General features: G+C 70.7%; 47 protein-coding genes and 1 tRNA gene. 32 read left to right on the plus strand and 16 right to left on the minus strand.

Features of this window, described 5'->3' with window-relative positions:
* From VNM44_RS06205 to VNM44_RS06240, 8 genes are all read left to right on the plus strand, one after another.
* On the plus strand, positions 1–306 hold a 306-nt coding region (locus tag VNM44_RS06205), incomplete at its 5' end, for a hypothetical protein (protein WP_325623788.1).
* The gene (gene tsf / locus VNM44_RS06210) at positions 303–1,112 is read left to right on the plus strand and encodes a translation elongation factor Ts (protein WP_325623790.1); all 810 of its coding nucleotides are present in this window, start codon (positions 303–305) and stop codon (positions 1,110–1,112) included. The genes VNM44_RS06205 and tsf, both read left to right, overlap by 4 nt.
* A 22-nt stretch (positions 1,113–1,134) precedes the next feature.
* Positions 1,135–1,887, plus strand: a complete 753-nt coding sequence (pyrH, locus tag VNM44_RS06215) for a UMP kinase (protein ID WP_414652959.1) — start codon at positions 1,135–1,137, stop codon at positions 1,885–1,887.
* Between the two features lie 79 nt (positions 1,888–1,966).
* Positions 1,967–2,488, plus strand: coding sequence for a ribosome recycling factor (gene frr, locus VNM44_RS06220; protein ID WP_414652960.1), 522 nt, complete (start codon positions 1,967–1,969; stop codon positions 2,486–2,488).
* 84 nt (positions 2,489–2,572) lie between these two features.
* Positions 2,573–3,250, plus strand: a complete 678-nt coding sequence (gene uppS, locus VNM44_RS06225; RefSeq protein ID WP_325623797.1) for a polyprenyl diphosphate synthase — start codon at positions 2,573–2,575, stop codon at positions 3,248–3,250.
* On the plus strand, positions 3,247–4,038 hold the full coding sequence (locus tag VNM44_RS06230) for a phosphatidate cytidylyltransferase (RefSeq protein ID WP_325623799.1): 792 nt from the start codon (positions 3,247–3,249) through the stop codon (positions 4,036–4,038). Before uppS ends, VNM44_RS06230 begins: the two co-directional genes overlap by 4 nt.
* A 36-nt stretch (positions 4,039–4,074) precedes the next feature.
* Entirely contained in the window at positions 4,075–5,148 is a 1,074-nt protein-coding gene (gene dxr / locus VNM44_RS06235) for a 1-deoxy-D-xylulose-5-phosphate reductoisomerase (RefSeq protein WP_325623801.1), read from the plus strand.
* On the plus strand, positions 5,145–6,353 hold the full coding sequence (locus VNM44_RS06240) for a M50 family metallopeptidase (protein ID WP_325623803.1): 1,209 nt from the start codon (positions 5,145–5,147) through the stop codon (positions 6,351–6,353). The genes dxr and VNM44_RS06240 overlap by 4 nt, the downstream gene beginning before the upstream one ends.
* 21 nt (positions 6,354–6,374) lie before the next feature.
* On the opposite strand, the gene aat is transcribed toward VNM44_RS06240, so the two are convergent.
* Positions 6,375–7,046: a leucyl/phenylalanyl-tRNA--protein transferase gene (gene aat, locus VNM44_RS06245; protein WP_325623805.1), complete on the minus strand. Its 672-nt coding sequence runs from the start codon at positions 7,044–7,046 to the stop codon at positions 6,375–6,377.
* Between the two features lie 92 nt (positions 7,047–7,138).
* On the opposite strand from aat, the gene ispG reads away from it, so the two are divergent.
* The 4 genes from ispG (at position 7,139) to VNM44_RS06265 (ending at position 11,807) form a co-directional block, all read left to right on the plus strand.
* Complete coding sequence (ispG, locus tag VNM44_RS06250; RefSeq protein ID WP_325623807.1) at positions 7,139–8,308, plus strand: flavodoxin-dependent (E)-4-hydroxy-3-methylbut-2-enyl-diphosphate synthase; 1,170 nt, start codon at positions 7,139–7,141, stop codon at positions 8,306–8,308.
* 65 nt (positions 8,309–8,373) lie between these two features.
* The gene (locus tag VNM44_RS06255; RefSeq protein ID WP_325623809.1) at positions 8,374–9,801 is read left to right on the plus strand and encodes a DUF3352 domain-containing protein; all 1,428 of its coding nucleotides are present in this window, start codon (positions 8,374–8,376) and stop codon (positions 9,799–9,801) included.
* Between the two features lie 24 nt (positions 9,802–9,825).
* Positions 9,826–11,508 (plus strand): proline--tRNA ligase, encoded by a 1,683-nt coding sequence (locus VNM44_RS06260; RefSeq protein ID WP_325623811.1) that lies wholly within the window; start codon positions 9,826–9,828, stop codon positions 11,506–11,508.
* On the plus strand, positions 11,508–11,807 hold the full coding sequence (locus VNM44_RS06265; RefSeq protein WP_325623813.1) for a helix-turn-helix transcriptional regulator: 300 nt from the start codon (positions 11,508–11,510) through the stop codon (positions 11,805–11,807). The genes VNM44_RS06260 and VNM44_RS06265 overlap by 1 nt, the downstream gene beginning before the upstream one ends.
* Before the next feature lie 24 nt (positions 11,808–11,831).
* Here the strand turns inward: VNM44_RS06265 and VNM44_RS06270 are convergent, their stop codons facing one another.
* Entirely contained in the window at positions 11,832–12,203 is a 372-nt protein-coding gene (locus VNM44_RS06270) for a hypothetical protein (RefSeq protein ID WP_325623815.1), read from the minus strand.
* 227 nt (positions 12,204–12,430) lie between these two features.
* Between VNM44_RS06270 and VNM44_RS06275 the strand changes: the two genes are divergently transcribed.
* The 4 genes from VNM44_RS06275 (at position 12,431) to VNM44_RS06290 (ending at position 16,420) form a co-directional block, all read left to right on the plus strand.
* The gene (locus VNM44_RS06275) at positions 12,431–13,573 is read left to right on the plus strand and encodes a S1C family serine protease (RefSeq protein ID WP_325623817.1); all 1,143 of its coding nucleotides are present in this window, start codon (positions 12,431–12,433) and stop codon (positions 13,571–13,573) included.
* Positions 13,574–13,694: 121 nt separating this feature from the next.
* Positions 13,695–13,769, plus strand: a tRNA-Pro gene (locus VNM44_RS06280).
* A gap of 345 nt (positions 13,770–14,114) precedes the next feature.
* Positions 14,115–14,741 (plus strand): hypothetical protein, encoded by a 627-nt coding sequence (locus tag VNM44_RS06285; protein ID WP_325623819.1) that lies wholly within the window; start codon positions 14,115–14,117, stop codon positions 14,739–14,741.
* Between the two features lie 665 nt (positions 14,742–15,406).
* Positions 15,407–16,420 carry a hypothetical protein gene (locus VNM44_RS06290; protein ID WP_325623821.1) on the plus strand — a complete coding sequence of 338 codons (1,014 nt, stop codon included), beginning with the start codon at positions 15,407–15,409 and terminating at the stop codon, positions 16,418–16,420.
* Here the strand turns inward: VNM44_RS06290 and trxA are convergent.
* A complete protein-coding gene (gene trxA, locus VNM44_RS06295; protein ID WP_325623823.1) occupies positions 16,414–16,977 on the minus strand; it encodes a thioredoxin in 564 nt (187 codons plus the stop codon). The two genes, VNM44_RS06290 and trxA, sit on opposite strands and share 7 nt — an antisense overlap.
* A 103-nt stretch (positions 16,978–17,080) precedes the next feature.
* On the minus strand, positions 17,081–18,115 hold the full coding sequence (locus VNM44_RS06300) for an amidohydrolase family protein (protein ID WP_325623825.1): 1,035 nt from the start codon (positions 18,113–18,115) through the stop codon (positions 17,081–17,083).
* A 26-nt stretch (positions 18,116–18,141) separates the two neighbouring features.
* Here VNM44_RS06300 and VNM44_RS06305 point away from each other — a divergent pair, with 26 nt between their 5' ends.
* Genes VNM44_RS06305 through VNM44_RS06335 form a run of 7 tightly spaced genes read left to right on the plus strand, consistent with a single transcriptional unit; the run spans position 18,142 to position 24,098 of the window.
* The gene (locus VNM44_RS06305) at positions 18,142–18,693 is read left to right on the plus strand and encodes a CDP-alcohol phosphatidyltransferase family protein (protein ID WP_325623827.1); all 552 of its coding nucleotides are present in this window, start codon (positions 18,142–18,144) and stop codon (positions 18,691–18,693) included.
* Positions 18,694–18,704: 11 nt separating this feature from the next.
* Positions 18,705–21,206, plus strand: coding sequence for a sugar phosphate nucleotidyltransferase (locus tag VNM44_RS06310; RefSeq protein ID WP_325623829.1), 2,502 nt, complete (start codon positions 18,705–18,707; stop codon positions 21,204–21,206).
* A gap of 58 nt (positions 21,207–21,264) precedes the next feature.
* On the plus strand, positions 21,265–21,738 hold the full coding sequence (locus VNM44_RS06315) for a hypothetical protein (protein ID WP_325623831.1): 474 nt from the start codon (positions 21,265–21,267) through the stop codon (positions 21,736–21,738).
* The gene (locus VNM44_RS06320; protein ID WP_325623833.1) at positions 21,735–22,190 is read left to right on the plus strand and encodes an FHA domain-containing protein; all 456 of its coding nucleotides are present in this window, start codon (positions 21,735–21,737) and stop codon (positions 22,188–22,190) included. Before VNM44_RS06315 ends, VNM44_RS06320 begins: the two co-directional genes overlap by 4 nt.
* Before the next feature lie 49 nt (positions 22,191–22,239).
* A complete protein-coding gene (locus tag VNM44_RS06325; RefSeq protein WP_325623834.1) occupies positions 22,240–22,932 on the plus strand; it encodes a MerR family transcriptional regulator in 693 nt (230 codons plus the stop codon).
* On the plus strand, positions 22,929–23,450 hold the full coding sequence (locus VNM44_RS06330; RefSeq protein WP_325623836.1) for an adenine phosphoribosyltransferase: 522 nt from the start codon (positions 22,929–22,931) through the stop codon (positions 23,448–23,450). Before VNM44_RS06325 ends, VNM44_RS06330 begins: the two co-directional genes overlap by 4 nt.
* A 42-nt stretch (positions 23,451–23,492) precedes the next feature.
* Complete coding sequence (locus VNM44_RS06335; protein ID WP_325623838.1) at positions 23,493–24,098, plus strand: hypothetical protein; 606 nt, start codon at positions 23,493–23,495, stop codon at positions 24,096–24,098.
* A gap of 287 nt (positions 24,099–24,385) precedes the next feature.
* On the opposite strand, the gene VNM44_RS06340 is transcribed toward VNM44_RS06335, so the two are convergent.
* Positions 24,386–24,586 carry a hypothetical protein gene (locus VNM44_RS06340; protein ID WP_325623839.1) on the minus strand — a complete coding sequence of 67 codons (201 nt, stop codon included), beginning with the start codon at positions 24,584–24,586 and terminating at the stop codon, positions 24,386–24,388.
* Between the two features lie 654 nt (positions 24,587–25,240).
* Between VNM44_RS06340 and uppP the strand changes: the two genes are divergently transcribed.
* Both uppP and VNM44_RS06350 read left to right on the plus strand, forming a co-directional pair.
* Complete coding sequence (gene uppP, locus VNM44_RS06345; RefSeq protein WP_325623841.1) at positions 25,241–26,176, plus strand: undecaprenyl-diphosphatase UppP; 936 nt, start codon at positions 25,241–25,243, stop codon at positions 26,174–26,176.
* Between the two features lies 1 nt (position 26,177).
* Positions 26,178–27,017 carry an alpha/beta fold hydrolase gene (locus VNM44_RS06350; RefSeq protein WP_325623843.1) on the plus strand — a complete coding sequence of 280 codons (840 nt, stop codon included), beginning with the start codon at positions 26,178–26,180 and terminating at the stop codon, positions 27,015–27,017.
* A gap of 363 nt (positions 27,018–27,380) precedes the next feature.
* Here the strand turns inward: VNM44_RS06350 and VNM44_RS06355 are convergent, their stop codons facing one another.
* Positions 27,381–27,611: a hypothetical protein gene (locus VNM44_RS06355; RefSeq protein ID WP_325623845.1), complete on the minus strand. Its 231-nt coding sequence runs from the start codon at positions 27,609–27,611 to the stop codon at positions 27,381–27,383.
* Positions 27,612–27,837: 226 nt separating this feature from the next.
* On the opposite strand from VNM44_RS06355, the gene VNM44_RS06360 reads away from it, so the two are divergent.
* Entirely contained in the window at positions 27,838–28,887 is a 1,050-nt protein-coding gene (locus VNM44_RS06360; protein ID WP_325623847.1) for a sigma-70 family RNA polymerase sigma factor, read from the plus strand.
* A 14-nt stretch (positions 28,888–28,901) separates the two neighbouring features.
* On the opposite strand, the gene VNM44_RS06365 is transcribed toward VNM44_RS06360, so the two are convergent.
* Complete coding sequence (locus VNM44_RS06365) at positions 28,902–29,792, minus strand: sigma-70 family RNA polymerase sigma factor (RefSeq protein ID WP_325623849.1); 891 nt, start codon at positions 29,790–29,792, stop codon at positions 28,902–28,904.
* Between the two features lie 204 nt (positions 29,793–29,996).
* On the opposite strand from VNM44_RS06365, the gene VNM44_RS06370 reads away from it, so the two are divergent.
* Positions 29,997–30,746 carry a hypothetical protein gene (locus VNM44_RS06370; protein WP_325623851.1) on the plus strand — a complete coding sequence of 250 codons (750 nt, stop codon included), beginning with the start codon at positions 29,997–29,999 and terminating at the stop codon, positions 30,744–30,746.
* 9 nt (positions 30,747–30,755) lie between these two features.
* On the opposite strand, the gene VNM44_RS06375 is transcribed toward VNM44_RS06370, so the two are convergent.
* Entirely contained in the window at positions 30,756–31,445 is a 690-nt protein-coding gene (locus tag VNM44_RS06375; RefSeq protein WP_325623853.1) for a homing endonuclease associated repeat-containing protein, read from the minus strand.
* A gap of 72 nt (positions 31,446–31,517) precedes the next feature.
* On the opposite strand from VNM44_RS06375, the gene VNM44_RS06380 reads away from it, so the two are divergent.
* The gene (locus VNM44_RS06380; RefSeq protein WP_325623855.1) at positions 31,518–32,891 is read left to right on the plus strand and encodes a Mur ligase family protein; all 1,374 of its coding nucleotides are present in this window, start codon (positions 31,518–31,520) and stop codon (positions 32,889–32,891) included.
* Positions 32,888–33,643, plus strand: a complete 756-nt coding sequence (locus VNM44_RS06385) for a hypothetical protein (RefSeq protein ID WP_325623857.1) — start codon at positions 32,888–32,890, stop codon at positions 33,641–33,643. Before VNM44_RS06380 ends, VNM44_RS06385 begins: the two co-directional genes overlap by 4 nt.
* A gap of 6 nt (positions 33,644–33,649) precedes the next feature.
* On the opposite strand, the gene VNM44_RS06390 is transcribed toward VNM44_RS06385, so the two are convergent.
* The 3 genes from VNM44_RS06390 to hflX are packed head-to-tail and all read right to left on the minus strand — an operon-like array spanning position 33,650 to position 35,918.
* Positions 33,650–34,114 (minus strand): NUDIX hydrolase, encoded by a 465-nt coding sequence (locus VNM44_RS06390; RefSeq protein ID WP_325623859.1) that lies wholly within the window; start codon positions 34,112–34,114, stop codon positions 33,650–33,652.
* A gap of 5 nt (positions 34,115–34,119) precedes the next feature.
* The gene (gene dut, locus VNM44_RS06395) at positions 34,120–34,566 is read right to left on the minus strand and encodes a dUTP diphosphatase (protein WP_349258022.1); all 447 of its coding nucleotides are present in this window, start codon (positions 34,564–34,566) and stop codon (positions 34,120–34,122) included.
* Between the two features lie 8 nt (positions 34,567–34,574).
* The gene (gene hflX, locus VNM44_RS06400) at positions 34,575–35,918 is read right to left on the minus strand and encodes a GTPase HflX (protein WP_325623863.1); all 1,344 of its coding nucleotides are present in this window, start codon (positions 35,916–35,918) and stop codon (positions 34,575–34,577) included.
* Positions 35,919–36,129: 211 nt separating this feature from the next.
* Between hflX and dapE the strand changes: the two genes are divergently transcribed.
* From dapE to VNM44_RS06415, 3 genes are read left to right on the plus strand one after another with little or no spacing between them, the layout of a single operon-like run.
* Positions 36,130–37,206 (plus strand): succinyl-diaminopimelate desuccinylase, encoded by a 1,077-nt coding sequence (gene dapE / locus VNM44_RS06405; RefSeq protein ID WP_325623865.1) that lies wholly within the window; start codon positions 36,130–36,132, stop codon positions 37,204–37,206.
* Positions 37,207–37,215: 9 nt separating this feature from the next.
* Entirely contained in the window at positions 37,216–38,364 is a 1,149-nt protein-coding gene (locus tag VNM44_RS06410) for a pyridoxal phosphate-dependent aminotransferase (RefSeq protein WP_325623867.1), read from the plus strand.
* The gene (locus tag VNM44_RS06415) at positions 38,364–39,161 is read left to right on the plus strand and encodes a 2,3,4,5-tetrahydropyridine-2,6-dicarboxylate N-succinyltransferase (RefSeq protein WP_325623869.1); all 798 of its coding nucleotides are present in this window, start codon (positions 38,364–38,366) and stop codon (positions 39,159–39,161) included. Before VNM44_RS06410 ends, VNM44_RS06415 begins: the two co-directional genes overlap by 1 nt.
* A gap of 9 nt (positions 39,162–39,170) precedes the next feature.
* On the opposite strand, the gene dapF is transcribed toward VNM44_RS06415, so the two are convergent.
* The 5 genes from dapF to rny form a co-directional block, all read right to left on the minus strand.
* Positions 39,171–39,941 (minus strand): diaminopimelate epimerase, encoded by a 771-nt coding sequence (gene dapF / locus VNM44_RS06420; protein WP_325623871.1) that lies wholly within the window; start codon positions 39,939–39,941, stop codon positions 39,171–39,173.
* A gap of 11 nt (positions 39,942–39,952) precedes the next feature.
* A complete protein-coding gene (miaA, locus tag VNM44_RS06425; RefSeq protein WP_325623874.1) occupies positions 39,953–40,903 on the minus strand; it encodes a tRNA (adenosine(37)-N6)-dimethylallyltransferase MiaA in 951 nt (316 codons plus the stop codon).
* A gap of 227 nt (positions 40,904–41,130) precedes the next feature.
* The gene (gene miaB, locus VNM44_RS06430) at positions 41,131–42,453 is read right to left on the minus strand and encodes a tRNA (N6-isopentenyl adenosine(37)-C2)-methylthiotransferase MiaB (protein WP_325623876.1); all 1,323 of its coding nucleotides are present in this window, start codon (positions 42,451–42,453) and stop codon (positions 41,131–41,133) included.
* Between the two features lie 31 nt (positions 42,454–42,484).
* Complete coding sequence (locus tag VNM44_RS06435) at positions 42,485–43,249, minus strand: aminoglycoside phosphotransferase family protein (RefSeq protein ID WP_325623878.1); 765 nt, start codon at positions 43,247–43,249, stop codon at positions 42,485–42,487.
* Between the two features lie 12 nt (positions 43,250–43,261).
* Positions 43,262–44,419 (minus strand): ribonuclease Y (gene rny, locus VNM44_RS06440; protein WP_325623880.1); only part of this gene is annotated, 1,158 nt, incomplete at its 5' end.

Here is a 44,419-nt window from a genome sequence, read left to right on the forward strand (position 1 = left end):
GTCAGGGCGATCGCGGACGGGATCGCCGCCGGCCAGAGCAAGGTGACGCCGAAGGAGATGGCCGCTGCGACGAACGGGGACGGCAACGGCGCCGTCGCCACCGAGGCGGCCGCTGAGGCCGCTCACGCGCCGGAGACTCCGGCGGCCCCTGAGGCCGCTGAGGCGCCGGAAACGCCGGCGGCTGCTGAGGCCCCCGAGGCCGAGGCCGCGCCCGCGACGCCCGTCGCCGAGGCGGAGCTGCCGCCCGCGGAGCCCGAGACCGTCGAGGCCCCGGCGGCCGAGACGAACGAGGAGGAGAGCGCGTGAGCACGACCATTTCCGCATCCCAGGTGAAGGAGCTTCGCGACGCCACCGGCGCGCCGATGATGGACGCGAAGCGCGCGCTCCAGGAAACGGGCGGCGATCTCGACGCGGCGCGGACGCTGCTGCGCGAGAAGGGCATGGCCCAGGTGGCCAAGCGCGCCGGCCGCGCGACGACGGAGGGCCTCGTCGGCTACCGGATCGACGACGCCGCGGGGACGATGGTCGCCGTCGGCTGCGAGACGGAGCCGGTCTCGAACAACGAGGCCTTCCAGGCGTTCGCGAAGAAGGTGCTCGAGGCCGTGCACGCGGACGGGCCGGAGGCGACCGAGTCGCTCGAGCAGGATCGCGTCGACGTCGGCGCGAAGCTCGGCGAGAACATCGTCGTCGTCGGCGCCGAGCGGTACGAGATCGGCGAGGGCGAGATCGTCAACGCCTACGCGCACCCGCCGGCGAACAAGATCGGCGTGATCGTCAAGCTCGAGGGCGGCAGCGAGGAGCTCGCCCGCCAGCTGGCGATGCACATCTCGTTCGCGGCGCCCGAGTGGCTGAGCAAGGACGACGTCCCGGCCGAGACCGTCGAGGCCGAGAAGCGGGTCTATCTCAACTCGGACGAGCTCCAGGGCAAGCCCGAGCAGGCGAAGGAGAAGATCGTCCAGGGGATGCTCGCGAAACGGTTCTACGCGATGCAGCCCGGCGGCACGCTGACCGAGCAGCCGTGGATCCACGACTCGGCGAAGACGGTGGGTCAGGCCCTGGACGAGGCCGGAGCGCGTGTCGTCGCGTTCAAGCGTCTCTCTGTCGCAGAATAGGCGCGTGACCACACACGAGGAGCTGGCGGAGCGGGCGCCTTCGGGCGCCGCTCCCGCCTTCCGCCGCGTTCTCCTGAAGCTCTCCGGCGAGGCGCTGATGGGGGACCACGACTACGGCACCGACCCGAAGACGGTCGATGCGATCGCGCGCGAGATCGTCGGCGTCCAGGGGGAGGGGCTCGAGCTCGCGATCGTGGTCGGCGGCGGGAACATCTACCGCGGCATTTCCGCCGCGGCCGAGGGGATGGACCGGGCCACCGCGGACTACGCCGGGATGCTCGCGACCGTCCTCAACGCGCTGGCGCTCCAGGATGCGCTCGAGCGGCTCGGAGCCGACACGCGCGTGCTCTCCGCGCTGGAGGTCTCCGAGGTCGCCGAGCCGTACATCCGGCGCCGGGCGATGCGGCACCTCGAGAAGGGCCGGATCGTGATCTTCGCCGCGGGCACGGGCAACCCGTTCTTCACCACCGACACGGCCGCCGCGCTGCGCGCGCTCGAGATCGGCGCCGAGGCGATCCTGATGGCGAAGAACGGCGTCTCGGGCGTCTACGACGGCGATCCGCGCCAGGATCCGGCCGCTCGATTCGTGCCCGAGCTGACGCACCTCGAGGCGATCGAGCGCGGCCTCAGGGTGATGGACACGACGGCGCTGTCGCTCTGCATGGACAACAGCCTCCCGATCCACGTCTTCGAGCTGGCGGAGGGGAACATCGTGCGCGTCGCCTCGGGGGAGCGGCTGGGCACGGTGGTCGCGACGCCCCCGGCCGCGTCGTAGGCTGCGTCGTACAACGGCGGACGAGGAGGTGTCGTAGGTGACGGCGATCGAGGACTTCCTGGCGGGCTGCGAGCGGCGCATGGACGCGTCGATCGAGCACACGCGGACAGAGTTCAACAGCGTTCGCACGGGACGTGCCTCGACGGCGCTGCTCGACCGGATCACGATCGACTACTACGGCCAGCCGACACCGCTCTCGAACATGGCGACGATCAGCGCGCCCGAGGCACGGCTCCTGTCCGTCCAGCCGTACGACCCGTCCCAGATCAAGGCGATCGAGAAGGCGATCATGGAGTCGGACCTGGGGCTCCAGCCGTCGAACGACGGCAAGCTCATCCGGCTGCCCATTCCCGCCTTGACCGAGGAGCGCCGCAAGGAGCTCGTCAAGGTCGTCCGCCGGTCGGCTGAGGACGGCAAGGTCGCGATCCGGAACGTCCGCCGCGACGTGATGCGCCACCTCGAGGAGCTCGTCCGGAACGGCGACGTCGGTGACGACGAGGAGCGCCGCGCCGAGGCGCAGGTGCAGAAGCTCACCGACGACCACGTCAAGCGGGTCGACGACCTCCTGAAGCACAAGGAAGCGGAGATCATGGAGGTTTGATCGCTTCGCGATCAAACCTCCTAGAAGAGCGTGGCCCGGGAAGAGCCAGGGCTTTCTAGCCACCAGCCGCGCGACGCGCGGGTGGTGGCCATCATCATGGACGGCAACGGCCGCTGGGCCGAGGCGCACGGCGTGAGCGTCGCCGAGGGCCACCGCGCGGGCGCGCGGGCGCTTCGGCGCGTGGTGGAGGCCGCGATCGACCTCGGCATCGAGACGCTCGCCGTCTACGCGTTCTCGACCGAGAACTGGACGCGGCCGACCGACGAGGTGGCCGATCTCATGGTGCTGCTCTCCGAGACGATCGACGAGGAGCTCCCCGACCTCGCCAAGCAGGGGGTCCGCACGCGATTCCTCGGCCGTCGTGACCGGATCGAGCCGTGGCTCGAGCAGAAGATGCGGCTGCTCGAAGCGCGCACCGCCCATCTCGACACGCTCCATCTCTGGATCGCGTTCGACTACGGCGGCCGGGCGGAGCTCGTCGAGGCCGCCCGGCGGTTGATCGAGGACGGCGTGCCCGCGGAGGCGGTGGACGAGGCGGCGCTCGCCGCGCGGCTCTACGCTCCGGAGCTCGCCGAGATCGACCTCCTGATCCGTGCGTCGGGCGAGCTGCGGATCTCGAACTTCCTTCTCTGGCAGACGGCCTACGCGGAGCTGGTCTTCACCGACACGCTGTGGCCGGACTTCGACGCCTCGGAGCTCGCTCGGGCCGTCGACGCGTACAGCGCCAGGCAGCGCCGCTTCGGGGCGCGCGCGCTCCGGTGAGCCCCTTTCTCTCGCGGATCGTCGTGGCGGCCGTGCTGCTGCCGGTCGTCCTCGGCATCGTCTGGCTCGGAGGCTGGTGGCTGTTCGGCCTCGCAGTCGTCGGGGGCCTGCTCGCGCTGCACGAGCTGTACGCGATGGCCCGCGCACTCAGGCCGATCGTCCTCGGCGGCTACATCGGGCTCGTGCTCGCGCTCCTCGGGGCTCAGCTCGGCGGCACGACGTGGCTGCTGGCGGGGATCCTCTCGTCCCTACCCGCTGCGCTCCTCGTCTTCTTCGTCTCGAGCGCCCGCCAGCACGCGGTGGCCGGGTTCGCCGTGACGCTTCTCGGCGTGGCGTGGGTTGGGGGAGGGCTGTCGCTGCTCGTGCTCCTCCGCGACATTCCCGACGACGGACGCCTGCTGATCTTCACGACGCTCCTCGCCGTGTTCGCCGACGACACCGCTGCCTACTTCGTCGGACGTGCGATCGGTCGCCACCGCCTCGCGCCCGCCATCTCCCCTGGGAAGTCCTGGGAGGGGTTCGTCGCGGGAACGGTTGCCGCCGTCCTCGTGACGTTCTTCGCGCTCTACGAGCAGGACGTCGTCACGACGGGGGAGTCGCTCGTCCTCGGCCTCGCGATCGCGTTGGCCGCCACGATGGGCGACCTGTTCGAGTCGGCGGTGAAGCGCGATCTCGGCGTCAAGGACTCCGGGACGCTGCTCGCGGGCCACGGCGGCGTCCTCGACCGTGTCGACTCGCTGCTCTGGGCGGGGCCTGCGGCGTACGTGACGCTGCTCGCGCTCGCCTAACCGCTGCTTCATCCGTGGTCAGGCATCCTGTGCGGGATGCGACGCGTTGCGCTGCTCGGCGCCACGGGCTCGATCGGCCGCCAGGCCCTCGAGGTCCTCGCCGCGCACCCCGAGCTCGAGCTCTGTGCGCTCCAGTCGCTGTCGACGCCGCTCGACGCGCTGTCCGAGGAACACGGCGTCGCTCACGCGCAGGTGGGCGGCGATCCGATCGAGCTCCTCGAACGGAGCGAGCCCGACGTCGTCCTCAACGCGGTCGTCGGGTTCGCCGGCGTCCGGGCGACCCTCTGGGCGCTCGAGCAGGGTGTCACGCTTGCGCTGGCGAACAAGGAGAGCCTCGTCGCCGCGGGCGAGCTGGCGCTCGCCGCCCAGTCGCGTGGCGGCGGCCTCTTGCTTCCCGTCGACAGCGAGCACTCGGCGCTCCACCAGTGCCTTGCAGGGTGCGACGCTGCGACCGTGTCCGGGCTCGTGCTGACCGCATCCGGCGGGCCGTTCCGCGGGCGGGACCGCTCGCAGCTCACGGCGGTGACGCCCGCCGAGGCGCTCGCGCACCCGACGTGGAGCATGGGGCCGAAGATCACCGTCGACTCGGCGACGCTCGCCAACAAGGGCCTCGAGCTGATCGAGGCGCACTGGCTGTTCGGCGTCCCGTACGCATCGATCGAGGTCGTCGTGCATCCGTCGTCCCTCGTCCACTCGCTCGTGCGCTTCCGGGACGGCGCCCTGCTGGCGCACCTGGGGCTGCCCGACATGCGTGTGCCGATCTCCTACGCGCTGACGTATCCCGAGCGCGCAGCGACCCCGGTGGAGCCGCTCGACCTCGTCGGCCTCTCCCTCGACTTCGAGGCGGTCGACGACGACGCCTTCCCCCTGCTCGGGCTGGCACGCGCAGCCGGCGAGCGGGGTGGGACCGCGCCGTGCGCGTACAACGCGGCGAACGAGGTCGCCGTGCACGCGTTCCTCGAGGGCCGGATCGGCTTCCTCGACGTCGCCGAGGTGGTGGAGGAGACGCTCGCGCGGATCGACGCCGCGGCGGCCCGCGACCTCGACGACCTCGTCGCCGCCGACGAGGAGGCACGCCGCCTCGCGGCGAAGGGGCTGCAACCCGCATGACGATCTTCGTCGCAATCGTCGGCCTCGGCGTCCTGATCTTCGTCCACGAGCTCGGGCACTTCGCCGTGTCGCTCAGCCTCGGGATGCGCCCTCGCCGCTTCTATGTCGGCTTCCCGCCCGCGGTGTGGAAGACGACGAAGAACGGGATCGAGTACGGCGTCGGCGCGATCCCGCTCGGCGGCTTCGTGAAGATCCCCGGGATGCACCGGCCGTCGCCGGCCGACGTCGACATGGGGATCGGGCGTGCGCTCGGCGAGGCGCCCGCCCTGCAAGGCACCGCCAGCAGGTTGCGCGGCGCGCTGGCCGACGGAGACCACGACGCGGCACGAGACTCGCTGCGGGTCCTGCGGGAGCTGGCCGACGAGCGCGAGCTTCCGTCGCATGCCGCCGCGACCCTTCGGAAGGGGCTCGACGACCTCGACGACGGGCTCGGACCGAACGCCTACTGGCGCGCGGCGACGTGGAAGCGCGTCGCGGCGATCGCGGCCGGTCCCGCCGCGAACATCGTGCTCGCGCTACTCCTGTTCACCGGCCTCTTCATGACGTCCGCGGGGAAGGCCACGACACGGGTCGAGGCGGTGTCTTCGGGGACGCCCGCCGCCGCTGCCGGGCTCGCGGCAGGCGATCGGATCGTCTCGATCGACGGCGCCCCGGTCGAGCCGGAGGACATCTCGCGACTCATCTCCGGCTCCGACGGCCGCATGCTGACCGTCGTCGTCCTGCGCGACGGGCAGCGCGTCAGTCTCCCGCCGACGTCCGCGCGCCAGATCGACGGCACGTACCGGCTCGGATTCATCCTCTCGGGACAGGGCCTGCCTGCGAACCAGGCGCTCGGCGAATCGCTCGGGCTGAGCTGGCGCGTGACGCGCGACATCGGCGCCTCGCTGGGCCGTCTCGTGACGGGGGACGGGCGCGACCAGATCTCGAGCCCCGTCGGCATCGTCCAGGGGTCCTCCGACGCTGCGAAGCAAGGGACCGAGAACTTCCTCTTCGTCCTCGGGCTGATCTCACTCTCGATCGCCCTCTTGAACCTCCTCCCGCTCCTGCCGCTCGACGGGGGTCACATCGTCTTCGCGATCGCCGAGGGCGTCCGCGGCCGCGCCGTCAGACGGGAGGTCTACGAGCGCGTCTCGGTGGTGGGGATCGGTCTCGTGCTGCTGCTGTTCGTCATCGGCCTCTCGAACGACATCGGGCGGCTTTCCTGACGCGTTGCGTCAGGAGAGCGACTAGGCCAGGGGCGACGGGAGCGGCAGCGCGACGACGAGTCGACGCCGGTACTCGGCCCGGCTGATCTCGACCGCGCCGAGACGCTCGAGGTGCGGCGTCTGCCACTGGACGTCGAGCAGCCGGCGGTCGGCGTCACCCGCTTCGCGCAGACGCCGGACCAGACCGACGAAGGCCGCCTTCGAGGCGTCGGTGCGCTCGTGGTACATCGACTCGGCGGCGAAGAGACCGCCGATGGACACGCCGTAGAGACCGCCTGCGAGGCCGTCTTCGTCCCACGCCTCGACGGAGTGCGCCCAGCCGAGCTCGTGGAGGCGGCCGTACGCGCTCATGATCGCGCCGTCAATCCAGCTCGTCGGCTCGCCCGGCCTCGCACAGCGCGCGACAACCGCGGCGAAGGACGTGTCGACCCGGATCTCGTACCGCCGTGCCGCCCGCTGCAGCGACCGCGACGGCGTGAACGGATCGACCGGGACGACCGCGCGCCGCGTGGGGGAGAACCAGCCGAGCCCATCACGTAGCGGCATCGGGAAGAGGCCCAACCGGTACGCCGCAAGGAGCGTCCCCGGCTCGAGATCCGCTCCGACGGCCCAGAGGTCGCCCGAAGAGTCGTCGGGCGGCGCCTCGAGCCGCCAGGGCGTGGGTGGCGGCTCGAGCGGCGTCACGGCGCGCATGCTGCCTGTCTCGTCGGGCGACGCCCGAGGCGACCGTGGCTTCGTGCCCGGCACGCCGCGCCCACCGAACCACACCGCTACCCTGACCGGCGATGGCGAGCCCGCACCAGATCAGGGTCGGCGGCATACCGATCGGCGGCGGGGCGCCCGTCGTCGTGCAGTCGATGACGCTGACGAAGACGCACGACGTCGAGGCCACGACGGCGCAGATCGCCGCCCTCGCGTCGGCCGGCTGCGAGATCGTGCGCGTTGCGGTCCCGAAGCGCGAGGACGCGAAGGCGCTGCCGCTCATCGTGCGGCTCTCACCGATCCCCGTGATCGCCGACATCCACTTCAACGCCTCGCTCGCGCTCGAGGCGATCGACGCCGGCGTGCACGCGGTCCGCATCAACCCCGGGAACATCGGCGGCCCGGACAAGACGGAGCAGGTCGTGAAGGCCGCGAAGCGGGCCGGGATCCCGATGCGCATCGGCGCGAACGCCGGCTCGCTGCCGAGGCATCTGGAGGCGCTGGCCCGCGAGGACACGGCGGAGGCGCTCGTCGTCGAGGCGCTCGAGCAGGTCGAGATCCTCGAGCGACTCGACTTCCGCGACTTCAAGATCTCGGTCAAGGCGTCGCACGTGCCGACGATGATCCGCGCCTATCGGATGCTCGCCGACCGGGCCCCGTACCCGCTCCATCTCGGCGTCACGGAGGCGGGAACGCCTTTCGCCGGATCGATCAAGAGCGCCGTCGGGATGGGCTCGCTCCTGATGGACGGGATCGGCGACACGCTCCGCGTCTCGCTCACCGCGGATCCCGTCAAGGAGGTCGAGGTCGCCTGGGAGATTCTCAAGGCGCTCGGTCTCCGCGAGCGCGGCCCGGTGATGATCGCCTGCCCCTCGTGCGGGCGCGACAACGTCGGTGTCGAGAGCCTCGCGGTCGTCGTCGAGGAGCGCCTCCGGGACTACCCGCAGGCGTTCGAGGTCGCCGTGATGGGCTGCGCGGTCAACGGGCCCGGCGAGGCCGGCGACGCAGACTTCGGGATCGCCGGCGGGCGGGACGTCGGCTTCGTGTACGCGCACGGCCGCGTCCTGAAGAAGGTCGAGTCCGCCGTCCTGATCGACGAGCTGTTCCGCGAGATCGACCGCTGGATCGAGGCCGGCATGCCGCGTCCGAAGCGCCTCAAGCTCGCAAAGCCCGCCGCGCTCGCGATGGCGGAAGCGAGCCTCATCCCCATGGGGTCTGTGGGGTCTGTGGGGTCCGTCCCCGGAGGGGACTGACCCCGTGAGGACCCGCGGGCGGGTCCCGTTCACATTCCTTCCGTAGAGGCCGATACCGTCTGAGCATGTTGCGGCGCATCTCACCAATCGTCCTGCTGCTCGCACTCGCGGGCGTCCTGCTGACGGGCTGCGCCGGCGCAAAGACGGGTGAGACCGGCCAGGTTCCGGAGTCTGCCTCACTCGCTCCTGCAGACGCCCTCGCGTACGCGACGGTGACGACCGACGAGGGCTCGGACCAGCGGCAGAAGACGGCGAGCCTGCTGGAGCGGATCCCGGGCCTCCGCGACGGATTGGCGGGCTCGGTGGCCTCCGGCCTGCGCGAGCAGGGTATCGACTGGGACGTAGACGTCCGGCCCGCGCTCGGGCCCGAGCTCGTGGTGGTCGCGACGGCCGACAAGCAGCCGCTCGTCCTCGTCCAGCCGGAGGACGAGTCGAAGCTCGAGGCACTGCTCGACAAGAGCGACACGACGTACGTCCGCGGCACGGTCGACGACTGGCAGGCGGTCGCGCAGAGTCAGAGCGCACTCGACGCATACCGCGCCGCGCTCCGGTCGGGGACGCTCGAAGGCGTCGAGCGCTTCACCGACGGCTTCGAGGCGCTCCCTGCCGACTCGCTCGCGCGCGTCTGGGTCGACACAGGACGGCTCTCGAAGGAGCTCGGCCAGGTCGTCGACACGAAGTCGGAGATCGATCTCGGCCTCGACTGGCTGGCGGCCGCGCTCACGGCGAAGGACGACGGAATGCTGCTCACGGTCGCGACGCGGACGCCGGGCGGGAGCGACACGCGATACCAGCCCGAGCTCTTCGCTCGCGTCCCGGCGGATGCCGTCGCGGCGCTCTCCTTCGGCGGGACGCAGGGCCTCCTCGATCGCGTCCAGGGCAGCGTCTCCGTCGACGAGCTCTCGAAGCAGATCCAGCGCTTCACCGGCGTGCCGCTCGGGCGGCTCGTCGACTCCCTGAGCGGCGAGGGCGCGCTCTACGTCCGCAAGGGCGGGAAGCTGCCCGAGGTGACGCTCGTCCTCGCGCCGCCCGACCCCGACAAGACGTGGGAGACCCTGAACGACCTGGCCCGCACGCTCGCCCGGCAGGCGCAGGGGACGGTGACCGTTCGTACCGAGGACGGGCGGGAGGTTCGCCGCGTCGTGCTCGGTGACGTCACCATCTCCTTCGCGCGGCTCGACGAGAAGACGCTGATCGTCACCACGGGCGCCGACGGCATCCGGACGTTTGCTGCCGACGGGGCCAAGCTCGTCGACAGCGAGGCGTTCGCGCGCGCGGCCGAGGCGGTCGACATGACCCCGGGCGAGCGCACCCGCGGGTTCCTCTACGTTGACCTCGACGGCGTTCTCCCACTCGTCGGGGCCGCCTCGAGTGGGACCGAGGTGCCCGCCGACGCGAAGGACGTCCTGTCGGCGCTCGACTCGTTCGTCCTGCGGGGCACGGGGGAGGGCGAGGTCACGCAACTCCAGGGCTTCCTCCGCCTGAACGACTGACCCGCCGCCGTCTAGGGTTGACGGATGCTGCAGCGCCAGTCGACGCTCTTCCTGCCCACGCTCCGCGAGGACCCCGCGGACGCGGAGGCGGTCTCCCACAAGCTCCTCGTCCGTGCGGGGCTGATCCGCCAGGTCGGCGCGGGTCTCTGGACGTATCTGCCGGCGGGCTGGCGCGTGCACGAGAACGTCGTGCAGATCGTCCGCGAGGAGATGAACGCGATCGGCGGCCAGGAGATGTCGATGCCGGTCCTGACGCCGGCCGAGCTCTGGAAGCTGAGCGGCCGCTACGACAAGTTCGACTCGCTGATGAAGATCCGCGACGCGTCGGAGCGGGACTTCGTGCTCGCCGCGACGCACGAGGAGACCATCACCTTCCACGCACGCGAGCTCCGGTCGTACCGCGACCTGCCGAAGATCCTCTACCACTTCCAGACGAAGGAGCGGGAGGAGGCGAGACCGCGCGGCGGCCTCATCCGCGTGCGCGAGTTCGTGATGAAGGACGCCTACTCCTTCGACCGTGACGAGGCGGGGCTCGACCGCTCGTTTCTCGCGCACAAGGGCGCCTACGAGCGGATCTTCCAGCGCTGCGGCCTCGAGACCGTCGCCGTCCAGGCCGAGTCGGGGATGATGGGCGGTAGCGAGTCGCTCGATTTCCTGGCCCCCTCCGGCTCGGGCGAGAACACGCTGGTCACGTGCGAGCGCGGCGACTACGCGGCCGACCTCGAGATCGCGCGCGGCGTGCCACGGGCGCCGGAGCTCCCCGAGGCGCTCGCCGCGCCCACCGAGGTGGAGACCCCCGGGATCGAGACGTGCGAGAGCCTGGCCGGCTTTCTCGGCATCGATCTCGCCGCGACCTCGAAGGCGATGCCGGTCGTCGCCGACGGGAAGGTTGTCCTCGCCCTCGTCCGGGGCGACGACCGCCTCGACGACGCCAAGCTCGCGGCCGTGCTCGGAGCTCCGGTCCGGCCCGCGCAAGTCGAGGAGATCCGTGAGGCATTCGGCGCGGAGCCGGGCTCGCTCGGTCCAGTCCGCTTCACCGGCGAGGTCGTCGTGGACGAGACGCTTCGCGAGGGTCAGTTCGTCGCGGGGGCGAACCGAACCGGGTACCACCTGCGCGGCGTTCAGCATGGCCGGGACTTCCACGGCGTCGTGGCAGACATCCGTCTCGCCCGCGAGGGCGACCGCTGCCCGAACTGCGGCGGGGCGCTCACGTTCCGCACGGCGATCGAGGTGGGGCACATCTTCAAGCTCGGAACGTTCTACTCCGTTCCGTTCGACGCGACCTACCTCGACGAGCAGTCGGTCGAGCATCCCATGCAGATGGGCAGCTACGGCATCGGGCCGGGGCGCGTGCTCGCCGCGATCGTCGAGCAGAGCCACGACGAGCGCGGCATCGTCTGGCCGGCGTCGGTCGCTCCGTACGACGCACACGTCCTCTCGCTCGCAGGCGGATCGGACGAGGTCGCCGCTCTCGCCGACGCGCTCGCCGACGAGCTCTCGGACGCCGGCCGCGAGGTCCTTCTCGACGATCGCGACGCGCGACCGGGGGAGAAGTTCGCCGACGCGGACCTGCTCGGCGTCCCGCTTCGCGTCACGGTGGGGAAGAGGTCCCTCGAGGACGACGCCGTCGACGTGCGGCACCGGACGGACACGGACGACGCGCGCGTGGCCCGCGCGTCTGTGATTGACTGGGCCGGGACGGGCTGATGGCGGCGAAGAAGCGTACGTATGCGAACGAGCCCCTCGGGGCCGCGATCGAACGGCTGATGGCCGAGACGGGGATCACGTACCGTGCCCTGGCCGAGAAGACGGGTCTCTCCGCCGGCTATCTCAACCACATCGTCCACGGCAACCGCCGGGTGCCCTCGACCGCCGTCGTCACCCGGATCGGCAAGGCCCTCGGGGTGAAGCCCGATTACTTCCGCGAGGTCCGCGTGCGGATCATCATCGAGAAGCTCGAGGAGACACCAGCGCTCGTGGACCGTCTCTACAAGCGCCTCGGCTGACGCGGCCCCGGCGCCAGGGGACTCTCACACAGCTCGGATCGGGCCGCGAGCCTCCGGTGTGCTCGCCGGCCCGCTGCCTCGGAGCGACTGATGAGGCTCGGGTCGGACCGCAGAGGTCGGAACCGTGCCGCGCAACTGGGCGTCCGTGATCTTCGCGCCGCAGTTCGCCCGCGCAGTGGAAAGCACGTGGAAGAGGGCGTCCTCGGCCGCAGAGGCTGCGGCCGACAGCCGCCCGAGGTCCCAGGCGGTCACGTCCGCGAACGGGTCGTAGTGCTCGAGCGACTGTCGCCAGGCCGTGTCCTCGAGGCGCTTCAACACCTCACGCGCCCGGTTCAGCGCGGCAACCTCCTTCGAGGTCAGCAGCGTCGATCGCTTGTCCTGGTCGTCTCCGGTCATCCGTGCTCCTGTGGCGGGCGTCTCCTCCTCTCTATCGGCAGGTTGGCACGGTCTCGTAGTGACTCGTCGCGGGACCGAGGCGATGGGGAGGGAAAGCCCAGACCAAGGTCCAGGAGTGCCCTTTACACGACGACAATGCCCACTTCATCGCTTGTTCGCGGTCGTTTACGTCTCTTCGCGATTCGCCTGCTTCTCTGAGAGGAACGCCTTCTCGCAAAGGAGCACGGATGAACGAGACGCCCCAGACCACACCGAAATCACGGACGCTGCGCTCGAAGATCGCTGTCCCGTTCGTCGCCGGCGCGATGGCCGGCGCAACGGTGATCGGCGGCGTCGCGCTGTTGGCCCACGACGACGGCTCGAGCGGGGGAGACACCGTCGCGGCCGCTGTCCTGCCGGGAACCGGCGTCGCGCTGAACACGACCCTCTCCGCCGAGCAGATCTACCGGCTCGACAGCCCCGGCGTCGTCGACATCAGCGTCACGACCCAGGGAGGTGGGCAGGGCGACGTCTCGCCGTTCGGGCCGGGAGGCGGCAGCGCGCGCGCCGAGGGCACCGGGTTCGTCTACGACAGCTCCGGCAACATCGTCACGGCGAGCCACGTCGTGGACGGCGCGAGCGCCATCCAGGTGCGGTTCAAGGACGGCTCTGTCGCAAAGGCCACCCTCGTGGGGACCGACCCTTCGAGCGACATCGCGGTGATCAAGGTGAACGTGGCGTCCTCGAAGCTCAAGCCTCTCGCGCTCGCCGACAGCGGCGACGTGAACCCGGGCCAGGGCGCGGTCGCGATCGGAAGCCCCTTCGGCTACGAGGACAGCATCACCGCGGGCATCGTGAGCGCGGTCGACCGCACGATCCAGGCGCCGAACGGGTACTCGATCCCGAACACGATCCAGACGGACGCGCCGATCAACCACGGCAATTCCGGTGGCCCGCTCATCGACGCCGGCGGCAAGGTGATCGGCGTCAACGTGCAGATCGCAGCGGACGACACCGGCGGCGCCAGCCAGAACGCCGGCGTCGGCTTCGCCGTTCCCTCGAACACCGTCAAGAGCGTCGCCGACAGCCTGATCGCCGGCCGGTCGGTGCAGCACGCGTATCTCGGTGTCTCCATCGGCACGAACATGAACGGCACCGGTGCGGTAATCGGCACCGTCCGGGCCGGCAGCCCCGCCGCCGACGCGGGCGTCAAGTCCGGCGACATCGTCGTCGCAGTCAACGGCAAGCAGGTCACGGCCGCCAACGAGCTGACGGCGGCGATCGCGGCGCTGCGGCCCGGAGACAAGGCGACGCTGAAGGTGCAGCGCAGCGGCTCTACCGTCACGCTCACCGTTACTCTCGGCACCCGGCCGGCGTCCGCCACCGCCTGAAGCACGTCCTCCGACGATCGAGCCCGGGGCGGAACGATCGCCCGCCCCGGGCTCGAATCCGCGTCGGGTGCAGTCCTCACGCCAGGCGGCGTTTCCGACTGCCGCTACGATGCCCGGGTCGCGGGGCGTGGCGCAGCCTGGTTAGCGCGCTAGTCTGGGGGACTAGAGGTCCCGAGTTCGAATCTCGGCGCCCCGATGAGGAAAGCCCTGCTAGTGCGGGGCTTTTCGTCTTCCTCGGAGCAAGAACGGGCTCTCAGCGGGTCACGTCCTTTCGTGTTTGGTGAGACAGCCGTGAGGGAACATTGCCGCTCGACGGCTCTGGATTTCGACGTGACTTGCATCGAGGGGGACTGGTTTGTGGGGAGCCGGATCTCCACACCCCATGGGGGAGCGAGGCGCCAGGAACCCGGAGCCGTCATCGCTTCTGTCTGTCCCCCCTCGATACCAGCCTCGCCGGCATCGACTCATCGACGACTGCCTTGGCCTGCGACAACGTCTGCTGGGGAAGGCGCGGCACGAGCGATCTGAGAGAATCGTCGCCGTGATCCGCTTCGGCGACCTGGAAGTGCCACGCGGCGCGATCGCACAGCTTGTGGTCGCCCTGAGGGACGCGGGCGAAAGCCGTCTGGCGGACAAGCTTGGCCGCGCGATCGACGGGAACGCCGACCGACTCGTCCTCGCACACCAGGATTACGCGCCGATCCTCCGCGTCACCTCCAGAAATCCCATTCCGGCCCTGGAAGACTTCACGCGCCTCGTCGAAGAACGATCGGGGCGGCCACGACCGACCGGCCGCGAGCTCGAGGAGCTCCGCCAAAAGCGACTTGCCGCGAACGAAGTCTTCTTCCGAGAGCTGAACGAGAAGCTCGAGAAGCTCGACCGCGGGTCCGCTGACACGGACGTGTTGACCATTGTTTGCGAATGCGCCGACCCGGACTGCGCGCAGCGGATCGAGCTCGACCATGGCGAATACGAGACAGCCCGCTCGGAGCCGACCCGGTTCGTCGTGGCCCCAGGACACGTTGAACCCGAGATCGAGGAAGTCATCTCACGTACCGAGCGGTTCGAGCTCGTCCGGAAGGTCGGCGTCGGACGCGAGGTCGCAACCCGCCTCGACAGCACGAGCGCAGGCGACAGCGACCCACCGGGACCGCCCGAGGGGTCGTAGCTCGCACACCAGCGGCGCTCGTCGCCATGCACCCTGCGACCGCGGGCCGCTCTCGAGACGCCTCGAGCGCCACGAAGTCGAGAATCTCGGCTCGCAGCGATTCTCGACCGGCCCGGGCCGAAGGCTCGGTAGATCCCGGCAACGGCTTCAGTGGTGTCGCGGATGCGCCAGGGGCCGGGGGCGATAGCGTGCGGGGCAACGAGGACGACGTCGATCCGCCGGATCGTGACCGCGTTCGGGGAGGAATCACGGGCATGACCAGCACCGCTCCGACCTGGCTGGAAGGCGCCCAGCGCTATCGGGCCCACCGAGACCGCGTGGAGCACCACGACGGGACGTGTGACTTCATGTATCCCGGGACCTGGCGCGAGCGTGACGGCCGCTGCTTGCTGCCGAAAGGCCACGATGGGCCGCACCTGTACCGTCGCGAAGGCGAGGACGCGCCGACCAGGGAAGAGGCCTACCAGGTCGAGCGGGAGCGGAAGAGACGTCATCGCCTTCGGCGGGAAAGGGCCGCGAGGGCCATGCGCAGCTCGGGCTCCAGTAGCTGAAGCCCGGCGAGAGGCACGGAGCATCCGAATGTGAAGCGCTGCGACCGCGCCGAACCGCTAGCAGGATCTGGCCTTTCACGCGACCGCCGGGCCGATTAGGATCCGCGCGGCTCCATGCGGCGGGCGGCGTTCATCACAGCGGCGGCAAGCGCCCTCGTCGCGGCGGGCGTCGGCAGCGGCGCACCGACGCCGCTCGACCCGCCCGTCCCGCAGGTGGCGATCTTCTACTACGCCTGGTACGGCACACCGGCCGTCGACGGCGCCTGGCTGCACTGGGGTCAGGGCGACAACGCGCCACCCCGTCGGATCGGGTCGAACTACTACCCGGCGCGCGGGCCGTACTCCTCGGGTGTCGGCTCGGTGCTGCGCGCGCAGATGCGCGAGATCGCCGCGACCGGGATCGACACCGTGATCGTGTCGTGGTGGGGACCAGGCTCCGTCGAGGATGCGCGGCTCCGGCCAGTCGTCACAGCAGCGAAGGCCGCGGGGCTGAGCGTGGCGCTCCACGTCGAGCCCTGGCCGGGACGGACGCCGGGCGCCGTCGTCGCTGCGCTGCGACCGCTGACGGGTCTCGGCATCCGCGACGTCTACGTGTACGACTCGACGAGCTCCCCGGACGACGAGTGGCGGGCGGCGCTCGCAGGGCTCGACGGATTCCGCGTCTTCGCGCACACCTCGCTGCCCGGAAGGGCGCTCAAGGGAGGCTTCCAGGGCCTCTACACCTACGACGTCCTCGTCTACGACGGCAGCTCGTTCGGTCGAATGTGCGCAGGAGCGCGCCGGCTCGGGCTCGTCTGCGCGCCGTCCGTCGGCCCGGGTTTCGACGCCTTCCGCGCCACGGGCGACGCGCGTGTCCGCCAGCGGAACGACGGCGGCGTCTACGACCACATGTGGCAAGCCGCCGTCCGGGCGTCACCCGACGTCGTGACGATCACGAGCTACAACGAGTGGCACGAGGGCACGCAGATCGAGCCCGCGCGCGCAACCGGTGGGTACCTGACCTACGACGGGGCGTGGGGGCGGAAGGGCACGGACGCGCAGCGGGCCTATCTCGACCGCACCGCCTACTGGGTCGAGCGCCTGCGCGGCGTGAGGGCGACGACCGCGCGCGTGTCGCGCGCTCAGTAGAGCGCAGTCGCGAGGCGGCGCCGGTAGTCCGACACGACCGGGTCGTCCTGGCCGAGCTGCTCGAAGAGCGCTACGGCCACCTCCCGCAGCCGGTCGCGCTCTTCGGCCGCGGCACCCGGAACGGCGTCGACGATCAGGTCGAGCGCGCGGTCCAGATCGCCTGCGTCGACCGCGGCGACGACGTCGGGCAGCTCGCCGGCGGCGCGGAGCTCCTCGACGAGCGCCCCGGCGCGCGGAGGCGCCAGCAGCTCGTCGAGAAAGGTCGCGACCGCGGCGCGCGACTGCGCTCCGACGAACTGGCTCACGACCTTGCCGTCCCGGAACGCTTTGACCGCGGGGATCCCGCTCACGGAGAACTGTGCGGCGAGCGCCTGGTTCGCGTCGACGTCGAGCTTGACCAGCTCGACCGCGCCCTCCCGCGCTTCGATCTCCCCCTCGAGGACGGGAGCGAGGGCATGACACGGGCCGCACCACTCGGCCCAGAAGTCGACCACCACCGGCACCTCGTGGGAGCGTTCGAGGACGACGGTGTCGAAGGTCTGCTCGGTGGCGTCCATCGCTCGAGCCAGCGTAGCTGTGGGGAATACCTTGTCCGCGCCGGACATGTCTTCCTGCCTGGCACGAAGACACGGCTCCCGCGGCCGTGTCCGGCGCGCGTATCTACGCGCCGGGCACGCCCCGACCCGGGGGCAGAACCACGTCGGCGCCGCAGCCGGCGACGAGCGCCGCCCGCACGTGCTCGGGTGCCACGCCGCGGAGCGACCGGTGACGGGGGTCGACCTCGATCTCGTCCCATGCCTCGAGCCCGAGCGCTCGGGCGCCGTTTGCGCCGCCGATCGCCCACAGCTCGTCCGTCGCGAAGATGCCGCGTCGGCCCTCCTGACGCCGCGCGATTCCCTCGAGCTCGCGGAGCTCCTCGAACGGGTCGATCCGGACGTTGGAGTCCGAGCCGATGCACAGCGGGATGCCACGGTGCCGCACCCGGACTGCGGGAAGGAAGCCGTCGCCCAGATCCGCCTCGGTCGTCGGGCACGCGCAGATCGTCGACCCGCTGTCGCGCAGGAGATCGAGCTCTGCGCCGTTCGCGTGGGTCGCGTGGACGACCGTCGTGTGCGCTCCGAGGCAGCCGGAGTCGGCGAGCAGCTCGATCGGACGGAGGCGGTGCTCCGCGAGGCATTCCTCGATCTCGCGGGGCTGCTCGTCGGCGTGGACGTGGAGGGGGAGACCCTCGGCCGCCGCGTAGCGGCCCAGCTCGACGAGCCAGTCCCTGGGGCACGCGCGCACCGAGTGGGGCGCCACCCCGACCCCGATCCCGCGGGCGCGGAGCGTCTCGACCTGTTCGAGGTACGCCGTGACGGTCGGCTGGCGCATCCGTTCGAGCCCACCGCGCGCGTAGGCGACGTAGAGGCAAACGAAGCCGATGCCCGCCTCGGCGGCCGCCTCGGCAGCAGCCAGCGCCGAGTCGGGGCCGAGGTAGTGGAACTCGCCCACGGCCGTGAACCCCGCGGCGCGCATCTCGCGGTACGTCTCGGCGTAGAGGTCGCGCACGGTCTGCGGCGTCTGGGCGGCGGCTTCCGCGAGCATGCCCTCCCGCCACGACCAGAAGTCGTCGCCCGCAGCCCGGCCTCGAAGGGCGCGCTGGAACGCGTGGCTGTGGGCGTTGACGAGCCCCGGCAACGTCACGGCTCGCGTCACGGGCGACGACACTAACCTACGAGGGGATGCACACCCAGAGCTCGGTCTCCGCGCCGCTCCGGCAGCTGCCGAACATCCTGACGCTCCTCCGCTTCGCGGCGATCCCACTCTTCGTGGTCCTCCTCGCCCAAGAGCAGGACGGCCCGAGCTGGCCGGCGGGCATCGTGTTCGCGCTCGCGGCGATCACCGACCAGCTCGACGGCTGGCTGGCCCGCCGCTGGAGCGTGGAGTCTGGGTTCGGGAAGGTCGCCGACCCGCTCGCCGACCGCCTGATGATCGACGTGTGCGTGGTCCTGCTCGTGGTGTACGACCGCCTGCCGTGGATCGCGCTCGTGATCCTGCTGCGTGATCTGCTGCTCGTGGGCGGGTACAAGCTCGTCGTGCCACGGGGCTACGAGTTCGAGGTCTCACGACTGGGGAAGATCGCCACCTGGGGTCTCTACGCATCGCTCGTGCTGGTGCTGGTGACGGAGCGCGACACGTGGTGGCCACTCGCGCTCTTCTGGGTGAGCCTCGGCCTAGCGGTCGCCGCCGCCGGGCAGTACGTGGCCAAGGCGCTGCGCGAGGTCCGCTCGTGAAGGCTGTCGTCATGGCGGGGGGAGAGGGCACCCGACTCCGCCCGCTCACGTCCAACCAGCCGAAGCCGATGGTCCCGATCGTCGGAAAGCCGTGCATGGAGCACATCCTCGACCTGCTCCGGCGGCACGACATGCACGAGGTCGTCGTCACGCTCGCCTTCATGCCCCAGGCGATCAGGACGTACTTCGGGGACGGCACGACCCTCGAGATGGACGTCGACTACTCCGTGGAGGAGCAGCCGCTCGGCACCGCGGGGTCTGTCCGGCTCGCGCGCGAGCGTCTCGACGACACGTTCCTCGTCATCTCGGGTGACGCGCTCTGCGACGTCGACCTGACGGGGCTCGTCGCCGCGCATCGCGAGAAGGGCGCCGCGGTCACCATCGCCCTCAAGTCGGTCGACAACCCACTCGAGTTCGGCATCGTCGTGACCGACGAGGACGGGCGGGTCGAGCGGTTCCTCGAGAAGCCGTCATGGGGCCAGGTCTTCTCGGACACGATCAACACAGGGATTTACGTGCTCGAGCCCGAGGTGCTGCGGCACATCCCCACCGACCGGCCGTACGACTTCTCGAAGGAGCTCTTCCCGCTGCTGCTCGAGATGGGCCGGCCGATCTACGGTCATGTGCTCGACGGCTATTGGCAGGACATCGGCAACCTCGAGCAGTTCCGGCAGGCGAACTTCGACGCGCTCGACGGCCGAGTGCAACTCGACATCCCCGGCCTGCGCCTGCGCGGCAACGTGTGGGTCAGCGAGGAGGTCGACATCAACGAGGTCGCCGGCGTCGCCGGCCCGGCCTTCATCGGCGCCAACTGCCGGATCGCGGACGGCGCGTCGATCGGTGCCCACGCGGTGCTCTCACAGGGTGTGATCGTCCGCGAGGGCGCGCGTGTCACGCGCAGCGTCGTCGACGCGGGTTCCTACCTCGGCCGGAGCTCCGTGGTCGAGGGGGCGATCATCGGCCGCGGCTGCGACCTGCGCGACCACGTCCGCGTGCACGAGGGCGTCGCGATCGGCGACCAGGTGACGATCGGTCCGGAGGCGACGCTCTTCCCGGGTGTCCGCGTCTACCCGTTCAAGGAGATCGAGACCGGGGCGCAGATCCACGAGAGCGTCGTCTGGGAGACCCGCGCGGCGAGCACGCCGTTCGGCCGGGAAGGAGCGACGGGCCTCGTCAACGTCGATCTCACGCCCGAGACGGCCGTCCGGCTCGCGGCCGCCCTCGGCACAGCGCTCCGCCGCGGTGATCGCGTCGTCGCGAGCCGCGCCTCCGCCGACGCCTGCCGCATGATCCAGCGCGCGATCATCTCCGGGCTCACCTCGACCGGCGTGCACGTCGCCGACCTGCGGATCTCGCCGGCCGCCGTGACCCGCCATGTCCTGAAGACGCAGGCGCTCCAGGCGGGGATCCACGTCGGTCGCTCGAGCGTCGACCCGGAAATGATCGACGTGCGGTTCTTCGAGTGGCCCGGGAACCAGATGACGGCGACCCTCCAGAAGGAGGTCGAGAAGCACTTCAGCCGCCACGAGCTTCGGCGCGCGACGTTCGCCGAGGTGGGGGAGACCACGTACCCCGCGCGCGTTCGGGAGAGCTACGCGCAGGACATCCTCGACTCGCTCGACGCCGAGGCGGTGCGCAGGCGGCGGTTCCGCGTCGCACTCGACTACGGCTACTCGCCGGCGGCGTTCACGCTTCCGCTCGTCCTCGGCCCCCTCGGCGTCGAGGCGATCGCGGCCCACGGCTTCTTCGTCGAGGACGTCGCCGACGAGCTCGGCACCGTCGATGCCCGCAGGATCGTGACGGGCGTTCGTGCCGATCTCGGTGTGGTGCTCGACCGGGCGGCCGAACGGCTGCTGCTCGTCGACGAGCGCGGGGAGGCCGTTCCGGCGGACCTCGGCATGCTGCTCGTCGTCAAGCTGCTCGTGCTCGCGGGACGGGAGGGGCGGATCGCCGTGCCCATCACGGCGACGGACCGGGTCGACGAGCTCGTGGCGGGCTCAGCCCTCGAGATCGTCCGGACGCAGCATTCGCTCGGCGACCTGACGCGCGCGGCCACGGAGGACGGCGTCGTGCTCGCGGTCGCGCCCACCGGCGGCTTCGTGTTCCCGGACGTCGTCCCCGGCTACGACGCGGTGACGACGGTGTGCAGACTGCTCGAGCTGCTCGCGGGCCAGGAACCCCCGATCTCCGAGCTCGTCGCGCAGCTGCCGCGGCCGACGCTGGTGCATCGCGAGCTTCCTTGCCCGTGGAGCCGCAAGGGCCTCGTCATGCGGCTCGTCAACGAGCAGCTGGCCGACCGGCGGCTCGACCTGATGGACGGTGTCAAGGCCTATGACGACCGTGGTTGGGTCCAGGTGCTCCCCGACCCCGACGAGCCGCTCGTGCACGTCTACGCCGAGGGCGAGACCGAGGAGCTCACCGGCGAGCTCGCAGGTGAGGTCGCGGGGTTCGTCGAGGTGATCGTGCAGGGAGAAGGGGTCGAACAGCGAACGTTGGAGCAAGCCTCAAGCTGAGGTTGACCCCTCGGCTGCTCTCCTGCTTCAATCCGTCGTTCTCCGACGAAAGGTGTCAGTGAGCCCCGTGAACGCGCTTCCCGACCTCGCCAGCCTGAGCGACGACGACCTCGAACGCCTGGTCCGGGCCACCGAAGACGAGGAGGAGGCGATCTCGAAGCGTCGGAGGCGGCTGCACGAGCGCATCGACGCGCTCCGCGCCGAGCGCGTGACGCGGCTACGCGGTCAGGTTGCAGCCGGAACGCTCGCGGTGCCGTCTCCCGAGACGCTCGAGCGCCCGATCTTCGAGGGGACGGGCGAGCCTCCCGCCGAGCGCGCCGAGGACGAGGCGCTGCCCGATCCCGCCGGGCTGTCGGACGACGAGCTGCGCGCGACCATCATCTCGTTCGAGCAGGAGGAGGACGACATCTCGCTCCACCGCCGCGTGCTGCATGGCCGCATCGACATCCTCCGCGCCGAGCGCGAGCGCCGCCGCAGGGGGCGGCACGTCGACCCCGGGGAGCTCGGGCCGATCCTCGGCGGGCCGCGATGAGCCATGTCTACTGCCCGGAGTGCGGTTTCCAGAACCCCGAGGCGGCGAACTACTGCGCACGCTGCGGCGCTTACCTCCGCCGTGACGAGCAGGGGGAGACGACGTTGAGCCTCGATCTCGACGACCTGGGGCACGAGGGACTGCCCTCCGGCGAGCCACGTGGGCCGGCGCTCGTCGTCCGAGCCGGCGGAGGCCGCGCGGGGGAGACGTTCGAGATGGCCGGCCTGCGGACGCTGATCGGCCGCTCGCCCGACTGCCACGTGTTTCTCGACGACGTCACCGTGTCGCGCCGGCACGCGGAGGTCGTCCACGAGAACGAGGACTACGTGATCCGTGACCTGGGCAGCCTCAACGGGACGTTCGTCAACCGGCACCGGATCGAGAGCTCTGTGCTGGCCACGGACGACGAGGTGCAGATCGGCAAGTACCGGATGACGTTCCTTCTCCCATGAGCAACGCTTGCCTGCAACTCGCGTTCGTGGGGGAAACCGAGGTCGGCCCATGAGCACCACCACCGAGCCGACCGCGACACAGCCGCGCCTGCACACGATCGGGGCCGTCTGTGAGCGACTCCGCGCCGAGTTCCCCGACATCTCGATCTCGAAGATCCGCTACCTCGAGGACCAGGGCCTACTCAGCCCGCGGCGGACCCGCGGCGGCTACCGGCTCTTCTCCGAGGGTGACGTCGAGCGCCTGGAGACGATCCTGCGCCTGCAGCGGGACGAGTTTCTCCCGCTCCGCGTGATCCGTGACTCCCTCGACCTCCGCGGGACGACCCCAGCCAAGCGCCGTGCACCGGCGCTGCGCGATTCGGGCGGCGAGATCGACCTTCCCGCGCTGTGCCAGAGGGCCGGGATCACGCCCGACTTCGCGCGCCGACTCGAGGAGTACGACCTCGTGACGCCGCGGATCGAGGCCGGGGAGCGGATCTACCGAGAGAGCGACGTCGAGATCGCCGCCGCGTGCGGCCGGCTTGCGCGCCACGGCCTCGATGCCCGCCACCTGCGCGCCTTTCGGACCGCGGCGGGGAGGCAGTCGGCGCTGCTCGAACAGCTCGTCGCGCCGGGGCTGCGGTCGCGCGACCTCGAGCGACGACGCGCGGCGCTCGACGACCTGGAGGCGCTCGCCGGCGTTGCGACCGAGCTCGCGCAGCACCTGCTCGTCCGCGACCTGAGGGAGGCATCCGAACGATGACGATCGAGGAGCTGAAGGCACTCGTGCGTGACGTGCCCGACTTCCCGACCGAGGGCATCGTCTTCAAGGACCTGATGCCTCTGATCGGGAACGGCGAGGCGTTTCATGCGACGATCGAGCAGCTCGCCGAGTGGGCGGGGCCCCGTTCGCCGGACATCATCCTCGGTGCGGAGGCCCGGGGGTTCATCTTCGGCGGGGCGCTCGCATACGAGCTCGGTTGCGGCTTCGTTCCGGCGCGCAAGCCGGGAAAGCTGCCGTGGGAGAAGGTTCGCGCGACGTACGACCTGGAGTACGGAAGCGACTCGCTCGAGATTCACGCCGATGCGCTGGCCGCCGGCTCCCGGGTGATCGTGCTCGACGACGTGCTCGCGACCGGAGGGACAGCGCACGCGAAGGTCGAGCTCGTCGAGCGGCTCGGCGGCGAGGTCGTGGGCGCCCTGTTCGTGATCGAGCTCACGTTCCTCGACGGACGCGCGAAGCTCGACGGGACCGACGTCCACGCCTTGATCGCGTACTAGAGCTCGGTCGACACCGTCCGACCGGGCGGCTACACCTAGTTCATGGGCGGTGTCGACGCGCTCACCGGGCGGTTTCGGCTTCCGTGCCCGACGGCCGGCTGGTGCCGGGTCCAGCTCTCGGCCTTCAGAGCGATCGAGAGACTCGACGGCTCCGCGCATCCGGCCGTCTATCGCGTCGTCTTCGCGTGCACATGCGGTGCCGACCATGTTGCGCTCGTGGGTCACGACGATCTCGACTGGTCGCCGCTCGGCCTGGGAGACGACGGGACGTACGTCAACCTGATGACGTCGCGCACGGACGACCTCGCGACCGAGCTGACGGGGCTCGCGTCGGCGCGAATCGGTCGCGGCCAGTGGCCGTGGTGCTTCTTCTGCTGCCGCGAGGACATGCCGCGTCCGGTGACGCCATCGGCGTTCCGACATCTCGAGCCGTACGTCGGCACGATGGCGGTCGCGATTCGCTGCCCTGCGTGCGGATCGACGTCGATCAATCTCGTGAGCCGCCCGCATGTCGACGTCCCCTTTCACTCCGACCCGCGGATCGGCGTCGCATTGCGCGCGTTCGGGGACGATGCGTTGACGACCACGGAGGCGTTTCGCGCGGAGCTCGACTCCGCGACCTTCGACGAACGGGCGCTGGCGCGCTGATGGGTGAGGGCTCGTTCACTCCCGGGAGGGATCACCCCGACCTCGGGCGCCGGCCGATTCGGAAAGGCATGGGATCAGCCGTCGATTCAACCCCAGCGGATACCGCTGCGCGCAACCTGCAACTTCTCCGCGACTGCCTCGCTCTGGGGCGTCCGGGACGCCGCCGACCGCCGGCCAAGGTCCGGCTCGAGGAGGCTCTCGGCCCGGAGCTGGCCCGGAAGCTCGTCAGGAGCCTGAGCCCGGACCGCGGATAACCCGGCACCGCCGTCGCCGGGAGGCTGCCCGACCTAGCGCTGGTCGCGTGGGTCGGGCTCGCCGCGCGTGCGTACGAGCAGGAACACGAGGAATGCGACGACGAGTGAGAGCACGAGCGCGGTTGCCTTCGAGACTTCGATGGCGACCATGCCCAGGTAGAGGACGAGGAAGAACACGACCGCCCAGATGAAGCTCTGGACGCCCCGGTCGACGCTGGGCGAGCGCAGGTGCATCGCCCGCATCCTAGTGACACCGTTGAGCGACCGCGTGACCTGCGCGCATGGGCTCGGCTGTGGATCGATTGGTGCCGGGACGACACGAAGGCGTGAACCACACGTCACGGTTTTCGCGTTACGCTCGAGGCGTGGGGAGGAGGTCGGTGGCCCGGGAGACGGCCAGCCGGGACATGTCCGTCGCGGACAAGGAGAGATCCACGCAGCGTGCCCAAGGCGGCGAGCGCGATACGTCTCGTAGGGCCGGCAGTCGCACGGGCCGCCGCGTTTCGCGGGGCTCGCAAGGGCCGGCACGTTCGCCGGGGCCGGCAGGTCGCAGGGCTGCCGCAAGCGCTTCGCCGGGTCGCCGGAAGCGGGATGCCACGGGAGGAATCCACCCGTCGGATTCCCCCAATGCGGACCAAAGAGATTCACCGAGCCGGTGGCGCTTTCGTCCACCTGCCACGTCGACCTTCCGCTTGCGCGTAGTGCCTGCGTGACGGGCTTCGACCTAGTCGCGCTCCGTGCTCGGTGCACGGCCAACCTACGGTCTGACGCGCGGCCGGTCAAGCGCGCGCGGAACGCGAAACGCGCAATTTGCGTCGTTTCCGTTTCGGCCTCGTCTCCGACCGGTGAACCACGTCCCACCGGCCGCCACACGACTACGATCCGGCCGTGCGCGGCCGACGGACGTACGTGCTCGCGGCCGCGCTGCTCGGCGTCGCGGCTCTGCTCGCGGCCCTCGGAGTGGGGGACGCACCGGGATTCCCGGACTGGCAGGCTTTCGTGCTCGGGGTCGTCCAGGGCGCGACCGAGCTCTTGCCGGTCTCGTCATCTGGCCATCTGATCCTCGTCCCATGGGTCGGCGACTGGACGTTCCTCGAGACGCACGACGACTTCAACCAGACCTTCGACGTCGCGCTCCACCTCGGCACGATGCTCGCCGTCGTGGGGTACTTCGCACGCGACCTATGGGCGATGGTGCTCGCCTTCTTCCGCACGCTCCGGACCCGGCGACTCGAGACGGCCGACGAGCGCCTGGCCTGGATCGTCCTCGTCGCGACGATCCCTGCCGGCATCGTCGGGCTCGCTCTCGAGGACACGATCACGGCGCACCTGGGCGAGCCCTGGCAGATCGCGATCCTCCTCTCCGTGTTCGCGCTCCTGCTCTGGCTGGTCGACCGCCGCCCGGCGACGAGGGACGCGCACGAGCTGTCGCTCAAGGAGGGCCTCGCGGTGGGCATTGCACAGGCACTGGCGCTCATGCCGGGCGTCTCGCGCTCGGGAATCACCATCACCGCGGGACGCCTCTTCCGCCTCGACCGCGACGCAGCGGCGCGCCTCTCCTTCCTCCTGCTCGTTCCCACGGTGCTCGGGGCTGTCGTGCTCAAGGGCGTGAAGGATGTCCTGCTCGGAGACCTGCCCCCGGGCTGGAAAGGGCCGTTCGTGGTCGGAGTGCTCGCGGCGTGGGGGACGGGCCTGCTCGCGATCGAATGGCTCCTCGGCTATGTGCGCCGCCACACGTACGGGCTGTTCGTCGTCTACCGCCTCGTCGTCGCCGCCCTCATCGTGCTCCTCATCGTCGTGGGCGCGCGTGAGGCAAGCTTCTGAGATGCGCGTCGACGTAGGCGATATCGAGCTCTACGTGCACGAGAGAGGGGATGGGAGCCCGATCGTCGCGCTCCACGGCGGCCCCGGGCTCGACGGCTCCGTGTGGTTTCCCGCGCTCGATGCGCTCGCCGAAGACGGGTTCCGGATCCTCGCGGTCGACCACCGCGGCAACGGCCGTTCCGACGCCGGCGATCCCGCGCTCTGGACCGTCGCCAGGATGGCCGACGACGTCGAGGCCCTCATCCAGGGCCTGGGGTTGGAAGACCCCGTCCTGATCGGCTGGAGCTTCGGCAGCTTCGTCGCGCAGAGCCACATGGCGCGGCATGGGACTTCCGCGGCGTACGTGCTGATGGGCACGGTCGCCGAGCCCGCCGCGCTGCACGGCGTCTACGACCGGCTTGCCGCCTTCCAGCCCGAGCATCTGCGTGCGCAGGTGACCGAGTCGTGGGAGCGCGAATCGAGCGTCCAGACGCCGGAGGAGAGCAAGCAGCTGCTGGCCGACCAGATGCCGTTCCACGTTGCCGACCCGGAAGGCCCGCTCGTTCGGTGGCTCGTCGAGAACGACCGCGTCGTCTACCGGCCCGACGTGCTCCGGCATTTCGCGACGGGCGGGGAGTACGGGCTCGTCGACCACCGCGAGGCTCTCCGGTCGTTCTCGCGCCCGGTGCTCGTCCTGAGCGGTGCCCACGACCGCACGACCCCGCCCGAGAGCGCGCAGGAGCTCGTGGACGCGCTCCCGACCGCCGAGCACCTAGTCATCGAGGGTGCCGCTCACATGATCCCCTACGAGCAGCCAGAGGCGTTCCTGACCGCACTGCGGTCGTTTCTCGCCCGCATCTGAGGCGGGTGGGCGGGGAAGACGTCCTCGCAGGACACCAAAGCTCCGCAGTCTTCCTGCTACTTGACATAACGTCGATTACCGTGCGTTAACGCACGACTGGCAATCACGGCGCCGCTCAGGCGAGTGTGGACTGCCTTCGGGCCTGTCAGTGCGGCGTGTCGTCGTGCTCGTCGATGTCCGAACTGTTGCGCCCATTCCTGTTCGTGACCTTGAGGACGAGCCAGATCGGCACGGCGATGACGATTGCCAAGATGACGAAACTCCACACCGTTACAGCGAGGGGCGCTCCCATCTCGCCGACGATACGGGCGTAGTCGGACGACTGGTCGGCTGCGTGAACAGAGTTGAACCTGCGCTGACGGCTCAACGCCGCTCCGCGCTGCAGATCCCGCAGTGCGGCTGGAGTTGACCGAGCTCGTCCGGAAAGAAGCGCCAGCCATGGCTCTCGGCGTCGACTTCGCTCTCGACGGTCGCGCCGCAGTCGACGCAGCGTACGAACCAGTCGAGCATGCGCAGCGCCGACGCGCAGCTCAGGCAGTACGTCCCCGGGACGGGAGCGGCCGGCGGGCTGATTGTCCAGCCGTGCTCGAGCATGCCGGCCTCGCGGGCGCTCCGCCCGCATCCGTCACAGCGCGCAGGCGCGCCCCGGCGTTCCACCTGACCCTGGCCTTCCATCCTCCCCTGAGACCCACCCTACGGACGTTCGGCCCGGACGCCAGCGCTCGATTCCCGTGTGAGAGGGGTTGCGAGCATCGGCGAACTGTGGGAACCTCGTGGAGCAGCGCCCCCCATCGCGCACGGTCGTCGTTCCCCGCCTCCCGTGTCCACCGTCGACATCGAGACCCTGCTGTCGCAGGACGACCTGCGGGCCCTGCTCGAGAATTGCGAGCAGACCGGCTCGATCCGTGCGCCGGACGTGAACGAGATCGTCGAGACGCACGAGCTCACCGGGCTCGAACAGGAGGCGCTCGTCCGCGAGCTCGACAAGCGCGGGATCGAGATCGTCGAGGCGCCGCCCGTCGAGCGCGCGCCCGTCGCGCCGGCACCCGTGGAGTCGACCACCGACGCGCTTCAGCTCTTCCTCCGGGAGGCTGGACGCCACCGTCTGCTGACGGCGGCGCAGGAGGTTGCCCTCGCGAAGCGGATCGAGCGCGGCGACGAGGGAGCGAAGGCGGAGATGATCCAGTCGAACCTCCGGCTGGTCGTCTCGATCGCGAAGAACTACCGCAACCAGGGCCTTCCGTTCCTCGACCTGATCCAGGAAGGGACGCTCGGCCTGATCCGCGCGGTCGAGAAGTTCGACTGGCGCCGCGGCTTCAAGTTCTCGACCTACGCAACGTGGTGGATCAGGCAGGCAGTGGCGCGGGCGCTCGCAGACAAGGCCCGGACGATCCGGATGCCCGTGCACATCGTCGAGCGGCTGCAGAAGATCAACCGCGCCGAAAGGTCGCTGTGGACGCAGCTGGGCCGAGAGCCGACCCTCGACGAGGTGGCGGACGAGGCGTCGCTCACGCCGCAGCAGGTGCTCGAGGTGCGGGCGGCCGCCCGGGCGTCGACGAGCCTGGATGCGCCGATCGGCGACGAGGAGGATGCGGTGCTCGGTGACTTCGTCGCCGGCGACGAGCCGCTGCCGGAGGATGCTGTCGACGTCGAGCTGCGGCGGCAGGTGCTCCGAAACGCGCTCCTCTCGCTCCCCGACCGCGAGCGCGAGGTCGTGACCATGCGCTACGGCATCGACGGCGATGAGCCGCGCACGCTGGAGGAGATTGGGCGGCGGCTCGGCCTCACGCGCGAGCGGGTGCGCCAGATCGAGCTCGACTCGCTTCGGCGGCTGTCCCTCCTACGGGAGATGCAGGCCGTCCAGGGCTGAGCGGCGGTCCTGGCTCAGGCGCGCAGGTAGAGCTCGAGCCCCGGCGCCGCGTGGCGCAGCTCGCGGAGGGCACGGGTCTCCAGCTGACGGACCCGTTCCCGCGTGATTCCCAGCTCGACGCCGACCTGCTCGAGCGTCCTCCCCCCCGACCCGTCCAGGCCGTAGCGGAGCACGAGCACGCGCTGGAGGCGCGGCTTGAGCTGTGACAGGGCCCGCGCCAGCTCGGTGGAGCGCAGCCGGAGCGCCGTCTCGGCCTCGGGGCCGGCCGCGTTCGGGTCCTCGATCAGGTCGCTCATCACGCTCTCGCCGTCGCCGACAGGGGTCTCGAGGCTCACGTGGTCCTGGACGAGGTCGAGCAGCTCCGAGACGCGGAGCGGCGTCAGCTCCGTCTCGGCCGCGATCTCGTCGAATGACGGGTCGCGGCTCAGCTGCTGGCCCAGCGCCCGCCGTGCCCGCTGCACCCGGCGAACCTGGTCTGCGATGTGGACCGGCAGCCGGATCGTGCGGCTCTGCTCGGCGAGGGCCCGCTGGACGGCCTGGCGGATCCACCACGTGGCGTACGTCGAGAGCTTGAAGCCCATCGTCCAGTCGAACTTGTCGACGGCTCGCATGAGCCCGAGGTTCCCCTCCTGGATGAGATCGAGCAGCGGGACGTCGGCGCGGGTGTAGTTGCGCGTGATCGACATCACGAGCCGGAGGTTCGACTCGACGAGCCTGCGACGCGCGACCTCGTCGCCATCGTCCTTGCGACGCGCGAGCTCGCGCTCTTCGGCCGGCGTGAGGAGCCGGCCGTCGCCGATCGCGCGGACGTAGAGCTTCAAGGGATCCTGGATCGGTTCCCCGGTCTCGACCTCGTCGTGCGTCTCGTGCGCAGGGTCGAACAGTGGTTCTGCCGCATGCTCCACGAGAGGGGTATCGGCGGCTCGCGTCCCCCGCTTGAGGCATTTCTCGGATCGCGTGTCGCGGCGATGCCAGGAGTCGAGTGGCGGAATCCGAACACGTTGCTCACGGCTCGCCGACTACGGTGGGCGAGGCCGTCCGGCGTCTACGGTAGGAGAGCGGTAGAAATGTGCGGCATCGCTGGCTACAGCTTCGGGCCCGCTTCGCGGATGAACCGAACGCTGGCCGCGCAGGCGCTTCTCGCCGGCATCGCCGAGCGTGGCGCCGACGCCGTCGGATATGCGCACCGCGATGCCGGGCAGCTCGAGGTGCACAAGCAGCAGACCGGGGCGAGCGCCCTCCTCGACGCGGTCCTGGTCCCCTCCACCACCCGGCAGGTCCTCGTCCATGTCCGCGACTACACGAAGGGACACCCGACGATCGCCGCGAACAACCACCCCGTCCGGCACGGGCGGGTGACGGGCGTGCACAACGGCATCATCGCCAACGACGAGGAGCTCTTCGCGCGTCACGGGATCGAACGCGACGAGCCCGACATGAGCGTGGATTCGGAGATCATCTTCGCGCTCGTCGAGTCACGCGGAACGTCGCCGGACGTGCTCGAGGAGCTCGTCGGAGCGATGGCCGCGGCCTGGATCGACGAGCGGCGACCCGACGTCCTGCACGTCGCGCGCGGCATCGGCCGCCCGCTCTGGATCGCGCGCGGCCGCCACGAGGTGCTGTTCGCCTCGACACGAGCTGCGCTCGAGGTCGCCGAACGGGCGCTCCGCACGACGTTCCGCAAGACAGAGGTCGAGGAGGGACGGCTGCTCGCGCTCGAGGACGGCACGCTCGTCGAGGAGCGCCGTTTCGCGCCCGACCGGAGCTACCGCGAGGAGTCCGAGCTCCCGGCGGTACGCGCGCCGCACGAGGGCCGGTTCTGTCTCGAGCGGCTCGCTGCGCTCACCACGCCCGCGTAGCCGGCTCGGTCAGAGCGCCAGCGCCCCGTCCTGCGCGACGCTCACTCCCTCCTCGTGCAGGCGCTCGCGGACGAGGTACTGGAACGCCGACCACGCTCCCGGCTGGACGTCGACCATGCGGTAGACCTGCCATTCGGAGAGAAGCTTCGGATCGCGGGAGCGGGCGTCCTTCCACTCCGCCATCTTCGGCAGATGCCCGAGCTCTCGTGCGAGCACGGCGCCGTCGGCGATCGCGCGCTCGAGACGCTCCTCGCCGATCGGGACGTCGAAGCCAGCCTCCTTGAGCGCCGCCGCCAGCGAGCCGAACGTGTGCCAGATCAACGACTTCGAGGCCATACGCCCGCGCCGCGCCTCGATATCGCGCACCGTCGGCGCGCGGCCGAGCTCGTCCCCCAGCTCGCGGAGCTGCGTGAGCAGCTCGTCACGGCTGATGAAGCGCCGCGGCTGGAGGCCGGCCGCCCGCTTCGCCGCGTTCCACGTTCCGAAGTGCTCGATCACCGTCTGTGGGTGCACCGTCGCATCCGGGTCCGCCGCGAACTCACGCATCGTCGGGGAGCGACCGAGCCGCTCCGCCGAGGCGCGCAGCTCGGTGAGGATCTCGTCGTCCGTATACCGACGTCGCAGCCCGGAGCGGAAGGCGGCGAGAGCCTCCACATCGATCCCTTCGAGTGCGGGATGGCGGCGACGAGGACGGGTCATGCAATCATGCTAGATCATCACGGACATTTTGCAAGGCGAGCAGAGCGGGAGGCTTCGACTACGCTCGCCCGGATGGGAGCAAGGCTCGCGCTCGAGACCTCCGCCGCCAGGCTCGTCGGGCGGCTGTCCCGCGCCGCAGGTCGCGGAGGCGGCACGACGCTTCCGGGCAAGCTCGTCTGGAAGCTCGACCCCGGGGCACTCGACGCGCTCGCCGGCGCTCTTCCCCACGGCGTGGCGCTGGTCTCGGCGACGAACGGCAAGACGACCACGACTGCAATGGCGAGCTCGATCCTCTCGCCTGTCCACCGCCTCGCATGGAACCGGTCCGGCGCGAACCTCGCCTCCGGAGTCGCTTCGACACTCCTGGCGGCCAGGGACGCCGAGCTCGGGCTCCTGGAGGTGGACGAGTTCGCGCTGCCCGAGGTGATGCGGCGCACGCGGCCCCGCGTCGTCTGCCTCGCGAACCTGTTCCGGGACCAGCTCGACCGCTACGGCGAGCTCGAGCACATCGCGGAGCGGTGGCGGGACGCCGTCGCGGCGGTCGGCGACGACACGACGATCGTCGCGAACGCCGACGACCCGCTCGTCGCGGCGCTGGCCGAGGGCCGTCGACGACTCCGCTTCGGCGTCGACGATCCGCGCCTCTCGCGGGCGACCCTGCAGCACGCCTCGGATTCGAAGTACTGCATCCGCTGCGGGCATCCGTATCGCTACGGGGCCGTCTACGTCGGCCATCTCGGCGACTACCGCTGCGACTCGTGCGGGCACGCTCGCCCCCCACTCGACGTCGCAGCGCGCGAGATCGTGCCCGACGGCCTGCAGGGTGTCTCCTTCGGGCTCGTGACACCGCGTGGCGAGGCTCGGATACGGCTCGCCGTGCCGGGGCTCTACAACGTCTACAACGCGCTCGCGGCGGCGTCGCTGGCGTTGTCGCTCGACGTCGAGCTCGACGCGGTGGTAGCCGGCCTCGAGCGCTTCCGGGCTGCGTTCGGGCGCTTCGAGCGGTTCACCGCCGGCGACCGCGGTGTCCTGCTGCTTCTGATCAAGAACCCGGCGGGAGCGAACGAGGTGCTTCGGACGCTCGAGGAGGGCGGTGTGCCCGAGACCCTCGTCGTCGCTCTCAACGACCGGATCGCGGACGGCCGTGACGTCTCGTGGATCTGGGACGTCGACTTCGAGCCGCTCCTCGAGCAAGCGGGCCGCATCGTCGTGAGCGGCGAGCGCGCGGCAGAGCTCGCCCTGCGGTTCACCTACGCAGGCTTTCCGCGCGAGCGTCTCGACGTCGTCCCCGACCTCGGGAAGGCGCTCGACCGGGGGCTCGCGCTGATTCCTCCCGGTGCCGAGCTCGTCCTGCTGCCGACGTACACGGCGATGCTGGAGCTCCGGCGGATCGCGACCGAGCGCGGCCTCACGCGGCCGTTCTGGGAGGGTGACGGCGCCCCATGATCATCCGCGTCGGGCATCTCTACCCGGAGTACCTGAACATCTACGCCGATCGCGGGAACATCGCGGTCTTCACCCGCCGCGCGGAGGCGCGCGGGCACGAGCTTCGCGTCGAGCCGGTCACGGTCGGCACGCCGCTCGAGGCCGGAGCGCACGACCTCCTGTACGTCGGGGGCGGCCAGGATCGCGAGCAGGGAATGATCGCGCCCGACCTCGAGGCGCGCGGGGACGCCATCCGCGAAGCCGTGGACGCCGGCGCTGCGGTGCTCGCCGTGTGCGGCGGCTACCAGCTGCTCGGGCGCGGTTACCGCGACCGGGACGGGTCCTGGCTCGCGGGTGCGGGATTGTTCCCACTCGAGACGGTCGCAGGCGAGACGCGCATGATCGGCGACGTCCTGCTCGAGAGTACGCTCGCGGAGGCCCCCGGACGGACGATCGCCGGGTTCGAGAACCACGCTGGCCGCACTATTCTCGACGACGACTCGCAGCCGCTCGGCCGGGTCGTCTCGGGCTACGGCAACGACGGCAGCTCCGGCTTCGAGGGGTGCCGCATCGCGCGCGCGGTCGGGACGTACCTGCACGGCCCCCTGTTGCCGCGGAACCCATGGCTCGCCGACCTTCTTCTCTCATGGGCGATCGGGCACGCGACCGGAGACGATCCCGAGGCCCTTCCTCCGCTCGACGACGAGCTCGAGCGGCAGGCGCACGAGGTCGCTGCGGGCCGGGCCCGTGTGCGCGGCGGGCGGCCGGCCTGACACGCGTCACTCAGCCCAGCGAGCTCCGAGATAGACGCACGGGTCACCCTGCTGCCAGCGGCTGAGGAAGCGGGCGATCGGGGGATGCAGCGCGATTCCGTCCAGCTCGTCCGGCCGGAACAGGGCATGGCCGCGGACCGCCTCGTCGCTCGAGACGGCGGCTTCGAGCGACCCGTCGAGCTCGCCGGCGAAGACGACATGGACGACGTGCTTCGACCAGAGACTCCGCTCGGGCGAGATCGACTCGACGATCGCGATCGGGCCCTCGACCGGAAGCTCGTCCCGATCCCCGACGAGCCCTGTCTCCTCCGCGAGCTCTCGCTGGAGGGCGTCGACGAGCGTCTCGCCGCTGCGAACGCCGCCTCCCGGCAGCAGCCAGTGCTCCCGTCCCCGCTTTTCGTGGCGGATGAGGAGGATCGAGCCGCGCCAGTGCAGGAGCGCCGAGACGCGGATGCGAGGCTCGGGGCGCACGGACGCTACGTTCCCGAGGAGCCGAGCCCGCCGGCGCCCCGCTCGCTGTCCGGGAGCTCCTCGACCTCGACGAGCTCGAGCCGAGGAAGCTCGACGATCACGAGCTGTGCGATCCGCATGCCCGGCTCGACCACGAACGCGGTGTCGAGGTCGGTGTTGTGGAGGATCACCTTGACCTCCCCGCGATAGCCGGCGTCGATCAGACCGGGGGCATTGACGGCTCCCAGCCCATGACGCGCGGCAAGGCCCGAGCGCGGCACGACGAACGCCGCATGACCGGCCGGAAGCGCGACGGCGATGCCGGTTCCGACGACCGCGCGCTCTCCGGGGCGAAGCTCGGCCCGGTCGCATGCAGCGAGATCGAAGCCGGCGTCCCCGGGGTAGGCCTGGACGGGCAGGACCGCGTCGGGCCTCAGGCGCGTCACCGCGACCTCCCCGGTCGAGACGGTCACCGGTCGCACTACGCGCTCTCCGCCTCCGACTCGTCGCCGAGGCCGGACCCCGCGACGAGGAACGGCGCGAAGCGGCGCACCTCACGGTGCGGGAGCCGTGCACGGACGACGACGCCCGCCTCGGTGTCCTTCCGCTCCTCGATCGGCGCGCCGAGCGCATAGAGGTCGGACAGCACGCGGCCCTCGTCGTACGGCACGAGCAGGCGCACCTCGTCGAACCGGTCGGCGAACCGAGCGGCGATCCTCGCCTTCAGCTCCTCGAGGCCCCCACCCGTGACCGCGGAGACGAGGATCGAGTCGGGGAAGCGGTTGGCGATGCGGCGCCGGCCGAGTCGCTCGACCAGGTCGACCTTGTTGACGACGAGCTCGACGGGGATCTCCCCCGCTCCGATCTCCGCGAGCACCGTCTCGACGGCTTCGATCTGCTCGGCGAGCACGTCCTCCGGCAGCGAGCCGTCCACGACGTGCAACACCAGGTCTGCGACCAGTGTCTCCTCGAGCGTCGAGGCGAAGCCCTCCACGAGCTGCGTCGGCAGCCGGCGGATGAAGCCGACGGTGTCGGTGACGAGGTACCGCTTGCCGTCGTGCTCGAATGTTCGCGTCGTCGGGTCGAGCGTCTCGAACAGGCGATCCTCGACGGGGACCTCGGCCCCCGTGAGGGCGTTCAGGAGCGTCGACTTGCCGACGTTCGTGTAGCCCGCGAGCGCCACCGTGGGCGTCTCAGACCGCATGCGTGCCTTGCGCCGAGTCGCGCGGTGCGCGCCGACCTCGCGCAGTCGACGCTTGAGCAGCGTGATGCGCCGGTTGGCCATCCGCCGGTCGCTCTCGAGCTGCGACTCGCCGGGGCCGCGCGTGCCGACGCCGCCTCCGAGGCTGGCGGTGCCGCCACCACCTGCCTGGCGCTCGAGGTGCTTCCACATGCCTCGCATGCGCGGCAGGTTGTACTCGAGCTGCGCGAGCTCGACCTGAAGCTTTCCCTCGGCCGAGACGGCGTGCTGGGCGAAGATGTCCAGGATCAGCTGCGTGCGGTCGACCACGCGGGCCGAGAGCGCGTCCTCGAGCGCACGCTGCTGCACCGGCTGGAGCTCGTCGTCGACGACGAGCACCTCGGCCCGATGGTCGCCGTACGCTCTCTTCAGCTCCTCGAGCTTCCCCTTGCCGACATAGCGGCGCGGATCGGCATGTGCGCGGCGCTGGACGACCTCCCCGACCGGAGCCACGCCCGCCGTGCGCGCGAGCTCGCGGAGCTCGGCCAGCTCCTCGTCGGCGTCGACACCCTGCGGCAGCACGGCGAGGAGCAGTCCACGCTCGGGCTCCGAACCGTCCCGGAGCTCGGGTTCGCCGTCCGTCATCAGCCGAAGTATGCCCCGGCGGGGAGCGGTAGATGATTGATCCCGAGTCGGCGCGCCCCGGGATGGGCCCTGCGTCAAGCAGCCTGGCCGGCTCGCTCGGCGCGCAGGCTGGATCGCCTGGATGCCGAGCGACACCGCCGCGATGCGCCGTACCGCAGGCCCCCATCCGAGGGTGCGATCGATTCGGAATCAATCATCTACGCTCGGCGCCGTGAGCGCCCTTGCAGACAGCCTCGCCGGGCGGACGCTCGAGCTCGTCGACATCCCGTCCGAAAGCCTCCACGAGGAGGCGATTCGCGAGCGGCTGCGCACGCTCGTGCCGGCCCCGTTCGAGGAGGTCTACGGCAGCGACGAGGCGTTCCTGTGGGCCCGCGAACGGCGCGACGGGCTTCCGCTTCTCGTCCTCGCCGGGCACTACGACACCGTTCCGTCACAGGGCAACATCCCGGGTCGCATCGAGGCCGGTGCCGTCCACGGCTGCGGGGCGAGCGACATGAAGGGAGGCGTCGCCGTCGCGCTCGAGCTAATCCGGGAGCTCGCCGTCGGCGAGCCCGGACCGATGGACGTCGCCCTCCTCCTTTTCGGACGCGAGGAGCTCCCACCGCAGCACAACCCGCTCCCCGCGTTGTTCGACCGGTGTCCCCTCGTCCGAGAGGCCGATCTCGCGGTGTTGCTCGAGCCGACCGACCTGACGATTCAGGCGGGTTGCGTAGGCAATCTCTCCGCCCGTGTCACGTTCAGCGGCGTCAGCGGCCATTCGGCGCGCCCCTGGCTCGCGGACAACGCCGTCCACCGTGCGATCGAGGGTCTTGCACGGGTCGCGACGCACGAGCGTCGCGAGGCGGTGATCGACGGCCTGCCGTTCTACGAGGTCGTCTCGGTCACGCGGCTCGAGGGGGGCGTCGCCGACAACGTCGTGCCCGATCGGGCCGTCGCGACGGTCAACCTCCGCTATCCGCCGGATCGCGCGCCGGAGGACGCCGAGGAGCTTCTCCGGTCGCTCGTGCCGACGGACGCGGAGGTCGACGTCGTGGGCAACTCGCTGCCGGGCGCGGTCGCGATCGACGCGCCGCTCGTGCAGGCGCTTCGCGCAGCCGCGAACGCGGCCATCGAGCCGAAGCAGGCCTGGACGAACGTCGCCGACTTCACCTCCCGCGGCATCCCGGCCGTCAACTTCGGGCCCGGCGGGACGCGGTACGCGCACGCGAAGGACGAGCTGGTCGAGGTCGAGGCGCTCGAGCGCGCCTACCTCGCGCTCCGGCGCGTCGCGCTCGGCGACCTCGTCTAGCCTCCGGGGGTGCCACTCTCCCCCGTTCTCCGCGAGACGGCGACGTACCCCTTCGTCCGCCTGAACGATGCGGCGGCCGAGCGTCGCGCCCGCGGCCTCGAGGTGATCGATCTCGGCATGGGCGATCCGCGGGAGCCGACGGACCCGGCGATTCTGCAGGCGCTTCGCGACGGCGTCCGCGAGCGGATGGGCTATCCCGCCGCCGTCGGCCTCCCAGAGCTCCGCGAGGCGGTCGCCGGCTGGGTCGGTCGCCGCTTCGGCGTCACCTTGGATCCGGACACGCAGGTGATTCCGACGCTCGGGTCGAAGGAGGCGATCTACTCGTTCGCGCAGGTCGTGCTCGACGCTCCGGCTGGGCGCGACACCGTCGTCGTGACGGAGCCCGGGTACCCGGTGCCCGGCCGGGGCGCCGCGTTCGCGGGTGCGCACGTGTTCGAGCTGCCGCTGCGGGAGCAGAACGGATTCCTGCCCGACGTCGAGGCCGTCCCGGACGAGGTCTGGAAGCGCACGGCCGTGGCGTGGCTGAACTCCCCGAACAACCCAACGGGCGCGGTCGCGCCGCGGTCGTTCCTCGAGCGGCTCGCAGAGCTCGCGCGTGCGCACGGGTTCGTCCTCGCCTCCGACGAGGCGTACAGCGAGCTGTGGTTCGACGAGCCTCCGCCCTCCGCCCTCGAGCTCGCCGACCTGACGGGCGTCGTGGCGTTCAACACCCTCTCGAAGCGGTCGTCGATGACGGGGTTCCGCAGCGGCTTCGTCGCCGGCGACCCGGAGTTGATCGCCGCTCTCAAGCGCTTCCGGCCGAACGTCGGCACGGCTCCGCAGGAGTTCGTCCAGCGGGCCTCGGTCGTCGCCTGGCGCGACGAGGAGCACGTCGCCCGTGCGCGGGGGGCGTACGGGCGGAAGCGGTCGCTCCTGCTCGACGTCCTCCGCCGCAAGGGCCTGCGCGATGCTGGCGGCGCGGCGACGATGTACCTCTGGATCGCCGTCCCCGCCGGCGAAACGTCCGAGGAGCACGCTGCAAGGCTGCTGGACCACGGCGTCCTCGTCACGCCCGGCTCGTACCTCGGCCCCACCGGCGAGGGGTATGTCCGCTACGCGCTCGTGCCGACGGAGGACCAGTGCGCCCGGGCGGCCGCGATCCTGGAGGATGTCCTCTGATGGTGCTCCGGGAGTCGATCGAGGCGATCTGGGAGAGCGGCGAGCTCGACGCCGGGCCGATCGAGGAGGCGATCGAGCTCCTCGACCGCGGCCGGCTGCGCGTCGCCGAGCCCGGTCCCGACGGCTGGGTGGTGAACGAGTGGGTGAAGAAGGCGATCCTTCTCTACTTCCGCATCCGCAAGGTCGAGCCGCTCGACGCCGGCGGCCTCCACTACCTCGACAAGATCCCGGTCAAGCAAGTCGACCCGTCGCTTGGCGTGCGGGTCGTTCCGCCGGGCGTCGCCCGTCGCGGGTCGTTCCTCTCGGAGGGCGTGATCCTGATGCCGGGCTACGTCAACATCGGCGCCTGGGTGGGGCCGCGGACGATGGTCGACACGTGGGCGACGGTCGGCTCCTGCGCCCAGATCGGCGCCGACGTCCACCTCGCGGGAGGTGTGGGGATCGGCGGCGTGCTCGAGCCGCCGCAGGCGGCCCCCGTGATCGTCGAGGACGGCGCGTTCCTCGGCTCGCGCTGCATCGTCACGGAAGGTGTGCGGGTCGGCGAGGGCGCGGTGCTGTCGGCGAACGTCTCGCTGACGGCCTCCGTGCCGGTCATCGACGTGACCGGGCCGGAGCCCGTCGAGTATCGCGGCGAGGTTCCGCCCAGGGCGGTGGTGGTGCCCGGGACGCGTCCGCGGAGCTTCCCCGCGGGGACGTACCAGCTCGCGTGCGCGCTGATCGTCGGCTGGCGCGAGGAGTCGCACGACCTGCGCCTGAGCCTCAACGACGTCCTGCGCGAGTTCGAGCTCGCGGTCTAGCCGCTCCGGTCAGAGCTCCGTCGTCCCGACGCAGATCAGCTCCACCGGTCCCTCGAGCACGGCCTGCCCGTTCTCGATCGCGACTCGGAGCTCACCGCCGGGCATCGTCACGCGCACGGGACTTTCACACCAGCCTCGTGACGTCGCCGCAGCCGCGACCGCGACGGCGGACGAGCCGGATGCCGCCGTCTCCCCCGCCCCGCGCTCCCAGACGAGGATGGAGACGGAACCTTGGGGCCCCGGCCGCGCGAGCTGCACGTTCGTCCGGCCGGGGAACCGCGGATGCGTCTCGATCGCGGGCCCGAGCCGGAGGAGCTCGTCGCGCGAGAGCTCGTCGCGGAGAACGACCGCGTGAGGGTTGCCGACGTCCACCGGGACGACCGATATCCGCTCGCCCGCGACGTCGAGCAGCTCGACGGCTCCGACTGCCACCGCTCCGAGGTCCTGGCGCACCACGCCTTCGAGAGGCGTTCGCACGGCGCGGACGACCCTTGCCTCCGTCTCGATCTCGACGGTGTCCGCAGCGGACTCGCGCAGGAGCCACGCCGCAGCGATGCGCGTCCCGTTCCCGGAGAGCTCGGCCGTCGACCCGTCCGGGTTCCAGATCCGAACCCTCGCCCTTGTGCCGACACGGTCGAGAACCTCGAGGAGGCCGTCGCTGCCGATCCCGGTGTCGACGTCGCAGAGCCGGCGGACGCGCTCCTGCGTCATGGCGCCAGCATCCTTCAGCTCGGCCAGGAGGTAGGCGTTGCCCAGCGCATGCCACTTCTCGAAGCGCATCCGTCGTGAGGCTACATCCGCGCTTCGGCTGCGATCTCCGCGGCGAGCTCCTCGGCCGGTCTCGTTCCGTCCATCGGCACGAGGCCCGGAATCCGTCGCATCCACTTGCGCTGGTATGCCGCGTAGCGGCGCGTGCGGACGATGATCCGCTCGCGTGCCTCGTCCGGATCGAGCCGGGCGATCTCGGACAGGCCGAGCGTCTTCTCCGCAGTGCGCGACACGGGCCGGGCAAGCGCCTCGCGGACCTCGTCCACGACCCCGCGGGCGAACATCTCCTCGGTTCGGCGCCGGATCCGCTCCTCGAGCAGGGGCTGTGGCACGTCGAGCCCGTAGACTCGCGTGGGCCGGCGCATCGTTCCGCTCCAGAGCCGGTTCTGACCCGCGACGAGCGACCGGCCCGACTCGGCGAGCTCGAGCGCGCGGACGAGCCGCTTGGTGTCGTGCGGGTGAATCGCCGCGCCCGCGACGGGATCGAGCTCCGAAAGGCGCCTGTGTGCCCGCGTCCGATCCAGCTCGACCTCGTGCCTGATTCGCTCCCGCTCCTCGTCTTCGGCGGGCGGCGGCACGCCGAGATCGGCCAGCGCGGCGCGGAGGTACAGCCCCGTGCCGCCTGCGACGACGACGGCGCCTCGGCGCTCGACCAGCCCGTCGATCTCGGCGTGCGCGAGCTCAGCGAACGCTCCGACGCTCATCGTCTCGTCGAGCGACCGGATGGCGACCAGGTGCGTCGGCGCCGCCGGCTGGTTCGTCAGGATCGGCAGGCCCCGGTAGACCTGCATCGCGTCCGCGGAGACCACCTCCGTTCCGAGCCGTCGTGCGACGGCCTCGGCAACGGCGCTCTTCCCGGAGGCGGTGGGCCCGAAGACCGCAACGACCTCCACACCTTCTTTCCCCGTCTCGAGTTCGACCGCGGCGTCCTGCGTGGTCTCGAGGTCGCGCGCGGCGTCTTCGGACCTGCCCACGCCCTACAGGCCGGGTCTCGACACCGCTGTCGACAACTCCCTGCGCGATCTGCGCTCCGGAAACGTGTCCTCCGGAGCCATGTCCCGCGCGGACAACGTCTGGGCCACCGACCTCCTCCCCACGAGTCGAGCCTACTCGCGAAATCCCAGCGAATGGGACACGAGATTGCACCGTATCCGTGCCGATCGCTCCACAGCGTGACGCGAGATTGGGCGCCGGACGAGGGTCAGGCTGGAACGAGCGTCGTCTCGCGGCCCTTGAGCGTGGTCGAGGTGGCGCCTTCGATCGTCACGGGCACCATGTCGCCCGGCGCGGCGGTTCCGGTGAAGTTGACCGTCGTGTTGCGCCGCGTGCGGCCCCGCAGCAGCGCCGGATCGGTCCGGCTCGGCCCCTCGACCAGCACCTCCTCGACGAGGCCGACGCGCCCCTCGTTCCGAACGGCCGCGCCGCGCTGGACGACCTCGACGAGGCGCTCCATCCGCTCGCGTTTCAGCTCCTCCGGCACCTGGTCCGGCATCTCCGCCGCCTCCGTTCCGACGCGGGGCGAGTACACGAAGGTGAACGCGCTGTCGAACCCGACCGCCTCGACCACCTCGAGCGTCTCGCAGAAGTCCACCTCTGTCTCGCCGGGAAAGCCGACGATCACGTCGGTGCCGAGAGCGAGGTCGGGAATTGCGGCACGCAGCCTCTCCACGAGCGAGAGATAGCGCTCGCGTGAGTACGTCCGCCGCATGGCCTTGAGGATCCGCGACGAGCCCGACTGAAGCGGCAGATGCACGTGCTCGCACACCGATTCGCACTCGGCGATCGCTGCGACGACGGGCTCGCGGAAGTCTTTCGGATGGGGGCTCGTGAAGCGGATGCGCTCGATCCCCTCGACGACATCACACGCTCGCAGCAGCTCGCCGAACTCCGTCACGAGGCCCGGCGCGAGATCGCGGCCCCACGAGTTGACGTTCTGGCCAAGAAGGGTGATCTCCTTGACGCCGTCGACGGCGAGACGCTCGACCTCCGCGACGATCTCCCCGGGCCGCCTGCTCTGCTCGCGCCCGCGAACCGCCGGGACGATGCAGTACGCGCACTTCGAGTTGCACCCCATCGAGACCTGCACCCAGGCGCTGAAACGGCGCTCACGATGCATCGGCAGCGTCGCGGCGAACGTCTCGTGGGAGCCGAAGCGCCCCCGCGGGACGGCGTACCCGCCGGCCCTGATCCAGTCGCCCAGATGCGGGATCGAGCCCGGACCGAACGCGACATCGACGAACGGGTAGCGCTCGAAGATGCGCTCCCGCTGGGCTTCCGCGTAGCACCCGCCGACCGCGACGACCATGTCGGGCCGCCGGCGCTTCCTGGCGGCGGCGTCCCCGAGGTAGGCCGCGAGCTTCGTGTCCGGCTTCTCGCGGATCGTGCACGTGTTGAAGACGACGATGTCCGCGTCCTCTGGCGCCGCCGCCTCGCCGAGGCCGAGCGATTCGAGCATGCCCTTGATGCGCTCCGAGTCGTGAGCGTTCATCTGGCAGCCGAACGTGGTGACGTGGTAACGGCGCACGGCGAGTCGATGGTAGCGGCGTCTCCGCCGCTCACACGAGGGCGCGGATGACCGCGAGCGCGCACGCGTCGGTCTGGAGGTAGGCGCCCCGGATCACCGCCCATGCCCGCATGCGACCCTCGTCGAGGCCGGCTGCGGCGAATGCCGCGAGGCGCCGCTCGGTGACATCGAGACGCATGCGGGAGGACAGTGGGTTCCAGAGGAACGGCGCTACGTCGAACTCCGGCTCCCCGAGCATGGGCTTCGGGTCGATCGCGACGTAGCCGGAGCCGGCGGCGAGGAGGTTGTGGTGGTGGAAGTCGCCGTGTACGAGCACGGCACGTCCGACGTCGAGCTCCGCGGAGAGGCGGCGCGCGAGCGGCACGAGCGCGCGACCCGGTTCGCTCTCCGCGTTGTCGAGCCACCGTGGCACGTGGTCCCCGATCCAGCGAAAAGACGCGCCGGCCGGACGCCAGAGACGAGGGCCGATCTCGACGGCACGTGCCGTGGCCTCGTCCTCGGGAAGCGTCGAGAGGTCGGACCCCGGTCGCACGCGCTCGAGGAGGATGGCTCTGCGCGCGTCGTCGCGACGCAGGAGGCGGACGGCGCCGTCCCCGTCCCAGAGCGCGAGTGCGTCGGCCTCCTCCTCCGACTCGTCGTCCTCGGCCGGACGGAGCTTGAGCACCGCATCCGCGCCGGCCGGAACCACGTACGAGTAGCGGGTCGCGGAGAACGGCATGCCGAGCTCGAGCCCCCACTCGCCGGCGAGCGTCTTGGCGACGGCAGCCAGCGGCGCCAGATCGGGCAGCTGCTCCACGGCGGCATACCGCTACTTGGCGATCTCGACCGCGCGTGACTCCCGGATCACGATCACCTTGACCTGGCCGGGGTACTCGAGCTGGTCTTCGATCTGCCGGGCGATCTCGTAGGAGAGGAGCGCCGTGCCGTCGTCGTCGACCTCCGCCGGCTCGACGATCACGCGGATTTCGCGGCCCGCCTGGAGCGCATATGCCTTCGCGACACCCGACTTCGACATCGCGATCTCCTCGAGCGCGGAGAGACGCTTGATGTAGTGCTCGAGGCTCTCGCCCCGGGCGCCCGGCCGCGACGCGGAGATGGCGTCAGCGGCGATGAGCAGCACCGCCTCGACCGTCTGCGGCTGCACCTCGTAGTGGTGCGCCTCGATTGCGTGCACGACGCCCTCGGACTCCCCGAAGCGGCGGGCGAGCTGCGCCGAGACGAGCGCGTGAGAGCCTTCGACCTCGTGCGTCATCGCCTTGCCGAGGTCGTGCAGCAACGCCGCGCGCTTGGCGGTCTTCACGCCGGCGCCCAGCTCCGCGGCCATGATCCCCGCGAGGTGGACGACCTCGAGCGTGTGCTTCAGGACGTTCTGTCCGTAGCTCGTGCGGAACCGAAGCCGACCGAGGATCGCCACGAGCTCCTCGTTCAGCTCGCCGCAGTTCGCCTCGAACACAGCCTGCGCGCCCGCCTGTTGGATCTGCTCCTCGAGCTCGGCCTTCGAGAGGTAATACATCTCCTCGATCCGCGCCGGGTGGATGCGCCCGTCCTCAATCAGCTTCACGAGCGTCAGCTTCGCGGTTTCGCGACGGATCCCGTCGAAGGACGAGAGGACGACCGCCTGTGGCGTGTCGTCGATGATGAAGTCGACGCCCGTCAGGTGCTCGAGCGCGCGGATGTTCCGGCCCTCGCGGCCGATGATGCGCCCTTTCATGTCGTCGGACGGAAGCTCCACGAGGGTGACTGTCGTCTCCGCGGCGTGGGAGGCGGCCACGCGCTGGAGCGCGTCGGCGACGAGGTTCCGGGCGCGCCGCTTGGCCTCGGCCCGCGCCTCCTCCTCCATGGTGCGCACGCGCCGGGCGAGCTCGTGCCGCACCGAGTCCTCCGTCCGCTCGAGGAGGTGCTGCTTGGCCTCGCCGGCGGTCATCCCCGAGATGCGCTCGAGCTCGGAGACCTCGCGCGACCGGGC

It is taken from the genome of Gaiella sp., from assembly GCF_035558935.1.
Taxonomy (GTDB): domain Bacteria; phylum Actinomycetota; class Thermoleophilia; order Gaiellales; family Gaiellaceae; genus Gaiella.

Coding starts and splice junctions, on each gene's coding strand:
- VNM44_RS06260 (WP_325623811.1), top strand. CDS start 9,826: ATGCTGCAGCGCCAGTCGACGCTCTTCCTGCCCACGCTCCGCGAGGAC.
- VNM44_RS06370 (WP_325623851.1), top strand. CDS start 29,997: ATGAACCGAACGCTGGCCGCGCAGGCGCTTCTCGCCGGCATCGCCGAG.
- VNM44_RS06305 (WP_325623827.1), top strand. CDS start 18,142: ATGCACACCCAGAGCTCGGTCTCCGCGCCGCTCCGGCAGCTGCCGAAC.
- VNM44_RS06265 (WP_325623813.1), top strand. CDS start 11,508: ATGGCGGCGAAGAAGCGTACGTATGCGAACGAGCCCCTCGGGGCCGCG.
- VNM44_RS06335 (WP_325623838.1), top strand. CDS start 23,493: ATGGGCGGTGTCGACGCGCTCACCGGGCGGTTTCGGCTTCCGTGCCCG.
- VNM44_RS06290 (WP_325623821.1), top strand. CDS start 15,407: ATGCGGCGGGCGGCGTTCATCACAGCGGCGGCAAGCGCCCTCGTCGCG.
- VNM44_RS06320 (WP_325623833.1), top strand. CDS start 21,735: ATGAGCCATGTCTACTGCCCGGAGTGCGGTTTCCAGAACCCCGAGGCG.
- frr (WP_414652960.1), top strand. CDS start 1,967: ATGGACGCGTCGATCGAGCACACGCGGACAGAGTTCAACAGCGTTCGC.
- VNM44_RS06310 (WP_325623829.1), top strand. CDS start 18,705: ATGGCGGGGGGAGAGGGCACCCGACTCCGCCCGCTCACGTCCAACCAG.
- VNM44_RS06325 (WP_325623834.1), top strand. CDS start 22,240: ATGAGCACCACCACCGAGCCGACCGCGACACAGCCGCGCCTGCACACG.
- dapF (WP_325623871.1), bottom strand. CDS start 39,941: ATGCGCTTCGAGAAGTGGCATGCGCTGGGCAACGCCTACCTCCTGGCC.
- VNM44_RS06255 (WP_325623809.1), top strand. CDS start 8,374: ATGTTGCGGCGCATCTCACCAATCGTCCTGCTGCTCGCACTCGCGGGC.
- VNM44_RS06380 (WP_325623855.1), top strand. CDS start 31,518: ATGGGAGCAAGGCTCGCGCTCGAGACCTCCGCCGCCAGGCTCGTCGGG.
- hflX (WP_325623863.1), bottom strand. CDS start 35,918: ATGACGGACGGCGAACCCGAGCTCCGGGACGGTTCGGAGCCCGAGCGT.
- ispG (WP_325623807.1), top strand. CDS start 7,139: ATGGCGAGCCCGCACCAGATCAGGGTCGGCGGCATACCGATCGGCGGC.
- aat (WP_325623805.1), bottom strand. CDS start 7,046: ATGCGCGCCGTGACGCCGCTCGAGCCGCCACCCACGCCCTGGCGGCTC.
- VNM44_RS06375 (WP_325623853.1), bottom strand. CDS start 31,445: ATGACCCGTCCTCGTCGCCGCCATCCCGCACTCGAAGGGATCGATGTG.
- trxA (WP_325623823.1), bottom strand. CDS start 16,977: ATGGACGCCACCGAGCAGACCTTCGACACCGTCGTCCTCGAACGCTCC.
- VNM44_RS06240 (WP_325623803.1), top strand. CDS start 5,145: ATGACGATCTTCGTCGCAATCGTCGGCCTCGGCGTCCTGATCTTCGTC.
- VNM44_RS06270 (WP_325623815.1), bottom strand. CDS start 12,203: ATGACCGGAGACGACCAGGACAAGCGATCGACGCTGCTGACCTCGAAG.
- VNM44_RS06340 (WP_325623839.1), bottom strand. CDS start 24,586: ATGCACCTGCGCTCGCCCAGCGTCGACCGGGGCGTCCAGAGCTTCATC.
- VNM44_RS06385 (WP_325623857.1), top strand. CDS start 32,888: ATGATCATCCGCGTCGGGCATCTCTACCCGGAGTACCTGAACATCTAC.
- VNM44_RS06355 (WP_325623845.1), bottom strand. CDS start 27,611: ATGCTCGAGCACGGCTGGACAATCAGCCCGCCGGCCGCTCCCGTCCCG.
- VNM44_RS06275 (WP_325623817.1), top strand. CDS start 12,431: ATGAACGAGACGCCCCAGACCACACCGAAATCACGGACGCTGCGCTCG.
- dxr (WP_325623801.1), top strand. CDS start 4,075: ATGCGACGCGTTGCGCTGCTCGGCGCCACGGGCTCGATCGGCCGCCAG.
- VNM44_RS06330 (WP_325623836.1), top strand. CDS start 22,929: ATGACGATCGAGGAGCTGAAGGCACTCGTGCGTGACGTGCCCGACTTC.
- VNM44_RS06350 (WP_325623843.1), top strand. CDS start 26,178: ATGCGCGTCGACGTAGGCGATATCGAGCTCTACGTGCACGAGAGAGGG.
- VNM44_RS06415 (WP_325623869.1), top strand. CDS start 38,364: ATGGTGCTCCGGGAGTCGATCGAGGCGATCTGGGAGAGCGGCGAGCTC.